Origin of the sequence: Achromobacter sp. LC458 (genome assembly GCF_001005835.2) — a bacterium.
Classification (GTDB): Bacteria; Pseudomonadota; Gammaproteobacteria; order Burkholderiales; family Burkholderiaceae_B; genus Achromobacter; species Achromobacter spanius_B.
Genome location: NZ_LBHW02000043.1, coordinates 1 through 51,226, shown reverse-complemented (window position 1 = coordinate 51,226; position 51,226 = coordinate 1). Strand labels below are relative to the sequence as shown.

General features: G+C 64.0%; 41 protein-coding genes and 2 tRNA genes. 14 read left to right on the top strand and 29 right to left on the bottom strand.

The features are described 5' to 3' along the window. Positions 1–873 (bottom strand): tripartite tricarboxylate transporter substrate binding protein (locus YH64_RS25525; RefSeq protein WP_143215537.1); only part of this gene is annotated, 873 nt, incomplete at its 3' end. Positions 874–1,083: 210 nt separating this feature from the next. Further along, complete coding sequence (locus YH64_RS25520; protein WP_082134630.1) at positions 1,084–2,670, bottom strand: sulfatase; 1,587 nt, start codon at positions 2,668–2,670, stop codon at positions 1,084–1,086. A gap of 332 nt (positions 2,671–3,002) precedes the next feature. On the opposite strand from YH64_RS25520, the gene YH64_RS25515 reads away from it, so the two are divergent. Then, the gene (locus tag YH64_RS25515) at positions 3,003–5,462 is read left to right on the top strand and encodes a penicillin acylase family protein (RefSeq protein ID WP_046807043.1); all 2,460 of its coding nucleotides are present in this window, start codon (positions 3,003–3,005) and stop codon (positions 5,460–5,462) included. Positions 5,463–5,543: 81 nt separating this feature from the next. Here the strand turns inward: YH64_RS25515 and YH64_RS25510 are convergent, their stop codons facing one another. From YH64_RS25510 to YH64_RS25500, 3 genes are all read right to left on the bottom strand, one after another. Then, complete coding sequence (locus tag YH64_RS25510; protein WP_255444747.1) at positions 5,544–6,266, bottom strand: META and DUF4377 domain-containing protein; 723 nt, start codon at positions 6,264–6,266, stop codon at positions 5,544–5,546. 355 nt (positions 6,267–6,621) lie between these two features. Further along, a complete protein-coding gene (locus tag YH64_RS25505) occupies positions 6,622–12,636 on the bottom strand; it encodes a DUF3320 domain-containing protein (protein WP_046807041.1) in 6,015 nt (2,004 codons plus the stop codon). A 193-nt stretch (positions 12,637–12,829) separates the two neighbouring features. Then, a complete protein-coding gene (locus tag YH64_RS25500) occupies positions 12,830–13,669 on the bottom strand; it encodes a lysozyme inhibitor LprI family protein (RefSeq protein ID WP_046807040.1) in 840 nt (279 codons plus the stop codon). 171 nt (positions 13,670–13,840) lie between these two features. Here YH64_RS25500 and YH64_RS25495 point away from each other — a divergent pair, with 171 nt between their 5' ends. Beyond that, positions 13,841–14,779 (top strand): hypothetical protein, encoded by a 939-nt coding sequence (locus tag YH64_RS25495; protein WP_046807039.1) that lies wholly within the window; start codon positions 13,841–13,843, stop codon positions 14,777–14,779. Positions 14,780–14,782: 3 nt separating this feature from the next. Here YH64_RS25495 and YH64_RS25490 read toward each other — a convergent pair whose 3' ends face one another. The 3 genes from YH64_RS25490 to gcvA all read right to left on the bottom strand — a co-directional run bounded on the left by YH64_RS25490 (position 14,783) and on the right by gcvA (position 17,731). After that, positions 14,783–15,838 (bottom strand): sensor domain-containing diguanylate cyclase, encoded by a 1,056-nt coding sequence (locus YH64_RS25490; RefSeq protein WP_046807038.1) that lies wholly within the window; start codon positions 15,836–15,838, stop codon positions 14,783–14,785. A gap of 215 nt (positions 15,839–16,053) precedes the next feature. Next, a complete protein-coding gene (locus YH64_RS25485) occupies positions 16,054–16,653 on the bottom strand; it encodes a nitroreductase family protein (protein WP_046807037.1) in 600 nt (199 codons plus the stop codon). Positions 16,654–16,774: 121 nt separating this feature from the next. Continuing rightward, positions 16,775–17,731, bottom strand: a complete 957-nt coding sequence (gcvA, locus tag YH64_RS25480; protein WP_046807046.1) for a transcriptional regulator GcvA — start codon at positions 17,729–17,731, stop codon at positions 16,775–16,777. Between the two features lie 104 nt (positions 17,732–17,835). Here gcvA and YH64_RS25475 point away from each other — a divergent pair, with 104 nt between their 5' ends. Further along, a complete protein-coding gene (locus YH64_RS25475) occupies positions 17,836–18,654 on the top strand; it encodes an aminotransferase class IV family protein (RefSeq protein WP_143215536.1) in 819 nt (272 codons plus the stop codon). Positions 18,655–18,734: 80 nt separating this feature from the next. Here the strand turns inward: YH64_RS25475 and YH64_RS25470 are convergent, their stop codons facing one another. From YH64_RS25470 to YH64_RS25460, 3 genes are read right to left on the bottom strand one after another with little or no spacing between them, the layout of a single operon-like run. Next, positions 18,735–19,700 carry a tripartite tricarboxylate transporter substrate binding protein gene (locus YH64_RS25470; RefSeq protein WP_143215535.1) on the bottom strand — a complete coding sequence of 322 codons (966 nt, stop codon included), beginning with the start codon at positions 19,698–19,700 and terminating at the stop codon, positions 18,735–18,737. 50 nt (positions 19,701–19,750) lie between these two features. Then, a complete protein-coding gene (locus YH64_RS25465) occupies positions 19,751–20,236 on the bottom strand; it encodes a DUF3237 domain-containing protein (protein ID WP_046807034.1) in 486 nt (161 codons plus the stop codon). Further along, positions 20,233–21,498, bottom strand: coding sequence for a flavin-dependent oxidoreductase (locus YH64_RS25460; RefSeq protein WP_046807033.1), 1,266 nt, complete (start codon positions 21,496–21,498; stop codon positions 20,233–20,235). Before YH64_RS25460 ends, YH64_RS25465 begins: the two co-directional genes overlap by 4 nt. Positions 21,499–21,645: 147 nt before the next feature. On the opposite strand from YH64_RS25460, the gene YH64_RS25455 reads away from it, so the two are divergent. After that, the gene (locus YH64_RS25455; RefSeq protein ID WP_046807032.1) at positions 21,646–22,140 is read left to right on the top strand and encodes a MarR family winged helix-turn-helix transcriptional regulator; all 495 of its coding nucleotides are present in this window, start codon (positions 21,646–21,648) and stop codon (positions 22,138–22,140) included. A 118-nt stretch (positions 22,141–22,258) separates the two neighbouring features. Then, complete coding sequence (locus tag YH64_RS25450; protein ID WP_082134629.1) at positions 22,259–23,050, top strand: tyrosine-protein phosphatase; 792 nt, start codon at positions 22,259–22,261, stop codon at positions 23,048–23,050. Positions 23,051–23,116: 66 nt separating this feature from the next. Here the strand turns inward: YH64_RS25450 and YH64_RS25445 are convergent, their stop codons facing one another. Beyond that, the gene (locus tag YH64_RS25445) at positions 23,117–23,281 is read right to left on the bottom strand and encodes a hypothetical protein (protein WP_370512778.1); all 165 of its coding nucleotides are present in this window, start codon (positions 23,279–23,281) and stop codon (positions 23,117–23,119) included. 183 nt (positions 23,282–23,464) lie between these two features. On the opposite strand from YH64_RS25445, the gene YH64_RS25440 reads away from it, so the two are divergent. Beyond that, positions 23,465–23,770 carry a hypothetical protein gene (locus tag YH64_RS25440; RefSeq protein ID WP_052946103.1) on the top strand — a complete coding sequence of 102 codons (306 nt, stop codon included), beginning with the start codon at positions 23,465–23,467 and terminating at the stop codon, positions 23,768–23,770. A 114-nt stretch (positions 23,771–23,884) separates the two neighbouring features. On the opposite strand, the gene YH64_RS25435 is transcribed toward YH64_RS25440, so the two are convergent. The 4 genes from YH64_RS25435 to YH64_RS25420 all read right to left on the bottom strand — a co-directional run bounded on the left by YH64_RS25435 (position 23,885) and on the right by YH64_RS25420 (position 26,478). Beyond that, positions 23,885–23,969 (bottom strand) — tRNA-Leu (locus YH64_RS25435). A 165-nt stretch (positions 23,970–24,134) separates the two neighbouring features. Then, entirely contained in the window at positions 24,135–24,602 is a 468-nt protein-coding gene (secG, locus tag YH64_RS25430) for a preprotein translocase subunit SecG (RefSeq protein WP_046807029.1), read from the bottom strand. A gap of 21 nt (positions 24,603–24,623) precedes the next feature. Then, on the bottom strand, positions 24,624–25,370 hold the full coding sequence (gene tpiA, locus YH64_RS25425) for a triose-phosphate isomerase (protein ID WP_046807028.1): 747 nt from the start codon (positions 25,368–25,370) through the stop codon (positions 24,624–24,626). A gap of 130 nt (positions 25,371–25,500) precedes the next feature. Next, positions 25,501–26,478, bottom strand: coding sequence for an NAD(P)H-quinone oxidoreductase (locus YH64_RS25420; protein WP_046807027.1), 978 nt, complete (start codon positions 26,476–26,478; stop codon positions 25,501–25,503). Between the two features lie 140 nt (positions 26,479–26,618). Here YH64_RS25420 and YH64_RS25415 point away from each other — a divergent pair. After that, positions 26,619–26,706 (top strand) — tRNA-Ser (locus tag YH64_RS25415). A gap of 145 nt (positions 26,707–26,851) precedes the next feature. On the opposite strand, the gene YH64_RS25410 is transcribed toward YH64_RS25415, so the two are convergent. After that, positions 26,852–27,766 (bottom strand): LysR family transcriptional regulator, encoded by a 915-nt coding sequence (locus tag YH64_RS25410; RefSeq protein ID WP_046807026.1) that lies wholly within the window; start codon positions 27,764–27,766, stop codon positions 26,852–26,854. A 122-nt stretch (positions 27,767–27,888) separates the two neighbouring features. Here YH64_RS25410 and YH64_RS25405 point away from each other — a divergent pair, with 122 nt between their 5' ends. From YH64_RS25405 to YH64_RS25385, 5 genes are all read left to right on the top strand, one after another. Then, entirely contained in the window at positions 27,889–28,905 is a 1,017-nt protein-coding gene (locus YH64_RS25405; protein ID WP_255444746.1) for a tripartite tricarboxylate transporter substrate binding protein, read from the top strand. A gap of 41 nt (positions 28,906–28,946) precedes the next feature. Next, positions 28,947–30,131 (top strand): serine hydrolase, encoded by a 1,185-nt coding sequence (locus YH64_RS25400; protein WP_046807025.1) that lies wholly within the window; start codon positions 28,947–28,949, stop codon positions 30,129–30,131. A gap of 204 nt (positions 30,132–30,335) precedes the next feature. After that, entirely contained in the window at positions 30,336–31,475 is a 1,140-nt protein-coding gene (locus YH64_RS25395) for an RDD family protein (protein ID WP_046807024.1), read from the top strand. A 57-nt stretch (positions 31,476–31,532) separates the two neighbouring features. Then, positions 31,533–33,068 carry a tetratricopeptide repeat protein gene (locus tag YH64_RS25390; protein ID WP_046807023.1) on the top strand — a complete coding sequence of 512 codons (1,536 nt, stop codon included), beginning with the start codon at positions 31,533–31,535 and terminating at the stop codon, positions 33,066–33,068. Positions 33,069–33,535: 467 nt separating this feature from the next. Then, entirely contained in the window at positions 33,536–34,138 is a 603-nt protein-coding gene (locus YH64_RS25385) for a PIN domain-containing protein (RefSeq protein WP_046807022.1), read from the top strand. Between the two features lie 156 nt (positions 34,139–34,294). Here the strand turns inward: YH64_RS25385 and YH64_RS25380 are convergent, their stop codons facing one another. The 6 genes from YH64_RS25380 to rpsO all read right to left on the bottom strand — a co-directional run bounded on the left by YH64_RS25380 (position 34,295) and on the right by rpsO (position 41,404). Next, a complete protein-coding gene (locus YH64_RS25380; RefSeq protein WP_046807021.1) occupies positions 34,295–35,800 on the bottom strand; it encodes a tripartite tricarboxylate transporter permease in 1,506 nt (501 codons plus the stop codon). A 9-nt stretch (positions 35,801–35,809) separates the two neighbouring features. Next, on the bottom strand, positions 35,810–36,232 hold the full coding sequence (locus YH64_RS25375) for a tripartite tricarboxylate transporter TctB family protein (protein WP_046807020.1): 423 nt from the start codon (positions 36,230–36,232) through the stop codon (positions 35,810–35,812). 500 nt (positions 36,233–36,732) lie between these two features. Then, complete coding sequence (locus tag YH64_RS25370; RefSeq protein WP_046807019.1) at positions 36,733–37,950, bottom strand: threonine ammonia-lyase; 1,218 nt, start codon at positions 37,948–37,950, stop codon at positions 36,733–36,735. Positions 37,951–37,965: 15 nt separating this feature from the next. Then, positions 37,966–38,643, bottom strand: coding sequence for a hypothetical protein (locus tag YH64_RS25365; protein WP_370512779.1), 678 nt, complete (start codon positions 38,641–38,643; stop codon positions 37,966–37,968). A gap of 237 nt (positions 38,644–38,880) precedes the next feature. Continuing rightward, positions 38,881–41,043 (bottom strand): polyribonucleotide nucleotidyltransferase, encoded by a 2,163-nt coding sequence (pnp, locus tag YH64_RS25360; protein ID WP_046807017.1) that lies wholly within the window; start codon positions 41,041–41,043, stop codon positions 38,881–38,883. Positions 41,044–41,134: 91 nt separating this feature from the next. Continuing rightward, the gene (gene rpsO, locus YH64_RS25355) at positions 41,135–41,404 is read right to left on the bottom strand and encodes a 30S ribosomal protein S15 (RefSeq protein ID WP_006223612.1); all 270 of its coding nucleotides are present in this window, start codon (positions 41,402–41,404) and stop codon (positions 41,135–41,137) included. 294 nt (positions 41,405–41,698) lie between these two features. Here rpsO and YH64_RS25350 point away from each other — a divergent pair, with 294 nt between their 5' ends. Next, positions 41,699–42,217, top strand: a complete 519-nt coding sequence (locus tag YH64_RS25350) for a lipoprotein (protein WP_046807016.1) — start codon at positions 41,699–41,701, stop codon at positions 42,215–42,217. 101 nt (positions 42,218–42,318) lie between these two features. Here the strand turns inward: YH64_RS25350 and pssA are convergent, their stop codons facing one another. The 4 genes from pssA to YH64_RS25330 all read right to left on the bottom strand — a co-directional run bounded on the left by pssA (position 42,319) and on the right by YH64_RS25330 (position 46,861). Further along, the gene (pssA, locus tag YH64_RS25345) at positions 42,319–43,095 is read right to left on the bottom strand and encodes a CDP-diacylglycerol--serine O-phosphatidyltransferase (protein WP_046807015.1); all 777 of its coding nucleotides are present in this window, start codon (positions 43,093–43,095) and stop codon (positions 42,319–42,321) included. A 167-nt stretch (positions 43,096–43,262) separates the two neighbouring features. Further along, the gene (gene ilvC, locus YH64_RS25340) at positions 43,263–44,279 is read right to left on the bottom strand and encodes a ketol-acid reductoisomerase (protein WP_046807014.1); all 1,017 of its coding nucleotides are present in this window, start codon (positions 44,277–44,279) and stop codon (positions 43,263–43,265) included. Between the two features lie 76 nt (positions 44,280–44,355). Beyond that, entirely contained in the window at positions 44,356–44,847 is a 492-nt protein-coding gene (gene ilvN / locus YH64_RS25335; RefSeq protein ID WP_006223608.1) for an acetolactate synthase small subunit, read from the bottom strand. Between the two features lie 10 nt (positions 44,848–44,857). After that, entirely contained in the window at positions 44,858–46,861 is a 2,004-nt protein-coding gene (locus tag YH64_RS25330) for an acetolactate synthase 3 catalytic subunit (protein ID WP_255444745.1), read from the bottom strand. Positions 46,862–47,127: 266 nt separating this feature from the next. On the opposite strand from YH64_RS25330, the gene YH64_RS25325 reads away from it, so the two are divergent. Further along, complete coding sequence (locus tag YH64_RS25325; RefSeq protein WP_046807012.1) at positions 47,128–49,416, top strand: FUSC family membrane protein; 2,289 nt, start codon at positions 47,128–47,130, stop codon at positions 49,414–49,416. A gap of 140 nt (positions 49,417–49,556) precedes the next feature. On the opposite strand, the gene yaaA is transcribed toward YH64_RS25325, so the two are convergent. Beyond that, entirely contained in the window at positions 49,557–50,333 is a 777-nt protein-coding gene (gene yaaA, locus YH64_RS25320) for a peroxide stress protein YaaA (RefSeq protein WP_046807011.1), read from the bottom strand. A gap of 14 nt (positions 50,334–50,347) precedes the next feature. After that, the gene (locus YH64_RS25315) at positions 50,348–51,130 is read right to left on the bottom strand and encodes a 3-hydroxybutyrate dehydrogenase (RefSeq protein WP_046807010.1); all 783 of its coding nucleotides are present in this window, start codon (positions 51,128–51,130) and stop codon (positions 50,348–50,350) included. Positions 51,131–51,226 lie beyond the last annotated feature (96 nt).

The window sequence follows — 51,226 nt, the reverse complement described above, 5'->3', positions numbered from 1 at the left end:
TCCTGCGCTTCCCGCGAACGGCGCGCCCAGACCCAGGCTTGCAATGCTGCGTGAAAACTCCGGCATGGCGTAGACGGCCGCCAGGCTTTCATCCCATTTGCGAGCGATGTCGGGCGGCATGCCTTGCGGCGCCATGATGAGGAAGGCGAAGGCGGCGTCAAAGTCTTTCAGCGATTCCACGCCCACGCTGCGCAGGGCCGGCACGCCCGGCAGGTCGGGGTCCGGTTCGCGAGCCGAGATGGCCAGCGCGCGCATCTTGCCTGCCTGCACATGGGCCTGCACCGCCGAGGCGGCCAGGAAGCCGGCCTGGATCTGGTTGCCCAGCAACGCGTTGACCGCGCCCGCGCTGCCCCGGAACGGGATGTGGGTGGTATTGATGCCAGTGGCCAGCTTCAGTTTTTCAAACGCCAGGTTGCCGGGGCTGCCGTAGCCGGCTGACGAATAGGTCACCGCGTTGGCCTTGGCATAACGCAGGAACTCATCCACGGTGGCAACGCCCAGGTCGGGCCGCACCGTCAGCGCCAGGCCGAAGCTGCCGGCGATGCTCAGCGGCTCAAGCAGCCGCAAGTAAGTCGCGCCGGCGTCCTTGAAAACGTGCGGATTGACGGTCATCAAGGTGTCCAGCGTCATCAGCAGCGTGTAGCCATCGGGCGCGGCATTGGCCACCGCCTTTGCGCCGACGTTGCCGGACGCGCCGGGGCGGTTTTCGACAATGATCGTCTGGCCCATCAGTTTGCTGGCGTGCATCGCGATGGCGCGGGCGCCGATGTCCAACGGCCCGGCGGGCGAGGAATTGACGATGAGCCGGATGGGCCGGGACGGGTAGTCGGCCGGGGCGGCCCAGGCCGTTGACCCAGGGGCTGCAACAAGCATTGCCGCGACAAGCAAGGCGCCCAACCCCGGGACTGAAAAAAAAGAAACAGCGAGGAACGAGGCAGCGAAGGTCGAGGAAGGGAAAGGCAAGCCCGCGACGAAACGGGCTGCAAGAGACGAGACTGCGACAAACCACAAGCGCTTGAACGGGTGACTCATGTTGCTCTCCGGTGTGGCGGCGGCCGGCTGGCCACCGCCTTTGGCCATGCTTCAGGCAATGGCCGTGGGGTGGGGGCTGGTTTCCGCATGGCGGATCATTGTTTGCGACAGCGCAATCAGCAGTTCGCCGCGCCGCGCCTCGGCGGCGGGGTCGTGCCACAGATTGCGAAGCTCGTGCGGGTCTTCGTGCAGGTCGTACAGTTCGCCCCAGTCCGCGTCGGCATACACGCTGAGGCGATAGCGGGCCGTTTGCAGCGTGCGCATCCGCGTGCGCCCCGGAAAACCGAACATCGTGCGCTGACCTTCTTCTTCGATCAGCACGGCGTCGCGCAGCGTGTCGACCGCAGCGGACATCAGCGGCAGCAGGGACTGGCCTTGCAGGCCGTTGTAGGGCGGCAGGCCCGCGCGGGCCAGCACGGTGGCGGCGATATCGGGGGTGGCGCATAGCGCCTGGCTGCGCGGGGCGGCGGGCGCGGCCTGCGGGTCGCGCCAGATGAAGGGGGTGCGAATCAGCCCTTGGTAATGGATAGGGCCCTTGAACAGGAGTTGGTGATCGCCGAAGAAGTCTCCGTGGTCGCTGGTGAAGATGACCACGGTGTTGTCGTCCAGCCCCGTCTCGCGCAGCGCCTGCATGACCCGGCCGATCGTGGCATCGATATGGCTGATGGACCCGTAGTTCAGCGCGATGGCTTCACGCGCCTCGCGCTCGGTGCAGGCGAACACCGCCGGCGTGTGCTTGACCGCCATGTTCAGATCGCGCTGCCGATACAGCCACGCCACATGCGGCGGCGGGTGGTGGTGGACGGCCCGGCTGGCGTGAAACGATACCGGCAGCGTTACGTCTTCTGGCCGATATTGGTCCCAGTACGTGCCCGGCGGCGTGTACGGGTGATGCGGATCGGGAAATGAGCATTGGATGAAGAAAGGTGCACGGCCGCCCGCCAGCCGCCGCAGCTGCGCAATGGTTTGATCACCGATGTAGGCGGTGGCCGAGCATTCTTCGGGGACGCGCGTGCGCCACGCCTGCCGGTGTTGCGTCAGCACGAAGTCCGGTGTGGGCAGCGCATGCTCGGGTCCCCACTGCCGCCGCGACTCGGGATGCTGCTGGGCAAGCCAGCGTGCGTAATGGCCGCCGATCTGATCGCCGTGGTCCAGCGCCAGGCGCACATGGTCAAAACCGTAGAAGGGCGTCTGCACTTCGTGGCCGGGATCGGCTCGCCATTTGGGCGCCCACTCTTGATCGTAGTCACCGCGGTCAAGCCGCCAGGCCTCGCCTTGCGACGCGGCGGCGCCTGCCGGTGGCCATGCGGGACCGATGCCCGTCATGTTCTGCAAATGCGATTTACCGATCAGCGCCGTGGAATAGCCCGCGTCGCGCAGCCGATCCACAAAAGTCGTTGCGCGCTGCGATAGCGCGATGCCGTTGTGGCGCACGCCGTGCACCGACGGCATGCGGCCCGTCATCAGGGTCGCGCGGTTGGGCATGCAGATCGGCGAGGCGACATAGAAGCGGTCGGCGGACCACCCCTGCCTAGCCAGGGCGTCCAGCGCCGGGGTGCGCAGCACGGCGTTGCCGTAACTGCCCACGTGGTCCGCACGTTGCTGGTCGGTGATGAATAGCAGAAAGTTGGGCTGCATCAGGTCTCCTTGCCACCGGCTCATACCGGCTTGGCTGTGTTGATGCGGCCATTGTGCGTAGCGGTTTTGGCGTCGAACAGAGATATGCCCCGGTTGTCGGACCCATTCACCGGTCCGCTCACCCTGTGTTTTGCAGCCCACACATGTATCCATCAGATTCGATCGGCGTGCCAACCGACCACGGCGTTACAAGCCATCCCAAATCTCAACAAATAAAACAGCTTTGCCGCGCTAACTGCTTTAGTTCTAGCAGTTGCTTGCGCGGTTGACCCGGCGGCAGGAGGCCCCGGGGCCCACAGGCATAAAAAAGCAATAAACCTGGAGGAGGAGCCATGCGTTTGTTTAATCGCAGGATCGCCGCACTGCTGGCGAGCGGGCTGATTGCCTTGACGGCGGGGTGCGCGTCAACCGGCAAGAAGGACACCATCAACATGGCCGGGCTGAGCCAGCCCGTGGAAATCGTGCGGGACCGCCATGGCGTGTCCCACATCTATGCACAGAACCAGAATGACCTGTTCTTCGCGCAAGGTTTTTCCGCCGCACGCGACCGGCTCTGGCAGCTGGACCTGTGGCGCCGGCAAGGCGAAGGCAAGATGGCCGAGCAATTCGGGCCGCGCTTCGTCGAACAGGACCGCGCCGCGCGCCTGTTCCTGTTCCGAGGCGACATGCAGGCCGAATTCGCCAGCTATCACCCCGAGGGCCAGGCGATCCTTACTGCGTTTGCCGCCGGCATCAACGCCTACGTGGACTGGGTGAAAGCCAACCCCGACCAGTTGCCGCCCGAGTTCAAGCTGACCGGCACGCTGCCTGGCTATTGGCGCCCCGAGACCTCGCTGATCCGCATTTACGGGCTGACGCGCAACCTGAACGAAGAAGTGAAGATGGCGCAGCAAGTCGCCGGGCTGGGCCTGAACGCCGTGCAAGGCCTGAGCACCTTCGAGCCGCCTTTGGCGTTGCAAGTGCCGGCTGGCCTGGACGTGCGCCAGATCGACAAGTCCGTCCTGGCGAACTACACGCTGGCGCGCAATGGCCAGAAGTTTGTCGCGGCGGACTTCCCGCAAAGCCCCCTGGCGCTGGACAAGCGCGAAGCGCTTGCCAGCGCGCTGTCCGAAGGCAAGCTGGCGTCGCTGGATCCGAACTTTGATCCGATGGCCACGCGATACGAAAGCAACAACTGGACCATCGGCGGGCAGCATACCGACACCGGCAAACCCATATTGGCCGGCGACCCCCACCGGTCGATCACGATGCCGTCGTTGCGTTACATGGTGCACTTGAACGCGCCGGGCTGGAACGTGATCGGCGCCGGCGAACCGTCGTTGCCGGGCGTGTCGATGGGCCATAACGACCGCATCGCGTTCGGCTTGACGATCTTCGCCTTCGGCGACGAAGAAGACTTGTACGTCTATGACACCAACCCCGCCAACCCCAACGAATACCGCTATCGGGGCGGTTGGGAAAAAATGCGGCAGATGGACGAATCCATTCCCGTGCGCGGCCAGGCGGCGGCGGTGCGCCAGCTGAAATTCACCCGTCACGGTCCGGTGATTCACGAAGACCCCGTACGCCACAAGGCGTACGCACTGCGCGCCGCCTATCTTGAATTTCCGGGCACAGCGGCCTACCTGGCCAGCCTGCGCCTGAACCAGGCGCAGAACTGGAATGAATTCGTGGCCGGCATGGAAAAGCACTACACGCCCAGCGAAAACATGGTGTACGCGGACGTGGACGGCAACATCGGCTGGTTCGGCGGCAGCATCGCGCCGATACGCCCGCGCAACGACTGGTCGGGCATGTTGCCCGTGCCCGGCAATGGCGATTTCGAATGGCGCGGCGTCTTGCCCGGCAGCGCCCTGCCCCGCGCGTACAACCCGCCGGAAGGCTATGTTGCGACCGCCAACGAATACAACCTGCCGGCGGACTACGTCTACAAGGACATGTCGGCGCGCACCTGGGCTGAACCTTATCGCGTCCAGCGTATTCGCGAAGTGCTGGCCGATGGCAGCCGGCTGACGGTGCAGCAATCGCAGGACTTGCAGTACGACAACTTGTCGATACCCGCGCGCACGCTGGGCGGCTATGCCAAGGCGCTGAATTCCGCCGACCCGGCGCTGAACGACGCGCTGGGCCTGTTGAAGGATTGGGATTACCGGATGGACACCGATTCGCGCGCCGCCACGGTCTACGCGTTCTGGCTGCCCGAGGTCGTCAAGCGGGTGTCCGACCTTTACGTGCCCGCGAATGGCCGCGCGGCGTTCGGAGACTTGTCCACCCGCAAGACGCTGGAAAAGCTGGCCACGCCGGATGCCGCCTTTGGCACGCCGCCGGATCGGGGCCGCGACGCGCTGTTGCTGCAAGCGCTGAACGATGGCGTACAGAAACTGCGCGCCAAGCTTGGGCCGGATTCCACGCAGTGGCAGTGGGGCAAACTGCATCACATCCAGTTCGAACACAGCCTGGCCAGCCTGCTGCCGCCGGACACCGCCAAGGCCTGGGGCACGCCGCGCTATCCGGTGGGCGGCGACAACGACACGGTGCATCGGGCGACGTTCCGCAAGAGCGATTTCCGGCAGATCAGCGGGTCGTCGTATCGGCAGGTGATCGACGTGGCCAACTGGGATAACTCACGCGTGCAGAACGTGCCGGGCCAGTCCGCTGACCCACGCAGCCCGCATTACCAGGACTTGCTCAAGGGCTGGGCAACCGGCGAGTACTTCCCCATGGCGTTCAGCCGCGCCAAGGTGGATAGCGAACGCGCCGATACGCTGACGCTCAAGCCGTCGGGGAACTGACGGGCGGGCCACAAAAAAAAAATGCCGGATCGCTTGGGCGGCCCGGCATTTTTGTTGGGGTTTCTGCTGAGGTATTCGCGACTACTTCTTCGACGCGTCCTGCTCCACCACCATATCCAGCACATACACCTTGGACGGCGCGTCCGCCGGCGGGTTCTTCCAGTCGTAGCGCTTGACGCGCAACACGGTACGCACGCCTTCCTGGTGCTTGAACCCTTCGATGGATTGATAAAGCGGATGCCATTTATCCTGCGTCGGCTGCTGCACGCCCGCTTCGTTGTAGCGGCGCTCGCGCACCATCAGGCACTGGTAATCGGGAATCATGGGGTGGCTGCATTCGGCCTTTTTCGCGGCCACTTCCAGGAACATGATCTGGCCGGCGCTGCCGTACAGCGTTTCGGGCGTGGGTTCGCCAACAAACTTCAGCACGGTGCCGTCCTTACCCACCAGTTCCAGCGCGGGCTCGTGAATGTCGCCCGACAGCGTGGCCCGCAGATCGCCTTTCAGGCGCGCATTGATCTCGGCATCCAGCTGCATCAAGCTCTGCTCGCACGCCTTCATCGTGGACGCCAGGTTATCCACCGTCAACACGCCGTTCTGGTAGCGGTAACCGCCAAATTGCGTATTGCAACCGCCCCGGATATTCAACGCATCGTTCGTGAAGGCCAGGCGCAGCTGATGCTCAACGCCCGGCTGCAACGTCGGAATCGACTTGCCGGATGCATCGGTGGCAGAAACCAGGCGCCAGTAATACGCGGGCAAGGTCAGCTGGCTGGCGGGCGAGGCGGCAGTGGTGTCTGGCATGGAAGAGGATCCTACGCTGGGAGAGGAAACCGGAGCGCAAGCGGAAAGCAGCGCGGCGCATGCGGACGCAAGAAGAATTATTTTTTTCATGGTTCGTTCCTGGAAGCCGAATGGCACTTAAAGCAAAGCGGCATTCTACGTCCGTGATGTGGACGGGTCAGGCGAAGCGCCGGGCAGAGGGTTTCAAAATCTTGCTGGAGGATGGGATTGGCGGACCCGCTATTTGCCCGCCTGACGAGCAGTGCTTTCATACGGAGGTCGGAGGACCAACACATCCATGTCATTGACCGTGCCATCTCGCCCCGGTGATTACAGACTGACACCTTACGTCCTGGCGATAGGGTTTCATGCCCTCCTACCCCACCTGCAACATCCCCATTTCCTCCCGCACCGCGCCCCGTTGCGCCAGCCCCGCCATCGCGTGTCCGATGCGTGCTTCCGCATCGGCCAAGGTACGCGACATGCCCAGCAGCCGGCACACGGACTTGATCACATCCGCTTTCGGCGCGTTGCCGGTCATCGCCAGTACGTGCAGGACGCCGTTCGCCAGTTCTTGAATGCAGACATCGTCCACGCGGCGGCGCGTGGCGTCGTCGTCGCTTGCGCCGCGAAAGCCGCTCCAGGTTTCGGGGGTGACGCCGGCGGGCCAATAGAAGGTGGCCTCGCCTTCGTCTGTCTGACCCACGTCCATCGGCGTCAACGTGCGCAACCGTTCAATGATCCGAACGCCCGTGCGCTCCAGGCCCCACGCACGAGCCACTTTACGGTGCAGCACCGTCTCGGCGATGGGGCCTTCCGTGTCGATCACCAGGCGTAGTTGTTCCGCCAGCAGCGCGTTGTTGGCGCGGTTGTAGAACGCGTCAGCGCCCTCCGGGGCCGTGCTCAAATCCGCTACGCGATAGGGTGCAACCCCATGCGCGGTCACGCCGTCTGCCGACGGCCAGGCGGTATCGCCTTCTTCTGTGGTGATCACAAATTCGACGGGCGATTCGTCCTGCACCGTGCGTTCCAGTTCCGCGTTCAAGCGGGCCAGGATCTTCTCGACTTCGCGTTCGGGGTTGATCCACCAATCGGTGGACCACACCCGATGCAGCGTCCAGCCCAGCCCTTCAAGCACCACCTGCCGCAAGCGATCGCGATCGCGCGCGGTGGCGCCCGAGTGGTACGCGCGGCCGTCGCACTCGATACCCATCAGATAGCGGCCCGGCGCGCGCGGGTCCACCACGCCCATGTCAATGCGGTAGCCCGAGCAGCCCACCTGCGGATGCACCACCCAGCCATGATCGCGCAGCACCTTGATGACTTGCGTTTCAAACGGGCTGTCCGGTTCGCGGCCGGTCGGCAGCGACTGCTCGACCAAGGCGCGCGGCCCTTTCAGCGCAAATTCCAGGTAATGCTTCAAGTCGCGCACGCCCGTGGCGCGCACCCGCGACAGGTCGATCTGTTCCGGCATCAGCGTGCTGTAGATCACCACGCCTTCGCGCGCGCGCGAAATGGCCACGTTCAGGCGGCGGTGTCCGCCTTCGCCGTTCAGTGGTCCGAAGTTCATCGTCATCTTGCCGGCGGCATCCGGGCCGAAGGTGATCGAGAAATAAATGACGTCACGCTCGTCGCCCTGCACGTTCTCCAGATTCTTGATGAAAAGCGGCTCGCGGGATTGCGCCGAAATCGCCTTGTCCAGTTCGGCATTGGTGCGGCGGCGGGCGTCCAACAGGGTTTCGATCAGGGCTTGCTGCGGCTGGTTGAAGGTCACAACACCCAATGTCTGGCGGCGGCGCGACTCGTCCAGATAGTGCTGCTCGATGCCCTGCACGATGGCTTCGGCTTCGAGGCGATTGGTGCGGCTGCCGCCCCGGTCGTAGATGCCCGCAACCTTTTCCAGACGCACGGCCACGTCATCCGTCACGGGCGACGGGAAGGTGATCAGCTGCGAGTCGTAATAGGTCACGTTGCTGAACGTGATCAGACTTTCATGCTTGCTGCGGTAATGCCACTGCAAACGCAGGCGGTTCATGTCGGCGCCCAGGCATTCGTCCAGAATGCTTTCCAGGTCTTCGACCCGCCCGTCATCCCCCGCGCCGTCGTCTTCGGGCGTGGACTTGCTGAAGAAGCTGGTGGGCGGCAACTGCTTGGTGTCGCCCACCACCACCACTTGCTGACCACGCGCGATGGCGCCCACCGAATCCCACACCGGAATCTGCGAGGCCTCGTCAAACACCACGACATCAAACTGCGAATGCCCGGCGTCCAGATACTGCGCCACCGATAACGGCGACATTAGCAGGCAGGGCTTGAGCTTGGGCAGCAGCGACGGCAAGCGCTGCATCAGCTGGCGCACGGGCACGTGGCGCGTCTTTTTTTGCAGTTCGCGGCGCAGCAGGCCAAGCTCGCTATCCGGGCTGACCAGCACGCCGTTGCCATCGGGCACTTTGGCAGCCAGCACGGCGGCGATGTAGGCAGACGTCAGCTTCTGGAAGCGGTCGTCGGCGTCGCGGAATTCTCGGATCTTGCGCTCGTGGTCGGCACTGGAAAACGCGCGCAGCACGGGCGTATGGTCAATGACCTTCTTTACCCACCAGTTGCGATAACTGAATTCAAAATGCGCTTCGACCTGCTCCAGCGGCACGCGGCCCTGCTCAAGGGATGCGACCAAGCCTTGCAGCTGCATCGCAATGGCCTGCTCGCGCGCCTGACGCCACACGCACCACGGCATCAGCAATTGTTTGTTGTGACGCCAGCCCGCCAGCACACCCAGGATGCGTTCAAGCGCGCCATTAGCCTCGGGCGCGCCCGCCAGTGGCTCGGGCGGTTTGGCCAGCGCGTCCACTTGCGCCAAGCAGTCTTGCAGACCGCGCCACGCATCCCGATAGCCCAGCAAAGCCTTGCCCAACGGTGCCCCAGGTTGCAGCAAGGCGCGGTTTTCGCCCACCAGTGCTTGCAGCCGGGTGCGCAGGTCGGCTGCGGAAACCGGGTCGCCCGCCGCCTGCGTGACCGCATCGGCAAAGCGTTCGGCCCATTGCTCATGCCGCTGCACCTGCTCCCAATCCGTGGCCAGTCCCGTGTAGCGGTCTTGCAGCAAGCGCTGCGCGTCCGCCTTCAACGCAGCCAGCTCGCGGTCTTCGATGTTCACCAGCGCCAAGGGCGCCAGCATGGCGGTAATCGACCCCTCGTCCGGCCGCTGGCTGTCCGTGCGATAGCCCGCCAGCCGCTTGCGGATACCGCCCTTGGCGAAGACAGACTTCGGCCACCATGCCGAGCAGGCAGACAGCCACTCGGCCTTGAGCGTATTGGCGTCCAGCTCGGCCAACTGCGCGGTCCATTGCGCCCCCACCTGTTCCCAATGCGCGTTGCGCGCCTGCCCGTGACGCACCAGCGCCTGCACCTGGAAGCGCGCGCCGGGGTCGTGCGCCTGCGTGGCCAAGCCGGCGGGCACCTGCGGTGCGGCGAGCAGCACGTCAGCCAGCGTATCCAGACGCGCGTAGGCATTCAGGCTCAAACCCTGCGCCGGCACACCCAACCCATCGCCCACGGTGGCCGCCTGCGTCTGCAAGCTTGCCACCGCCTGCTCCAGCGCATGCGCCGCAGCCAGCAACGCGTCTTGCCAGCTGGGGCTCCATTCGGCCATGCCGATATGCGCCAGCGGATGGCCATGCAGCACGCCAAGCTCCTTGGACAAGGTCGACATGCGGCGCGCGGTCTCGCGCAGCTGCGCAAGGTCTTGGTATTGATGCGCCTGCGCGTCGGCCCAGAACATCGGCGACGGCTCCTTGCCCGCATTCTGAATGCAGGTGCCGATGGCGTCATAAACCGTCAGGCCGTTGGCATGCGCGTGATGCAGCGCGTCGACCAGCCCGTTCAAGTCCTGGCGCAGCACGCTCACGCGTTCGGCCTCGCGCGCCCAATCGTCGCTGGTGCGCTGCCCGCTGTGATCCAACGCACGCCCCAGCTGTTGCAACACCTCGGATTTACGCGCCTTGGATGAATGCAGTTCCAGGCAGAACGGGCCCAGCCCGATATTGGCCAAACGGCGATGCACCACTTCCAGCGCGGCCATCTTTTCCGAGACGAACAGCACCGTCTTGCCGCGCGCCAGCAGATGCGCGATCAGGTTCGTGATGGTCTGGCTCTTGCCCGTGCCGGGCGGCCCTTCCAACACCAGGTCGCGGCCCGCGTCCACCGCGCAAATCGCTTTCAGTTGCGACGAATCGGATAGCAGCGGGGTCAGCAGGTCTTGGGGCCGATAGCTGTCGTCCAGGCGGTCAAAGCGCTGATCCAAAGGCTCTTTGGCAAACGCCTGACCGGGGTGGTCAATCAGATGCTTGACGACGCGGTTGGCTTTCAACTGCTCGGTGCGGTCCTGCAAGTCCTTCCACATCAGGTACTTGGTGAACGAAAAAATGCCCAGATGCACCTGTTCCAGTACCTCCCAGCCCGCGATTTCCCGCACGGCCAAGCGGAACGCCTGCAACACCCGGGCCACGTCCACGCCCTTGTCGTCCGCGGGCAAAACGTCCAGCCCCGGAATGCGCAGCTCGTAGTTGTTGCGCAGCATTTGCAGCAACGTGGAGTTGATGATGGTCTCGTCGTCGTGGCGAACCAGGCGAAAGCCGCTGCGCACCGACTGCCGTTGCAGCGAGACCGGCACCAGGATCAGCGGCGCCAGATGCGCGCTTTCCGCGCCGGGGCTTTCCGTCCAGCGCAGCATGCCCATCGCCAGGTACAGCGTGTTGGCGCCGCCCTCTTCCAGGCCGATGCGCGCCGCGCCGAAGATGGTCAGCAGGTTGGCGTCCAGCGCTTCCTGCGTAACGCGTGCGATCAGTTCCTTGTTGCCCAGCGCGTCCAGCGCCATGTCGTCCAGCGGCGCGCGGCCGCCCCGGCCCACATGCACCTCGGCCACGCGCGGGTCGCTGCCGTCCATCAACGCGGCGGGCAGCGGACGAATACGGAATTCGCTGCCGTCGGCAATGGCGTCTTCCAGTTTTGCCAGGTCCGGCACAACAAGCGGCAAGGTGGATTTGGTCAGCTTGAAGTTCAGCAGCCGATTGCGCAGCGTCAGGTCCAGCAGGCGCGACTTCCACTTGGCCAGCCGGCCTTCCGGCGTGTCATCGGCGGGCTCCAGGCTGATCACGAATTCCGGGTCCAGCGGCGGCAGTTCGGGCGTGGGCTCGATGGCGGCAGGGAGTTCGGTGTCGTCGGCGTCCGTGGGCGCCACCGACACCCCGCGCGAAGGCAGCGGTTTGATTTGCAATTCGCGCGCGCGATGCACGTCGATGGCGTAGCGAAAGGTATTTTCTTCGCGCAGATGCGCCGCGCCCTGCTCCAACGCGCGCCGCAACGACGGCCGGAAGTTGGGATGCTGCGCGATGCCGGTGGTTTCGAAGACCAGGAATTCGCCGCTGTCCACGCGCTTTCTTACCGCCTGCACGTCGTCGGTCAGCGGGTCTGCAAAGCACGCTTGATGCAGCCACACGCCCACCCAGGCGTGCCCGTCTTTCATCAGAATCACCGGACGCAATCCCGCCTGCTCCAGGCAGGACGAGAACAGCATCGCCAGGTCCAGGCACGTTGCCACCCGCGCGTCCATGATGCGATCCGGTGTGCGAATTTTCTGCCCGTCCACGCCGAACGAGGCGGGCGGTTCGGCATAGTGCAGCGATTCCGCAGCCAGTGTGCTGTAGATGGCGGACACCTGCTTCCAGACGACGTCGCGGCTTTTGGACTGGTAGCCGTTCATTTGCAGGTCGGCGTACTGCGCGCGCAGAAGCTTGGACGCCTTGCCGATCAGCCCATCCACGGCCGGATTGTTCGGCATGGAAAACGCCGCCAGCAATTCCGGCAAGGCGCGCGTGCCGGCCCATTGGTCATACGCCAACACGGATATCGGTTGCGAGGCCCGACCCAGTTCCTGCGAGCCTGACTGCACCACCACGTCAATACTGGCGCGCACGGCCTCTTGCAGATCGGCCACGTAGCTGTGGTCGGGCGTCAGGTCCAGCGGGGAAATACGGCGAATTTCTCCCGGCACCAGCACGTCAAAGCGCAGCGTTACGGGTTGGGCAAAGGCGGGGTTGCAGCGCAGCCGCACCTCGATGTTCTCGAATGTGTGCTCGGAACGGTTCGTCAGGCGCAACGTACGCACGATGGGCACCGCGTTCTGAATCGAGGCGTAGCCCAGCGTGGGGTCAGCTTCGATGTCGATGGCGATGGCGTCGATGGCATCCCGCGCGCCAGACGCCGTGGCATGCACCAGGTCAGCATGCACCACGTCGATCAGCAACGCGCCGGTTTGCGCCGCGCCGGTTTGCAACGCGCCGGTCTGGGCCGCGCCCTCCTGGATCGCCGGGGGTTCCAGGTCTTGTCGCTTATCCATCGATATCTCTCGGTTCGTTCCGCGCGGGCCGATGCCGGCAGCGAAAATCTGCAATGCCGGATTTTAAGACGCGACGGCGCCTCTGCCCTCGGGAAACAGCAAGTTTTGCGTATCGGTTTGAATATCGATGGCATGAGGCCCGAGCACCCCATGCCTGCCCCATGCCAGCCCCATGCGCGCCCCCGCCGCCTGGCTATTGCGCCGGCGGATACGCCGGGTCGGTCAGGCAGGCCTGCACCCATTCTGCATCGTCCGACGCATCGATCTCGCCGTCCAGCTTGGGCAGCGGCGTGTCGGCATACACGTACTGGGGCGCCTCGGGATGCCGGTTCCAGTTCGCCTTGGTGTCCGCGACGGTCGCGCAGGCTTCGTCGGCGCTATTGAACGAGCACGACGCGATGACGCGCGGTTTGCCGTCAACCACGTTGGCGACGTAGCGCTTGGTGTAGACGGCGCCCGACGCCCAGGATTCGTCCACCGTGCACACGCGGTCGTTGTTCTGGTAATGACGAATCGCAAAGCACTCGTAGTCGACATAATCGTGCGGCAGCACGTCGCAAGTCGTCCAATAGCCGGCGAACGCGCCGCCCGTGAATTGCGATTGAAACTTCTGCTGCTGAACCGCCCTGCTGATGATCGTGGGCGTGGTGGCGCCCTTGCCGGTTTCCTTGAACTGCGCGCTGCGGTTCTCGATCAGCTCGCGCGCAATCTCGCCGGCGGTCTTGTCATCGGGCACGGTGTCCGGGTCGCCCAGCAAGCGGTCCAGCGCACGATCGCGCGCGGCCAGCCACCGCTTCTGGCTTGCGACCAGCATCGCGCGGATGCTGTCGTCGGGCGCCTGCTTCAAGATCGCCTGGTAAGCGCGATTCAAGTTCGCATCGGCCGCGACGGTGGCCTTGTCGGCGCAGATCAGCTTTTCGACGGCGGTAGCCGCCTTGGCGCAATTGATGGCCATCGCCGGTGCGGACAGCGCGAACACGCCGGCCAGAAAAACGCCCTTCACCGCGTTCAGTGTGAAACGTGCCAATGTCATTGCGTCTTCTCTCTTTGCGTAAGCCGGCGGGGCCAGCGTGGCGCCGGACACCCGGCGTGCCATTCTGCATGAAATCAACTTACAGAATAGAAACAGAGTTCAACGTTCTGAAACGTGCACCCGCGCTATCCTGCGCCGGCTTCCTCAACCCCTAACACGCTTCCCTTACCCATGCGCATCCGATTCGCCTCGCTACTGTTGACCCCCCTGTTGGCCTGCGCGTCATATGTGCCGCAAGCATGGGCAGACACGACGGTGCCGTCGCTGGACAAGGCGCGCGGCGCCATCCAGACGGAAGATGCCCGCCGGATGTACGACAGCCAGATGAGCGGCGCGCCCCAACCGGACGGGTTGGGCGTTGCGCTGCCCGACGGCTTCACGCGTGAATTCCTGGTGCAGCAACTGGCCCCGGGCCAGGATCCCAAGCGGCTGCTGGTCGCCGGCGCAAAGCCGTGGGGGCAGCGCCCGGGCACGTTTGTCGCAATGGTCTGCCTGGCGTCCACGCCCGAACGCGCGGCGCAGCTGATCAAATACGGTGGCGGCGAATGCGCCGACCTGTCCAGCGACGACGACAAGAACGGCGTCTGGTTTGGCGTGTTCGGCACGACGCCGGGCGCCACCCCCACGCTGCTGGCGCGCACCAACGGCCCGGTCAAGACGCCCACCGACTGGCGCGATACCGATATCGACCTGCCCCAGGACGTGGCATCGGAAGACGCCAACGCGCCGTTGCTATCGGTGCCCACCGAATGGAAACGCTTCGATCTGGCCGCCTACAAGATCGCCCCCGGCGCCGTGGCCTTCGGCGTGCGCGCCGGATGGAGCGAAGGCTATTCAGGCGGCGGCGCCAACTTCGAGGCCCTGTACCTGTTTCACATCGACGGCCCCACGCTGCGCGTGGTGTTCGCGCAGCCCATGTCCTTCTTCAAGTCCATCGCGGGCGACTGGCATCCCGACGGCACGCGCGATCACGACATGTCCGACGCCAGCAACCTCCTGATTGTGCTGCCCGAGAAAACCGACGGCTACTTTGACCTGCAACTGCGCCAACAAGGCGGCAAGTGGCGCAAGACGTTGAAGTGGTCGGCGGCCGAGCGGGCGTATCGGTGATGCTTAATGGATCGTGCGCGCCCCTTTGCGCGCGCGCTTGATCTCGTACATGCGCGCATCGGCCAGGCGAACCGCCGCTTCGGCATCCAGGCCGCGCGGGTCCACGGCCACCACGCCCACGCTGGCTCCTTCGTAGGACACCACGGCATCGCCTAGCTGGTAGCGCCCTGCCGTGGCCGCCGTGGCGCGTTCTTCCAGCGACCGCGCGGCTTCCATGGCGTCACCCCGTTGCGCGGCGGCGCCCGCCGTGGCGTCCATGCGATCCAGCTCGGGGCCTGGCCCCACCAGCACGAATTCGTCGCCACCGATGCGGCCCAGCATGTCGGACGTGCGCAAGGCGGCGGCGACGCGGCGTGCGATCTCCTGCAAGAACACATCCCCTTGCTGATGGCCGTACGTATCGTTGATGCCCTTGAAACCATCCAGGTCGATCACGCCCACCAACACGCTGCCGCCTTCGCGCAGCGCACGCTGCTCCAGGCGTTCCAGCTCTTCGTACAGGGCACGGCGATTCGGCAGGCCCGTCAGCGGGTCCGTCATCGCGTAGGACATCAGCTGGACGTTGGCCGAGTGCAGTTGTTCCATCAACATTTCGCGTTGCAGGAAGTTGGCGATCACGTTCGAGAACAGCTTCAACACGGACTCGGCCGGCGGTGCCAACTGCAATTGGCGCGCGCTGGCGGCGCACAACGTGCCCAACAACTGGCCTTCGTCGGTACGCACAGGCGCGCTGACGTAGGTCTGGATGCCCAGCTGGCGCGCGGCTTCGGAATCCGGCCAGCAATTGGCGACGTCGCTGGTGCACATGCGCCCGTCTTCCAGGGCGCGCTTGCACAGCGTGTCCGACCATGGCACGGACAAGCCTTCGGGAATCTGCAAATCGCCCACGTTGCGGGCGTAGCGCACATGCTGCAAATCGGCCTTCAGATCGATCTCGGTCAGGTACGTGGATTCCAATCCCGTCACGCTGCCCAACATGTCCAGCAAGGGGCGGGTCAGTTGCTCGACCGTTTTGGCTTGGGGCAAGGATCTGGACAGCCCGGCAAGTATCGGATCCATACGGCATCTCTCCTTCAAGCGCGCTTGCTGCCGCGCGGCAGCGCTGCCGGCCCAAAGAAGTCGGGCCGGACAAACGACCATTATGCACTTGTCGACAATTTGCGCCGCCCCATGAAAAAGCCCGCGCTTCCTGTGTCGGAAGTGCGGGCTTGCATGGCGTTTTTGATCAGGCGACCGGCGCCTGCATCACGTCACGTCACGTCACGTCAGGGCATTCAGCCAACCACGCGGAAACGCTCGGCATCGTCCATGAAAGGCTTGTCGCCAAAACCGTTTTCGTTGGAGCCGAACGGCATTTGCGCGCGCAGCTTCCACGAGGCCGGCACGTTCCATTCACGCGCGACCACGCCGTCGATCAGCGGGTTGTAATGCTGCAAGCTGGCGCCGACGTTGGCGTTGGCCAGGGCTGCCCAGGTGGACAATTGAGCCATGCCGCCCGACTGCTCGGACCACACCGGGAAGTTGTCGGCATACAGCGCGAATTTTTCCTGCAAGCTGCGCACCACGTCCTGGTCTTCGAAGAACAGCACGGTGCCCACGCCGGCAGCGAAGCTCTTGAGCTTGGCTTCGGTCTTGTCGAAACCTTCGGCCGGCGCAACCTTGCGCACTTCTTCGATGGCCAGGTCCCACAGCTTCACGCTTTCATCACCAAACAGGATGACGGCGCGCGAGCTTTGCGAGTTGAACGACGAAGGGCTGTGCTTGATGGCTTCCTGGATCAGGCTGGCCAGTTCTTCTTTGGAGGCCGACACATTACGGCCCAGCGAATACTGCGTACGGCGCTTCTTGAGTGCCTCGAGATAAGCGTTGCTCATGGGACTTGACCTTTCGACTGGTAGATAGGGGGTGGTATGGGAACGAATTCTAACGGTCGAACCGTGACACGCGCACTAGCAGCACGGCCAAAACGGCTGGTTTTGGACGGAACAAACTGTTCTATTCGTGGAACGAGCCGGGTTGATAGTGCTGTTTGACGGCATCCGCGGCGCTGACGGTCCGCAGCATCCAATCCCGCAATGCGCATACCCGGCGGTCGGACGCGCTGGCCGCCGGATACACCAAGTGATAGGCGAATTCCGGCGCCACCCGAACCCCAACATCGAATAGCCGGACCAGGCGGCCGGCTTGCACATCGCGTTCGACCAGCTCCCATTCCACCAAGCCCACCGCCGCGCCATCCATCACGGCTTGCACCACGTGGCTGGATTCCGCGAAGGCGACGCTACGGCTATCGTCGAAGCCATCAACGCCCGCCGCCGCCATCCACATCGGCCAGTTCGGCCAGACAATGCCGCCGGGCCGGCAGTCTACGTGGCACAGCGTGTGGTTGAACAAGTCCTGCGGGCGACCCAATGGGCGGCCAGATTGCAACAGCGCCGGACTGCACACGGGAACGACGACGGTATGAAACAGCCGATGGGACACCGCACCGGGGTAATCGCCCGCGCCGAATCGGATGGCCGCGTCCACATCGTCAGCGGCAAAGTCGCGCACGGCATCGCTGATGTCGAACGTCAATGCCAAGCCGGGGTGTTCGGCCTGAAACTGGGGCAGGCGCGGCAACAGCCAGTGCGTGGCAAAGCGCGCGCCCACTGACAGCCGCAGTTGGGCATCGCCCCGCGTCAGCCGTCGCGCCTTGGACACCGCCTGCTGCAACGTGTGCAACGCGTCGGCAGCGGCGTCGAACAGCACCGTGCCGGCAGGCGTCAATTGAATGCTGCGGCTGGTGCGCGTGAATAGCACCACGCCCAGTTGTTCTTCGATCTCTTTGATTTGATAGCTGACGGCTGCTGGCGTCAGCCCAAGTTCGTCGGCAGCGCGCGTGAAGTTCAGGTGACGCGCTGCCGCTTCCAGGGTACGCAGAGCACGGGTGCCGGGCAGCAGGCGATTCATGATTTTCAAGCCAAATTTGATAATGGCGTGAAAATAACTCGTTTCCCCCGGTAATGGCAATGCAGGATAGTGGCGAAACTTGATGATCAGCCCGGATATCCCTCATGCCCGCTTTGGAAAGTTTTCCCTATGTCACGCAGCGCAACGGCCTGCCCGCCACCGCCGCCGACCTGGCCCCGCTGGCGTTTGCCGGCTACGCCCACTTCACCGCGATGCAGGTACGCGGCGGTCGGGTCCGGGGCCTGGACCTGCACCTGGCACGTTTGCGCGCGGCCTCGCTGACGATGTTCGGGCCGGCGTTGCCCGATACCGCCATCGTGGATGCGCTGCGTTCGGCCATCCGCGCCAGCCCCGAGGATTTATCCCTGGTCGCCACCGTCTATTCCCCAGCCGGCGAATTCACCGTTGCCCAGGGCGATACCCCGCTGGACATCCTGGTACGGACCGGGCCGCCTTCAAATGGCCCGGCCGGGCCCCTGTCGTTGGCGGCGATGCAGCACGAGCGGATGCTGCCGGCCGTGAAGCATGTGGGCGAAGTCGCCAAGACGTATCTGTTGCGGCAGGCGGCCCGGCAAGGCGCCGACGACGCAGCCTTCGTCGACCGGCAGGGTCGTTTGAGCGAGGCGTCCATCTGGAACCTTGCGTTCTGGGATGGGCAGGCCGTAGTGTGGCCCGATGCCCAGATGCTGACCGGCACGACGATGGGTATCGTGCAGCGGCAGCTGCGCGACAGGCAGATACCGCAGCGGGTGCAGCCCGTGAGGTTGGCCGACCTGCCGGCCATGGCGGGGGCCGCCGTGATGAACTCCTGGACGCCGGGGGTCGCGGTGAGGCGTATCGGCGACACCGCGATGCCGGACGCGCCCGCGTTCATGGCATTGCTGCACGACGCCTATCAGGCCGAAGCGTTGATGGCGCCGTGATGGCTTGCGGCCACGCAACGGGATGCCCGCAACGGGATGCCGGCAACGTGGACGCCGGCAAACGGGAGGGCCGGCAACGATCAGTCGGCGCGGAAACCCGTGGCCTTCACCACATCGCTCCAGCGCTTGGATTCGCTGGTCAACAACGCTTGCAGCGTCTGGCGGTCGGATCCCACCACCACGAAGCCGGCCTCGGCCAGGCTGCGTACGGCAGCGGGCTGGCGCAGCGCAGCGGCGCTGTCTTTTTGAAGGCGGTCCAGTACCGCATCCGGCGTGCCGGCGGGCGCGAACAGCGCGAACCACGCGCCGAAGTTCACGGCGGGCAGGCTGCGTTCGGCAAAGGTCGGCACCGCCGACAGCGCGGGCGAGCGCTGCGCGCCGGTGATGGCCAAGGCACGCAGCTTGCCGCCCTGCACTTGCGGCACGGCCAGCGCCGTTGTCACGAACGCGGCCTGCACCGCGCCGGACACCAGGCCGGACACCGCGTCGCCCGTTGAGCGGTAGTGGATGGCCTCGATCTTCATGCCCGCTTCGCGCGCAAACAATTCGGCGCCAAAGTGGCCCGGCGTACCCGCTCCGAAGGTGGCGAAGTTGATACGATCGGACGCCTTCTTCGCGCCGTCGATAAACGCCGTCAGGTCCTGATACGGGGAATCGGCCGGCACGACCAGCACGAAGTCGGCGCGCACCACTTCAGAGATCGGCGCAAAATCGCGCGGCGGATCGTAATTCAAGTTGCGGTAGGTGGCGGGCGAGATGCTGATGGAGCCGACTTCGCCCAGCAGAATCGTCTGGCCATCGGCCGGACTGCGCGCCACGGTCTGCGCGGCGATCTGCCCGCCCGCGCCCACCTTGTTTTCCACGACCACGCTTTGGCCTAGCAACGGCCCCATGTGTTGCGACAGCGTGCGCGCCACGATGTCGGGCCCGGTGCCGGGCGGAAACCCCACGTTCAGCCGCACCGGCCCATTGGGAAATTGCGCCATCGCGGCAAGCGGCACGCACAGCAGGAAGCCGCCCAACAGGCGGCGCAGCATTGAAGTCATGGTTGTCTCCGAGTCGTTTTTATCGTCATGCCACGGCGGATGCCGCGGGTTCAGCAAATGCGGTAGAAGCGCAGTTCGACCCGGTCGGGATAGCGTGCGCCCGTGCCGATGAACAGGCTTTCGTTCATCCAGCCCAGTGCGGGCGCCGCCGTTTCAAAGCGCGGATAGCTGCGGAAATAAATCCTGGCGGGGTCCACGGGTTCGCCGCGCACCAAACGGGCGATGTCGTCCGCGTGCCCGGTGCGTATGCCGGTGTTCTCGACGTAGACGCGATCGCCCTCGGGCGTTTCGATGACGTAGCGCGCGTGAATGTCGGTGTACGTGGCCGAGCGGATCACCTGAAAATCGGCGCCGCCCGGCAGCACCTTGCCTGTCAGGCGTGGGCCTCGCGCGGTGCCGCCCGTAATCGGGATGACGCGGCGGCGGCCTTGCGGCGTGTCGCCCACTTCCTGCGGTGCGCCAACCTGGACGATAACGGTGGTGACGTGTTCGAGCCGGGGGGCTTCCGGGTCGCTCAATGCATCGATGGCGCTCATGGCGTGGCTTCCCGGCTTTTCTTCAAGGCGGCGGGATCGAATCCCGCCAGTTGTTTGTAGCGCAGCGATACGGCCGCCAATTCCTCGTGCGCCATCACATCGTGGATGTCGGTGAAACCTTGCGGCGCGCGTTCTTCGGCCATCTGCATGACCTGTTCGGGGCCGTTCAAGCGGTTGCGCAGCACGATGCCGGCTGTGCGCGGCAGGCGCTCGGCCTCATATTCCAACAATGCGATTTCCGGCGTGCGCACGCGACCGCCGGCCGCCTGCGCCAGCCAATCCGACAGACAGCGCGCGTCCAGAATGGCTTGCGCCGATCCGTTCGAACCAATGGGGTACATGGGATGCGCGGCGTCGCCCAACAGCGTCACGCGCCCCCGCGTCCAGCGCGGCAGCGGGTCGCGGTCCACCAAGGGAAATTCGTAGATGGCTTCTGCGCCGTCGATGATCGCGGGAATGTCGATCCAGTCCCAGCGCCAGTTGGCGAACCTGTCCGCGAACACCGACTTGTCCACCTGTCGGTTCCAGTCGGTGGCCGGCAGTTCGGCGCCCGGCACGGAAAGTTCGGCAATCCAGTTGATCAGCGAGCGCCCTTCGCGGCGCAGCGGTTCAGAGATCGGGTAGCAGACGAACTTCTGGTCCTGATGACCGGCCATGAACATGCTGCGCCCGTCCAGGTAGGGCGGGGCCTCGGTGACCGCGCGCCACAGCATGCGGCCAGAGAAGCGGGGTTCGTCGCCCACCGGATGCAGTTGGCGGCGCAACGCGGAATGGATGCCGTCGGCGCCCACCAGGATATCGCCGCGCACGCGGTGCAACGATCCGTCCGCGCGCCGCCGGAACACTGCCGTGGCGCCGTCCGCGTCCTGCTCGGCGGATTCCAGCACCATGCCCGTCACAATGGCATCGTTGCCCAAACGGTCTCGCACCGCCTGCGCCAGCAGCATCTGGAATTCGCCCCGGTGCACCGAGAATTGCGGCAGCGGATAACCCGCTTGAACGCCACGCGGCTCGCGCCAGATGGGCTGGCCGAACTTGTTGTAGTAGTGCAGCTGCGACGTTTCGATGGCGCGCTCGGCCAGCGCGGGCATCAGGCCCAGCTGTTCCAGCTCGCTGACCGCGTGCGGCAGCAGGTTGATGCCCACGCCCAGCGGTCTCAGTTCCTGGGCGCTTTCATATACGCGGCATTCGATGCCGCGCCGATGCAGCATCAGCGCGAGCGTCAGCCCGCCGATGCCGGCGCCGGCGATGACGATTTGCATGTTTACTCCTGGTCTTATTTGTTATGCAACATAACAAAATTGCCGCCGATTCCGCACCGGGGATTTCCCGTAATCCGGTAGCGCGGCGCGCATGACTGCATTAGTGTTGAGCCCCCTGACACCAGGACCCTGCCCCGCGCCACCGCCATGTCACGAGCCGCATCCCAACGCCCCCGCCGCCCCGGCGCGCGAGGCGAGCAGTTTCAGCCCCACGTCCCCGGCGTCCAGTACGGCGCACTGGACGGTCTGGTCGGCTACGCCATCCGACGCGCGCAGATCGTTATCTATGAGGACTTCCTGGCCGCGTTGGCGCCGTGGGACATCACGCCCCAGCGGTTTTCGGCGCTGACATTGATTGCGGCGAATACTCACCTGAAACTAACGGACCTGGCTCGCATCCAGGGCATTGCGCGGTCGGGCGCCGTGCAGATCGTGAACCAGTTGCAGGCGCTGGGCTATGTGGAACGGCAGGACGCCGAGCACGATAAGCGGGCCTATTCCCTGGCAGCCACCGACGCCGGCCGCGCCGTGCTGGCCGACATTACAGAGGCCGTGCAGGCGCATGACGCGCGGATCAGCCAGGAACTGGGTGCGGCGGAAAAGCGGCAGCTGATTGAATTGCTGGGCAAGCTGGGGGCTTAGGCCCGGGCGGCTATTGCCCAAACGAGCGCCGGCGCAGCCCCCCACAAGGGCGGCATGGCCGCTGCGAGCGCGCCCGTGGTGCTACGATCCACCGACCCGTTTACACGTGAAGGAACCCATGCCGACCCCCATGCGCCAGCAAGACCCATTCATGCCAACGCCGGAAGCCATGCAGCGCCGCCTGGAGCTTGAGAACGTGCACAATGCGCGCGACCTCGGCGGGCTGGCCGGGATCGACGGCCGGCGCGTGCGGCGGGGCAAACTGTTTCGCAGCGGCAACCCGGGCCGCGCCAGCGCCGCCGACCTGGAACGGCTGGGCGCGCTGGGTTTGGAAGCCGTCATCGACTTTCGCGCTGAACCGGAAAAGGCCCACGACGAGGCGCACTTCGGCCAGCGCTTTCACTGGATTGCATCGCCCGTGCTGGACGGCAATATGGCCATGGCGTCCCTGCTGCCGCGCCTGCGCGACGCCAGCCCGGCATTCGCGACGACCATGATGGTCGAGATCTACCGAGAATTTCCGTCGCGCTACCAGGCCGCGTTTGGCGGTTTCATGAACACGGCGATGACGGGCAAGACCCTGCTCTTTCATTGCACGGCGGGCAAGGACCGCACCGGCTTCGCATCGCTGTTGCTGCTATCGGCGCTGGGCGTGGCGCAGGACGATATCCTGTCGAATTATCTGGAATCGAATCACTGCAACGCCCGGTTCTTTGAGGACATCCTGGCAAAGTCCGGCGCCAGCGGCATCAAGGACGACGTGATGATGCCGCTGCTGGAAGTGGCGCCCGCGTACCTGGACGCGTCGGTGCAAGCCATCAAGCAGGAATACGGCAGCATGGACCGGTATCTGAAAGACGCGCTGAAGATAGACGCCGACGTCTTGCGCAATCATTACCTGGAAGCCTGAATCTTGCCGCGCGGGCGGGGTTCAGTGGCTTCGGCGGGTTCAGCTACTTCAGCTACTTCAGTTGCTTCAGTTGCCCGAGCTGCGGCGCAGCCGATCGGAAGACTGCTTGTTCAAGCGCTTTGCCTCTTCTTCGGCGTAGTCTTCTTCGCCGGGGTCGTATGAGCCTTCGTGCATGCAGCTGCTGCGATACCACTGGCACTCGCTGCTGCGGGAGTCTCCCAAGCCAACCATGGAACATCCTGTACCCATCGCGATTAGCGAAGCTGCCGCACCGCAACGGATCAACTGTTGAATCGACATAAGCTTGCCCTACCGTTGAATCTACAACGCCCTTTATAACAGTGCCGCATCACTGTTTTGGCGTGCATGGGCGTGCGCATTACATCCCCTAACTGAAACCCTAGGATCGAAACCATGCTGAAGGACCGCGCATTTCTGGCCTGGCTTGCCGTCTTTGCCGTGGTGGCCGGCACACTGATTGCGTTGCTGTGGCCACGGACGTCGGCGCCTGTATCGATTGGGGGTGGCGGCTATGACCTGTCGGATTGGGTGTACACGCTGTCGCTGCTGGCGTTCACGGGATTGTGGTCGACGGTGGCGACGCTGATCGGGCTAAGCCGAAACAACGCGCATGCCGCGAAGCGGGCGTATCGATTGGCGGCGGTCGGGCTCGCGACGTTCGTGGTGGCGGTGGTGGCGTTTGGCGGGAACTTGCATTGAGGGATCAATGGTCATGTGTCCAAGGCCAAAGGCAAACGCAAACGCAAACGCACACTCAAAGCAAAAAGCCCGCTGAAACGTAGCGTTTCAGCGGGCTTTTTTGCGAGGAATTCTTGGTGCCGACGGCGAGACTCGAACTCGCACAGCTTTCGCCACTACCCCCTCAAGATAGCGTGTCTACCAATTTCACCACGTCGGCATTCACCAGATTTCTGTAACCCTACCGATAGGCAAGGCCAGAAAGTCGAGCATTCTAGCATGGATTTAGTAGAACCCGGAATGGAGCAGATTTCGGCCTCCGGTCCCAACGGCGCAAAATAAAAAAGCCGGCGCGCACGCCGGCTTTTTTCAACCTTGCCCGATCTTACTTGGCGGGCGTTTCAGCCGGCTTGGTGGCCGGAGCGGCCGGGGCAGCGGGCACCGAAGCGTCGGGCTTGGCCGGCGCGGCAGGCGCCGCCGGAACCGAAGCGGCACCCGGAACCGAAGAACCACCGGCTGCGGGAGCAGCGGGGGCTGCGCCCGGCACTTGCGGCACGGAGCGGTCGGCCGGGAAGCTTTGCATCACGCCGGAGTCAACGGCCGGGCCGCTGGTGCCCTTGTGGCTGACGTAGGCCAGGCCGGCGGTGGACGCAAAGAAGACCACGGCGGCCCACTTCGTGGCGCGCGACAGGAAGTTGGCAGCGCCAGTGGCACCGAACAGGCTGCCGGACGAGCCGCTACCGAAAGCGGACCCCATGTCGGCACCCTTGCCCTGCTGCAGCAGGACCAGGACGATGATAGCCAGCGCCGAAAGTACTTGGACGGCCAGCAAAAGTTTAAGCATCAAGGGCATTACAGACTCCGGAACGGAAACTTAGATGGCGGCAATACGCAAAAATTCTTCAGCCACTAGCGACGCGCCGCCGACCAGGGCCCCGTCGATATCAGTCATGGCGAACAAACTGGCGGCGTTGGCAGCTTTGACGCTACCGCCGTATAAAACTTGTACTTGCGCCGCGCCCAGCGTGCGCAGGGCGGCGCGGATGGCGCCGTGAACTTCCTGCGCTTGCTCCGGGCTGGCGGTGCGGCCGGTGCCGATGGCCCAGACGGGCTCATAGGCCAGGACCATGCGCGCCACCGATTCGGCGCCCAGGGCCAGCACGGGCTTCAACTGGCGCTCGATGACGGCCAGCGTGTTGCCCGCTTCGCGATCCGCCAGCGATTCACCGACGCAGACCACCGGGGTCAGGCCTGCGGCCAGCGCGGCTTGCGCCTTGGCGGCAACGATTTCGTCGGTTTCACCGTGCAGCACGCGGCGCTCGGAGTGGCCGGCCAATGCCCAGCGGCAACCGAATTCTTTCAGCATTGCACCGGACACTTCACCGGTGTAGGCGCCCTTCTCGTGCGCGCTGACGTCTTGCGCGCCCCACGACACGCTGCTTCCGGTCAGGGCCGAGCCGGCTTGCGCCAGATAGGGAAACGGAACACAGATGCCGATCTCGCAGTGGCTCGCGGCATCCGCGGCGCGCAGCTCGGTCAGCAACGCGGCGTTCTCGGCCAGGTTGCCGTGCATCTTCCAGTTGCCCAGCACAAGGCGGGCGCGATTGTCGACTGAAGTCATGGCAGGTGTCAGAGTGGGGGTGAGCCCCGGGCAATGATGCAACCGCCCACGGGCCTGCCTGGAAAAAATTCCAGGCGAAACCCAAGATTGTATCCTGTTGCGCGGCGATACGCCGATCGCCGCGCGATTCTTACATTGTCAGGATGATTTTGCCGATGTTTTCACCGCCTTCCATCATGGCGTGCGCCTTGGAGGCCTCGGCCAGCGGGAAGGTGGCGTGAACGATGGGCTTGATGGCCCCTTTTTCCAGCAAGGGCCAAGCCTGTTCGCGCAGGGCGCGGGCGATGGCGCCCTTGAAGGCGACGGGACGGGGACGCAGGGTGGAGCCAGTGATGGTCAGGCGGCGGCGCATGACTTGCGAGGTGTCCACGTCGGCGCGCGAACCGCCCAGTTGCGCAATGATGACGATGCGGCCGTCATCGGCCAGGCACTGCATGTCGCGGGCGATGTAGTCGCCGGCCACCATGTCCAGGATGACGTCCACGCCGCGCCCATCGGTCGCGTCCATGACTTCCTTCACGAAATCCTGGGTTTTGTAGTTGATGCCTTTTTCAGCACCCAGTGCCTCGACGGCACGGGCGCGGTCGTCGCTGCCGACCGTGGCGAACACGCGGTTGCCCATGGCGCGCGCCAACTGGATCGCCGTGGTGCCGATGCCGCTGGCGCCGCCGTGCACCAGCAGGATCTCGCCTTCGGACAGGCGACCGCGATCGAACACGTTGCTCCAGACCGTGAAATAGGTCTCGGGCAAACCGGCCGCTTCGACGTCTGACAAGCCCTTGGGAATGGGCAGGCATTGCGCCACGGGCGCCACGCAATATTCGGCGTAACCACCGCCGGCCACCAGGGCGCAGACCTTGTCGCCGATGGCAAAACCGCTGTCGGCAACGTCACCGCTTACGATCTCACCGGCCACTTCCAGGCCCGGCAGGTCGGACACGCCACGCGGCGGGGCATAGTTGCCCTTGCGCTGGAAAACGTCGGGGCGATTGATGCCCGCGGCGCTGACTTTGATCAGGACTTCACCCGCGCCGGGTTCGGGCGTGGGGCGTTCTACGGGGACCAGGACCTCGGGGCCGCCGGGGCGGGAGATTTCTACAGCGTGCATCGCGTGCCTCCTTTGCAGCAAATAGATTATTATTGCGCCCTTTACGGCATCTCGCGGGATCGTTCGGACAGAATGTTTGCCTGACGGCCGAATCCCCAAACCGTAACGCCGCGACCCGACGCGCGGCGCGGCATCACCCCGGAAGCGTGGCAGAGTGGTCGATTGCACCGGTCTTGAAAACCGGCAACGGGCAACCGTTCGTGAGTTCGAATCTCACCGCTTCCGCCAGACCCTCGACAGCAGCCCACGCGCCTTTGCGGCGCGGCTGCGTTCCCCTACCTGCGTTGCAGACCGACCCGAAATACGGCCTTCGCCCCGGCGCCCGCGAGCTATATCGGCAGGTGCCACGCAAAGACACCGGCTTCCCGTCGCGTCACGGGGCATCCTCTCCCGACATGTAGCGCGTGCACAGTTCCCTGAGCCGCAATAGCGCGGGTGGCAGTGTTTTGCCTTCCAGAGTCACAAACACAAACTGGGACGACAACTCCAATGCCGGTCGGATATCCAAGTGCACCAACTCGCCATGGGCGATTCCAGGCTGCGCCACGCGCAGCACGCCAAAGAACACCGTATCGCTGGTTCGGACCAAATCGACCAGCGGGTGGATGTCGTTCGATTGGTACTGGATCGCTTCGATGAAATGCGCTGTTGGGCCGAAATAGGCATTCAGTCGGTGCATCACCTCGTCGCTCATGGCTCGGCCGCTGGCGGCTACGCCGAAACGACGCAAGGCCTGAAAATCGAGATCGGTCCGGCCGGCCAGTGGATGCCCGGTCCGAACCACGAAGCCCAGCGGCGTGCGGGGAAAGAACATCAGATGCAGATCCGCGTCGGCCGGGATGTGATTGCGGTGAACCACCAGCGCGTCGACCGCCCCCTCGCGCAGCTCTTGCACCTGCATCTCGGGTGCACCGCCGCTTAGCAGCAGCTTGATTGCCGGATAGCGCTCCTTCATCTCGCGCAGCAGCGGCACCGAAAGAATCGCGGTGGGCGTGGGGCCGAGGCCCAGCCGCAGCGTGCCGCCCGCGTAGTCGGCCAACAGGCTGGCGCTGCGACGCAGCTCGGACAGTTCGACCCGGATGCGCCGCGCACGCACGATGGCCAACTCGCCCAGCGCTGTCAGCGTTTTCTCTTTGTCGCGTTCAAGCAAGCGGCCGCCCAGCGTTTCTTCAAGCGCCTGGATACTGCGGCTGAGGGCGGGCTGTGTCAGGTGCAGTTTGACGGCTGCACGGCTGAAAGATCGAGTCTCCACCAACACAAGAAAGTGTTCCAGCTGCTGCAAGTTCATGCGGACCCCGTGGTTTTATTACTTCTTAATTATGCTTTGATGATTAATTATGCATTGGACGTAATGAATCGGGACTTCCAGAATGCGGGTTCACCATCCGAATTCAACTGGAGCAACAGGCCATGGCCCTCGGTTCGCGCTTTCCGCAGTCGGCTTCTCCCCGTTTTCAACGCCTGATAGGCCTGGCCGCAGCCGGCACGCTGGCCATGGCTTGCGCCGCGCCAGCTAGCGCCGCCGACTGGCCGGCCCGCCCGGTCTCGGTATTTGTTCCCGTGGCTGCCGGCGGCGCGGCCGACGCGCTGGCGCGTGCCTGGGCCGCCTACGCCGGCAAAGAGATCGGCGGCACCGTGGTGGTGGAAAACAAGCCCGGCGCCAATGGCAGCATCGCGGCCGCCTATGTGGCCAAGCAGCCGGCCGACGGCTATGCGCTGCTGTTCGGCAGCACGTCCAACATGTCGGTAAACCCATTCACCTACTCGCAGTTGGCCTACAACCCCACGCGCGACTTCGATCCGGTCACGAAGATCGCCGGCACCTCACAAGTGCTGGTGGCCAATCCCGCCACCGGCATCCGGTCGGTGGATGACCTGGTGAAGAAGGCCAAGGCCAGCCCCGGTCATCTGAACTACGGCTCGGCCGGTATCGGCAATTCCACACACCTGAACGTGGCATTTCTGGCCGAGCACTTCAAGATCGAGATGTCGCACGTACCGTACAAGGGCGCAGCGCCGGCAATGATGGATTTGATCGGCGGACAAATCGACCTGACCGCGGACGCGCTTACCGGCGCGGTGCCGCAGGTCAAGACCGGCAAGGCGGTACCGCTGGTGATCTTCGGCGCAGACCGCGTCGCGCAGCTTCCCGATGTGCCCACGATTGCGGAGGTCGGCGTGCAGGGCTTTCCCGGCGACGCCTGGTACGGCTTGATGGCGCCCAAGGGCACGCCCCCCGAGATCGTGACTCGGCTTACCGAGGCCACGCGCAAGTTCTGGGCTGATCCGGCGGTGCGCAAGCAAATGGCCGACATCTACATGACGCCGCCCAAGGAGCTTGGACCCGCCTCGGTGGCGGAGTCGATGAAAACCGAGGCCGATGTGTGGGGCCCGATCGTGAAACGCCTGGGCGTGCGCAACGACTGATTTGTGCCGGGCCGCGCGCCCGGCTTTTTATTGAGGTATCCATGAACGCTATCCCCTCCCCGCGGTTGGCCGAGGCCGTTGAACACCTGCCGCGCGGTGAAGACTTCCTGCTGTGGCCGCCCTGCCTGCAGTCGTATGGCTATCGCATCGTCGATCGCCTGTTCGCCACCCGCGCCATCCGCCGTGGTTCGCAGCCACGCCCCTTGCCGCGCGCTCCCGAAATCGACGTGCGCTTCACGCAGGGCGATGAACAGCTGGGTGTGGCCGATCTGATGGACCGCAACAACGTTGCCGGCCTGATCGCGATCCATCGCGGCCACATTGTTCTGGAACGCTATGGCCTGGGTTTCCAGGCGCATGAGCGCTGGTCGACCATGTCCACGGTCAAGTCCATGACGGCCATGCTGACGGGCGCGGCCTTGCACGACGGCTCGATTGCGAGCCTGGACGACCCGGTGACGGCCTATGTACCGGCACTGGCCGGCTGCGCCTACGATGCCGTGACGGTGCGCCACCTGCTGACAATGTCATCAGGTATCGCCTGGGAAGAAAACTACACCGACAAGTCCTCGGATGTGAATCGCTATAGCAAATCGCTGGCCGACAAGGTGCCGGGTGGCGTGCTGGGCTTGCTGCGCGCCTGCCATCGCGCCCACGACGCCGGCCGGGTATGGCACTACAACACCGGGGATACGTATCTGCTGGGCGCGGTACTCAGCGCCGCCACCGGCGGGACGCTGGCCGACTATATGTCACGGCGAATCTGGCAGCCGTGCGGCATGGAATTCGACGGGTTCTACACGCTGGAATCTGACGATGGGCAGGAGATCGGAGGCAGCCGCGCGGGCATGACGCTACGCGACATCGGCCGCTTCGCACAGTTCGTGCTGGACGATGGCGTGGCGGGCGGCGAGCGCATCCTGCCCGAAGGCTGGGTCGCACGGTCCGGCACCCCGACATTCCAGATCCCGGCCGACCAGCACACCGCGCATCGAGAGGCGCTGGGCCTCGCGGCGTACGGCTACAGCTGGTGGCTGCGCGAGGACGGCGCGATGATGGCCATGGGCCATTCCGGTCAGCGCATCTTCATCGATACGCGCGCACAGCTGGCGGTGGTGCAGCTTGCCGCCTATCCCGAGCCGCGCTACGCGAGCCCCAACGAGCCAGACCGCGATGCAGCACTGAACGCTTTCATTGTTGCCCTGCGCGAGGCCACGGGCGCATAACCATGGGCCGGCGCCGGGCGATGATCCGCGCCCGGCATCGCAACGGAACCTTGCGACACCGCGGAGCGCTGCGCCCCACCTCTGTTTCAGTGGCGGCTGTTCGCACACGCGGTGATCCGGGTTTTCCCTAGCGCAAGACTTGAGTATCATCCGCGCTCCGGTCGTTGTTGTACGGCCCCAGGCGCCTCCAGGATCTCAGTTTCCATGCAATGCCCTCGCTGCAATTGGCAGAACCCCGCCTCGAATACGCAATGCTTCAGTTGCCAGGCGCCGCTGCCTGTCCCGGCTTCGTCGGCCGCCCAACCCGCCGGCGCATTCGCCACGGGCAAGAAAAAAACAAAACCCGCCAAGGCCTCCGCGCCTAAAGCCGCCGCCCGTTCTGCCCCCGCCGGACAAGGCAACGCGCTGGTGTTCCCCAGCATCTGGCCACGGCTGGGTGCAAGCGCAATAGACGCCGTGGTGATGGCGGTGGGAATGACCGTCTTGATCCTGGCGTCCCAGCTGACCTACGAGGGCTTGACCGGTGACAAGGCGCCCTTCTGGATTGCCTTGATCGCCGGATTGATCGGCTGGTTCCTGCCCGCCATCATGGACGCGTGGGGCAACGGGTCGCCGGGCAAGCGCGCGGTAAAACTGCGCGTGGTCAATCGCAAAGGCAAGGCGCCGGGCCTGGTGCGGTCGATGTGGCGGCACACGTTGAAGTACACGGTGAACATGCTGCTGCCGGGCCTGTTTCACCACTTGCAGCAAATGATCTTTGGCGAACGCGCCATGCACAACGCCTTGGCCGGCACGCACGTGATCACACGCGATGCGAACCCGCACGCGATGCAGGCGGCCGTGGCGCGCGCCCCGTCCGTCACCGGCGCGGGCAAGTTCCTGTTTTTTGTTTTCGGCACCCTGGTCCTGGTGGTGGTGGGCATCGTCATTGGCGTGAACGCCACCGGCGATCGCAACAGCGACAACCCGCTGCATGCGGATATCAACCGCTACGACCTGGTGTCCGACCCGGTGCGCCGCCTGGCGGAAAACCACTATCGGCGCACGCAGAAGTTTCCGGCCAGCCTGGACGACCTGGGCATCAGCCAGCAGTCCATGCAAGACAGCGGCTTTTCCAAGGTGGAGATGAACCCGGTCAACGGCGTATTGCGCTTCACCATTGCCGGCACGCCCAGCACCGACGGCACGCCCAGCCTGGCGGGCAAGCATCTGGTCTACGTGCCGGAACTGCGCGCCGAACGCAAAGGTGGAGGCGTGCGCCGGTGGCAATGCGGCAGCGACGACATCCCCGCCAGCGACCGTACCTACAGTTGCCGCCACGACGCCAGCGCCTTCTCGCGCTAGGCCACCCGGCCATTCTCAGCACCCGCCAAGCAACCGACGTAACGACGGAACCCACGCATGTCCGCCTTGATCGAAGCCATCCACCGCGCCGAAGACGGCAGCGACCTGCCAAAAATGCTGTCGCTGTGCGACCAGGCCGTGCGCGAACAGCCGGCATCGGCCACCGCGTGGGCCTTGCGTGCCCGCTGCCACGCGCAACGCAAAGCCTATGTCCAGCGTGACGCCGACCTGGCGCGCGCGCTGGCGCTGGACCCGCAATGCAGCGACGCCATCGCCGTGCAGGCGGTGGTGCAATACGACGACGGCGACAAGCAGCAGGCGTGGCACGGATTACGCGATGCCCGCCAACGGGCGCCTTCGCACTTTGGCCTGCTGATGGCCGAAGGCTACCTGCTGATCAACGACCGTCGCCTGGAAGACGCCATCGCCAGCTGGACCCGCGCCTCTCAAGTGCGTTCGGCCGCCGCCGCGCCGCACTGCTATATCGGATCAAACCTGCACAACGCCGGTCGCTATACCGAGGCCCTGCCCTACCACCAGCGTGCCGTCGCGCTGGCGCCCAACAACGGCGGCTTTTTGTACGACGCCGGCAACAACTACCGGCGCCTGGGCGACCTGCAAAACGCCATCGCCATGTTCGACCGCGCCCGCGCCATCCTGGGCGAACAAAACGCCATCCAGCACAACCGCGCGTCCTGCCTGCAAGCCATGGAACGCCACGCCGACGCCATCGAGGAATGGACCAGCCTGCTGCGACGCGAGCCCGACTGGGACTGGCCGCTGGAAGGCAAGGCGCGGTCGCTGCACCGGCTGGGTCGCGCGGACGAAGCCGTGCCCTTGTGGCGCCATCTGGATGCTCTGTCCGACACCGGCTGGGAGGGCCGCAAGGAGCAAGCGCGCGAATACGTGCGCAGCCGCGAACCGAAACTTGCCGAAGAAGCGCTGATCGGCCTGGACCCGCTTGACAGCGGCGACGCGCAGCTGCTGTTCGTGGCGGGCAACGCCCAGCGCGACCAGCGCAATTGGGAAGCCGCGCTGGCGTACTACCTGAAAGGCTATGAGCTCGCCCCCAGCGACGACTTCCTGCCCGGCAACGCGGCCGACATGCTGAACTACCTGGAACGCTACGACGAAGCGCTGCCGCTGGCCGAGGTGGCCATTTCGCTGGACCCGGACTGGCTGAAATGGCGTCGCGTCCGCATCGAAGCGCTGACGCATTTGAACCGCGCCGACGAGGCCGTGGCCTACGCCGACACCGCCCTGGAACGTTGGCCCGACAGCGGCCCGCTGCACGCCGAACGCATCAACGCGCTGATCGCCGCCAAGCGCAATGACGAAGGGCTGGCCGCTTGCGACCGCCTGCTGGCGCTGGACCCCGACTACCGCAGCTGGGCGCTGTTCGCGCGCGGCCGGATCTACGGCCAGATGAAGCGCCACGCGGAATCGGCCGTGGCCTACCGCCAGGCCTCCTCGTCCTACCAGCAAAACGGCAAGCCGTATTTTCAGGAGCTGTCGATGAAGAACGCGCTGGAAGCGGAAGCGGCCGCCGCCAAACCCGCCGGCTTTCTGGGACGGCTGTTCGGCCGCAAGTAGCCGGAACGCGCGCGGCGGGATGTTATAGTCACGCCCGCTGCCGACCCTTGCAAAGGGCCGCGCATCGCCCGAGTGGTGAAATTGGTAGACACAAGGGACTTGAAAAAATTTGAGCCCTTTGGAGGAAACTTCAAAGGTGTAGCCCGTCAAACTCGGCGAATGCCCTGGACTTGTTCCGAGCCAACGCCGAGCCAAGCCCCGATTGAAAAATCGGGGAAGGTGTAGAGAGCAGACGGCGGGCACCTAAGGCCGCAAGGCTATGGTGAAGGCGTGCTCCAGACCACGAACAGCGCACCCGCGCTGGCGGCGAAAGCCGAAGTGGTAAGAAAATCCCTCGACCGCAAGGTCGTACCGGTTCGATTCCGGTCTCGGGCACCACTTTTGCGATCGAAAGGCATCGGCCTTTCGGGTCGCCTGTCTTGCGCCTGCCCTGCGCTTTCCCCTGCTTTCCCTTTCTTCCTGTCGTCTTGAACGCCCCCGCCGCCCGCCCCCCTTTCATCGTCCTGGACGCCTGCGTCCTGATGTCCGGCATCTTGCGGCGACTGCTGTTGCGCCTGGCCGAGGCTGGCGTATTCACGCCCGTCTGGACCGAACGCATCGGCGAGGAATGGCGCCGCAACGCGTCGCGCATCTGGGATATTCCGCCCGAGGTGCTGGCCGAGTTCTGGGCCGAGATGAACGCGCGCTTTCCCGACGCCAACGAAGCCGACACCCAGGTGTATGAGGCCTCGTTGCGCTACAGCGACCCCAAGGACTTCCACGTGATTGCCGCCGGCCTGGCGCGCCGCGCGCGTTGTGGCTGGCAGCAGCCGCCCGTGGTGCAGGTGCTGACCTGGAACCTGAAGGATTTCAACCGGTCGGAATTGCGGCGCCAGGGGCTGGATGTGTACAACCCTGATCGCATGCTGGTGCAATGGTGGCAGGCGGACGCGAGCGCCATGCGCGCGGCCATTGCGCAGATTCCCGACGACTACGTTGCGCTGGGCCGCGAGCCCGAACCGCTGGCCACGACGCTGCATCGCGAACGCTTGTATGGCTTGAAGAGCCTGGTGGCGCGCGACGCGGGGTGAAAAGGCGGGGCGGCTTCTGAAACGACTGCTGAGGCGCCTGCTAAGACGCCTGCTAAGACGCCTGCAGGGGCCGCCTTGCAGGGCGACAAGAGGGCAAAAAAAGGGCCTGGCCAGCTTGCGCCGCACCAGGCCCGGAGCCAAGCTTGTTCCCCGTGGTCAGTCGACCTCGACGAACGTTTCCTCGCGCTTCTTTCGCAGCGCCGGCAGCATCACCAGCACCAGCAAAATGGCGGCCAGCGCCAGCAATGTGGCGGACAGCGGACGCGTGACGAAGGTGCTGAATTCACCTCGCGACAGCAGCAGCGCCCGGCGGAAGTTCTCTTCCATCATCGGACCCAGCACCAGCCCCAACAATAGCGGCGCGCCTTCGCAGCCCAGCTTGCTCCAGACATACCCGATGACGCCGAAGATGGCGAACATGAAGATGTCGAACACGTTGTAGTTCAGCGAATACACGCCGATCGTGCAGAACACCAGGATTGCCGGGAACAGCATGCGGTAGGGAACGCGCAACAGCTTCACCCAGATGCCGATCAACGGCAGGTTCAGGATGACAAGCATCAGGTTGCCGATCCACATGGACGCAATCAGGCCCCAGAACAGCTCGGGGTGGCTCGTCATCACTTGCGGGCCGGGCTGGATGTTGTGGATGGTCATCGCGCCCACCATCAAGGCCATGACCGCGTTGCCCGGAATACCCAACGTCAGCAGCGGGATGAACGAGGTTTGCGCGCCCGCGTTGTTAGCGGATTCCGGACCTGCCAAGCCGGCCGGATGCCCCTTGCCGAAACGCTCGGGCTGTTTCGACAGCTTCTTCTCAAGCGTGTACGAGGCAAACGCCGACAAGACAGAACCGCCGCCCGGCAAGATGCCCAGTGCGGAACCCAGGGCAGTGCCCCGGACGATGGCGGGCGCGGCTTCGCGGAACTCTTGCCGGCTGGGATACAGCGAACCCACCTTGTCGGTGATCTCGACCCGATTCTCTTTCTGCTCCAGGTTGGCCATGATCTCGGACAGCCCGAACACGCCCATCGCGACGATCGCGAAGTCGATACCGTCCTGCAATTCCGGGATGCTGAAATCGTAGCGGGCGACGCCCGAATTGACATCGGTGCCGACCATGCCCAGCAGCAAGCCCAACAGGATCATGCAAATCGCCTTGGGCAGCGACCCTGACGCCAGCACCACCGCGCCGATAAGACCCAGGGCCATCAAGGAAAAGTACTCGGCGGGTCCGAACGCAAACGCCACTTCCGCCAGCGGCGGCGCGAAGGCCGCGATCAACACCGTGGCGACGCTACCCGCGAAGAAGGACCCGATGGCAGCAAGCGACAAGGCCGCGCCGGCCCGTCCGTTGCGCGCCATCTGGTGACCATCCAGCACCGTCACCACGGCGGATGTTTCGCCCGGCAGGTTCACCAGAATGGCCGTCGTCGAGCCGCCATACTGGGTGCCGTAGTAAATGCCCGCCAGCATGATGAGGCCGGCCGTGGGCGGCAACACATACGTGATGGGAAGCAGCATCGCGATGGTGGGCACCGGACCCAGGCCCGGCAATACGCCCACCAACGTGCCCAACAGGCAGCCCAGGAATGCGTAGCTGAGGTTTTCCGGCGTGAACGCCACGGAGAAACCCAGCATCAGGTTTTGCAGTAGTTCCATTGCCGTCTCCTAGTTGGCGAATGCGCTGGGCCACAGGGGAAATATCAAGCCCAGGCCGCGGATGAACGCAAGGTAGGAGAACGCCACGAGGAACAGGCCGTTGGCAACGGCGACTTTCCAATTGAATTCGTGGCTGGCAAGGCTGCTGATGAGCACCAGCAGAAAAACTGAAAGGTAAAGCCCCAGGTGCGAAAGCGCGAAACCGTACAACACCACCGACCCGACCACCAGGAAAAGAATGCGGAAGTCGTAGCGGCTGATGGTGGTCGTCTGGGCGTTCTTGGCCAGCGCGCTGATCAGCACGACCGCGCCCATCAGCGCCAGGACGATGCCCAGCCAGAAAGGGAAATATCCCGGTCCCATACGTGCCGCGCTTCCCATGGAATATTCGGTGGCCTGCGCGGAAAAGGCCCCTCCCAAAGCAATGAACATGGCTCCGGACCAAAAGTCCTGTCTGTTTCTAATCAAGCTGCGGTCTCCCTTGTCTGACGCGCCGAACCATCACTGAAAACAACGGCGCGTGCTTATCTCAACGCCTTGCGGCACCGTCGCGAACGACAGGCAGAAAAGCGAAGTGGGAGATCCTAAATCGCCTGCCGACATATCGAACATCCGTAAGAACCATGACTTTTTTGGGGATATCCCTGAGTCAAATAGTGGACAATTTTCACCTGTCTGGCCGTGATGGCGGCTTACAAACACCCTTCACTTTGCTTTCAACGCAGGCACTGCGGGGATGTTGGCCAAGGACGAAAAAGTTCCAGGGGTGACGTGAAAAAATTTTCGCAGTGGCTGCGCCGCGCAACTTTTTTTGCAACAACGTCCGACTTCAAGCGTGCGCGCGAAAACAAGAACGCCCGCAAGTTGCGGGCGTCCGTGGGGTTGATTCGGTGTCGGGTGAAGGCGGCCTCAAGCCGGTGCCGCCGCCCTGGTCAGTGGTCGTGGTTGCTGGCCGCGAAGCCCGCGGCGTTCAGTACGTCGATGACTTCCAGGATGTGGTCCGGGCCACGGGTCTGCAAGACAAAATCCACTTCGACATTGCGCACCGGCAATGACGTGAAAGCGCGTTGGTGATGCACTTCGGTGATATTCGCCTGCGCGTCGGCAATGAGTTTGGTGGCATGCGCCAGCGCACCCGGCAGGTCGCGCAAGTCCACGCGGATACGGGCAAGGCGGCCGGCGCGCACCATGCCGCGTTCGATCAGCTCGCCCAGCATCAGCGGGTCAATGTTGCCGCCCGTCAGCACCAGGCCGATGCGCTTGCCCTTGTAGCGGTCGCTGCCCGCTTCCTGCGCGCGCAGCAGGGCCGCCAGGCCCGCCGCGCCGGCGCCTTCGACCACGGTCTTTTCAATTTCCAGCAGCACGACGATGGCGTGCTCGATGTCGCTTTCGCTGACCAGTTCAATGTGATCGACCAGCTTGGCGACGATGGGCTGCGTCAGCGCGCCGGGCGACTTCACGGCGATGCCTTCCGCAATGGTGTATTGCCCCTGCGGCATGTCCACGCCCTTGACCGCCGCGTACATCGACGGAAAGCGCTCGGTCTGCACGCCCACGATCTCGATGTCCGGCTTCAAGGCCTTGGCTGCCGTGGCCACGCCTGAAATCAGCCCGCCGCCGCCGATGGCGATGACCATCATGTCCAGCCGCGGCTGGTCTTCCAGCATTTCCAGCGCCACGGTGCCCTGCCCCGAAATGACGGCTTCGTCGTCGTAGGGGTGGATCATGATCAGCCCGCGCGCCTGCGCCAGCTCGTAGCCGTGCGCCTTCGCATCGTCGAACGTATCGCCCGCCAACACCACCTCGGCGCCAAAGCGGCGCGTGTTGGCCACCTTGACGGTGGGCGTGAAGCGCGGCATCACGATCACGGCCGGTACGCCCATGCGCTGCGCATGGTAGGCCACGCCTTGCGCATGGTTGCCGGCGGACACCGCGATAACCCCCTTGGCGCGCTCCTCGTCCGACAAGCTGAGCATGCGGTTCAACGCGCCGCGTTCCTTGAACGATGCCGTGAATTGCAGGTTCTCGAACTTCAGCCAGATCTCGGCGCCGAAGATGTCGGACAGCGTGCGGGACAAGGTAAACGGGGTCTTCAAGACCTGGCCGCGCAAGTGTTCGCGGGCGGTCTGGATGGAAGCGATATCGATCACGATGGGTGGGTCCTGTTAACGCACAGGCAGAAAATTGAACAGCAAGAGGCCTTGCGCATAGTTGATCCCGATGCGGCGGGAATTCTCGCCAAGCAGGTTGGCGATCAGGTCCAGCCTGCCGATGATGGCGCCGAACTCGCGTTCGAAGCTCAGGTTCGTGGCATTGGGAGACATTTCATTGGCCAGCAAAAGCAGCTCGCCCTGATTGTTGCGGCGCGAGGCCAGCAGCCAGGCGGCAGCCTCGACGTTCCGTGCGGCATTGTAGACCCGCTGGCCGTCCAGCGCGTCGGTGGCATACAGGCGGGTCTTGCCGTTGTGTGCGGCGATGATGGTGTCGGCCATGCCGTAGATGAACGCACCGACGCGGTCGCCGGAGTAGTTCGGGTCCAGCGACACGGCCAGGATCTGGATGTCTCGCAGGCCGGCCAGGTCGCTGGGCGGGATGCGCACTTCGATGGCGTGTTTGACCCGGTTCACGGCGGCTTTTTGATCGGCCACGCCGGTCTTGCGCCATTCGCGCGGATTGCGCCGGTAGAGCTTGTCCAGCAGCGAATACAGGCTGGTGAGGTTGTCGCGCACTTCCAGCGTGACGGTGCGGTTGAAATCCGTCTGGCCGAATTGGTCGGCCGACATGGCTTCGCTGTTGGGGCCGCGCTGCCCCGGCCCCGGACTGCTCATGCAGCCGGTCAGCATTGCGGCGAACAGCGCGCCACACAGCACCGCGCCCGCGGCGGCAGGCCATCTGGTCATGCTTGGATCATCCGATTCCCCCTTTTCTCGCGCACGACTTTACAGCAAGGTCGGCGAAGTTGGGGGACGACAGCGGGGTGAAGTCGCAAGAAGATGAATCAGCGCGTCAGTGGCGGTTTGTGGCGCCGCAATAAAAAACGGCGCCTTGCGGCGCCGTTCTTGTTCAATCAGCCTGCCAGCTTATTCAGCTTGCGGTTCCGATTGGGCGGCTGCATCGGGAGCGGCAGCGGGTTGCTGCGCTTCGATACCGCCGATTGCCTTGATGGACAGGCGCAGACGGCCCTTGTCATCGGCCTCGATGACCTTGACGCGGACTTGCTGGCCGACCTTCAGCACATCGTTGATGTTGGCGATGCGGTAGTTGGCGATTTCCGAGATGTGCAGCAGGCCGTCACGGCCCGGCAGCACTTGCACGATGGCGCCGAAGTCCAGCAGACGCAGGACCGAACCTTCGTACATCTGGCCCACTTCGACATCGGCCGTCAGTTCGACGATGCGGCGCTGGGCTTCTTTGGCCTGCGCTTCGTCGACGCTGGCGATCACGATCGTGCCGTCGTCGGAGATGTCGATCTGCGTGCCGGTTTCTTCGGTCAGCGCGCGGATGGTGGCGCCGCCCTTGCCGATCACGTCGCGGATCTTCTCGGGGTTGATCTTGATGGTCAGCATGCGCGGGGCAAAAGCCGAGAGCTCGCCGCGCGAACCGTCCAGCGCTTCCTTCATCTTGGTCAGGATGTGCAGGCGGCCTTCGCGGGCTTGCGCCAGCGCCACTTGCATGATTTCCTTCGTGATGCCCTGGATCTTGATGTCCATCTGCAGTGCGGTGACGCCGTTTTCGGTGCCCGCAACCTTGAAGTCCATGTCGCCCAGGTGATCTTCGTCACCCAGAATGTCGGTCAGCACGGCAAACTTGCCGCCGTCCAGGATCAGGCCCATGGCCACACCGGCCACGTGATCCTTGACCGGCACGCCGGCGTCCATCATGGCCAGCGAGCCGCCGCAGACCGAAGCCATCGACGACGAGCCGTTGGACTCGGTGATTTCCGACACGATGCGAATCGTGTATTGGAAGTCTTCCGGAGCCGGCAGCAGCGGGATCAGCGAACGCTTGGCGAGACGGCCGTGACCGATTTCGCGGCGCTTGGGCACACCGATGCGGCCCGTTTCGCCGGTGGCGAACGGAGGCATGTTGTAGTGCATCATGAAGCGGTCGCGGTATTCACCCATGAGCGCGTCGATGATCTGTTCGTCTTGCTTGGTGCCCAGCGTGGCCACGACCAGCGCTTGCGTTTCACCACGGGTGAACAGCGCGCTGCCGTGTGCGCGGGGCAGCACGCCCAGACGCACGCTGATGGGGCGAACGGTGCGGGTGTCGCGACCGTCGATACGCGGTTCGCCGTTCAGGATCTGACCGCGAACGATGGCCGATTCCAGCGAGAACATGATGTTGTCGACGGTGACGGCGTCAGGCGCGGGCTCGCCCTTTTCAGCAGCGGCGGCAGCCAGCTTGGCCGACACGTCGGCCGACACTTCGCGCAGCTTGGCCGTACGGGCCTGCTTTTCGCGGATCTGGTAGGCGGCGTTCAAGCCTTCCTGGGCAGCCGCGGTCACGGCGGCGATCAGGGCTTCGTCCTTGGCGGGCGCTTGCCAGTCCCACTCGGGCTTGCCGGCGTCCTTCACCAATTCGTGAATGGCGTTGATGACGGCCTGCATTTGCTCGTGGCCGAACACCACACCGCCCAGCATGATTTCTTCGGACAGCTGTTGGGCTTCCGATTCCACCATCAGCACGGCGTTTTCCGTACCGGCAACCACCAGGTCCAGCTTCGAGGACTTCAGCTGCGTGGCGGTCGGGTTCAGTGCGTATTGGCCGTCGATGTAGCCCACGCGAGCGGCGCCGATCGGGCCGTTGAACGGGATGCCCGAAATGGCCAGAGCGGCCGAGGCGCCGATCATGGCGGCGATGTCGGGATCAATCTCGGGATTGACCGACAGCGTGTGGATGACCACCTGGACTTCGTTGTAGAAGTCTTCGGGGAACAGCGGACGCAGCGGACGATCGATCAGGCGCGAGGTCAGCGTTTCCTTTTCGGACGGCTTGCCTTCGCGCTTGAAGAACCCACCCGGAATACGGCCGGCGGCGTAGGTCTTTTCGATGTAGTCGACGGTCAGCGGGAAAAACGTTTGACCCGGCTTGGCCTTCTTGGAAGCTACGACAGTAGCCAGGACAACGGTGTCCTCGATCGACACCACAACGGCGCCGGAGGCCTGGCGAGCGATCTCGCCAGTTTCCAGGACGACCGTGTGCTGGCCGTACTGGAACGATTTTGTCACTTTGTTGAACATGACGATTATTCCTTACAAATGAAAAACCGTGGCCGCTGCGACAATACGTCGCACCGACCACGGTTGCGTCATGGGGAGCCAGCCCCGTCGATCACTTGCGCAGACCGAGTTTTTCGATCAGAGCGCGGTACGAATCGGGATTGCGGCCCTTGAGATAGTCGAGCAGCTTGCGGCGACGGCTGACCATACGCAGCAGACCGCGGCGCGAGTGATGGTCCTTCATGTGTTCTTTGAAGTGACCGGTCAGTTCGTTGATACGGGCGGTGAGCAGAGCCACCTGAACTTCGGGGGAGCCGGTATCGCCTTGAGCGCGTTGGAACTGCGCAACGATATCGGATTTCTTGATGTCAGCTACAGACATTGATGACCTCTTCGGACATGCGACAGGGCCGAGGTGCCCTGACGTGGTTGGGAAAAATTTGCGTAAGACCCGGCGATAAGCGTTTTTGCTTTCTCACTGCTGCTTCAATAGCTGCAAAGTGGCCGCTTTCGGCTACCGTGCAGCCGGACTGCCGGCGCAAAGCATCTTGCAAAATCAATCAATACGTTTGATAAAGCTCGGTGATTATAGCTGAAACGCTAGAATTACCCCAGAGACGGTTTCGCCTGTTCGGCAGAGGCCGGCAAGCGCCCACGGCGCCTAGAGGAGCAATAGATGTCTAAATATTACAGAACAGCCCGCATCACCCTCGCCTCCCTGGCCCTGACCGGCCTGGCCGCCTGCGCGAACCTGGCCCAGGTGCCGCCCGGCACGCCTTACGCCGATGTGTTGACCCAGTTTGGCAAGCCCAACTACACCTGCCCGCAAGCGGGCGGCGGGCAACGCGTCATCTGGACCCAGCAGCCGATGGGGCAATTTGCCTGGGGCACCAACGTGGGCACCGATGGGCGCGTGGGTCCTGTCGTGCCTTTGCTGACGGACGCGCACTTCAAGGTGCTGGAAGTCGGCGATTGGGGGCCGGACCGGGTGCGCTGTGAATTTGGCCCGCCCGCCCGCATCGAAGAGGCGGGGCTGGGCGAAAAGCGCGAAGTCGTGTGGTCGTATCGCTACAAGGAAAACGGCGTCTGGAATTCGCTGATGTACGTCTACATGAGCCGCGACGGCAGCAAGCTGACGCACTTCCATCCTGGCCCGGACCCGATGTATGACGATGAAAGGTTCATGTGGCGCTAAGGTGTCCGGGCAATAATCGCCCGACGCCAAACGTCAAAGATGAAATACAAAACCCGCCGACTGGCGGGTTTTGTGTGAGCGGTAAGTAATACCGACAGCGGTCAGGACGATGACTGCCCGCGACGCTCTTGCGTCAGGCGGCGCGCCTTGTTCCAGCGCCACGCCCACATGACCCAGCCCGAAAGACCATACAGCACGAACAGGCCGAACAGCACCACCGGGGGATCGCTGGACACGAACACGAACACGGCCACCACCAGCAAGATGCCCCAGAACGGCACGCTGCGGCCCAGCGCAAAGCTCTTGCCGCTGAAGAACGGCGCGTTCGAAACCATGGTGATGCCGGCGTACATGGTTAGCGTAAAGGCCACCCAGGCCATCAGGCTGTCATGGATCGGCAGCTTGTTATCGACAGCCAGCCAGACGAAGCCGGCAACCAAGGCGGCGGCCGCCGGGCTGGGCAAGCCTTGGAAATAGCGTTTGTCGACGACGGCGATATTGGTATTGAAGCGTGCCAGGCGCAGCGCGGCGCCGGCGACATAGACGAAGGCGGCAAGCCAACCCCAGCGGCCCAGGTCGTTCAAGATCCATTCGTACATGACCAGCGCGGGCGCAACGCCGAATGACGTCATATCCGACAGCGAATCATATTGCTCGCCGAAGGCAGACTGCGTATTGGTCAACCGGGCGACGCGGCCATCCATGCCATCAAGCACCATCGCCACGAAAATGGCGATGGCGGCGACTTCGAAGCGATCATTCATGGCCTGCACGACGGCATAGAACCCCGCGAACAGCGCCGCGGTGGTGAATGCGTTGGGCAGCAAGTAGATGCTTCGGTGGCGGTTCTCGGAATCGCGCATGGAAAAATTGGGCATAGTCTCAATAACTTACAACGGACTGTGAAAGGTTAACTCATATGGCCCCGCTTGCGGGACAGAGCAAGAGCCGTGCCTGACGAAAAGGCCATAAAAAAACGGCACGCCCTTGCGAGCATGCCGTCTTTGAGGACGGGGCGCGGGGCCAGCCCCGCACCGGACGTCGATCAGTTCTTGGACTTGTCCACCAGCTTGTTCGCGGCGATCCAGGGCATCATGGCGCGCAGCTTGCCGCCCACTTGCTCGATCTGCGATTCCGCGTTGATGCGGCGGCGCGAGGTCAGCGTCGGGGCGCCGGCGGTGTTTTCCAGGATGAACTTCTTGGCGTATTCGCCGGTCTGGATGTCCGTCAGGCACTGGCGCATGGCCTTGCGGGTTTCGTCGGTGACGATCTTCGGACCCGTTTCGTATTCGCCGAATTCAGCGTTATTCGAAATCGAGTAGTTCATGTTGGCGATACCGCCTTCATAGATCAGGTCGACGATCAGCTTCAGTTCGTGCAGGCATTCGAAGTACGCCATTTCGGGCGCGTAGCCGGCTTCCACCAGCGTGTCGAAACCGGCCTTGATCAGTTCGACGGTACCGCCGCACAGCACGGCTTGTTCGCCGAACAGGTCGGTTTCGGTTTCTTCGCGGAAGTTGGTTTCGATGATGCCGGCACGGCCGCCGCCGTTGGCGCTGGCGTACGACAGGGCCACGTCACGCGCGGCGCCCGACTTGTCCTGGTACACGGCCACCAGGTGGGGCACGCCGCCACCTTGCTTGTACGTGTTGCGCACCGTGTGGCCCGGGGCCTTCGGGGCGATCATGATGACGTCGATGTCTTCGCGCGGCACGACCTGGCCGTAGTGGACGTTGAAGCCGTGGGCGAAAGCCAGGGCGGCGCCGGCCTTGATGTTGCCGTGCACTTCCTTGTTGTAGACCGAGGCGATGTTCTCGTCGGGCAGCAACATCATGACGATGTCGGCGGCCTTCACGGCATCAGCCACTTCCTTGACTTCCAGGCCGGCGTTGGCGGCCTTGTTCCACGAAGCGCCGTCCTTGCGCAGGCCGACGATGACCTTCACGCCCGATTCATGCAGGTTCTGCGCGTGCGCATGGCCTTGCGAACCGTAGCCGATGATGGCAACGGTCTTGCCTTTGATGAGGGACAGATCGCAGTCTTTGTCGTAGAAAACTTTCATGGTTGTGCTCCAGATTCCAGTATTTTGGATATTCGATTAATTCAGATGTAGGGTGTGGCGTGGCCTGGAAGGCCGGTCAAATCTTCAAAATCCGTTCACCGCGTCCGATGCCGGACACGCCGGTGCGTACGGTTTCAAGGATGGCACTGCGGTCCAGGGCTTCCAGGAAGGCCTGTACTTTTTCCTGCACCCCGGTCAATTCGATGGTGTAGGACTTGTCGGTCACGTCGATGATGCGGCCGCGGAAAATGTCCGCCATGCGCTTCATCTCTTCGCGTTCCTTGCCAACGGCGCGCACCTTCACCAGCATCAGCTCGCGCTCGATGTGGGCGCCTTCGGTCAGGTCCACCACTTTAACGACATCCACCAGGCGGTTCAGGTGCTTGGTGATCTGTTCGATGACTTCATCGGAACCGGTCGTCACGATCGTCATGCGCGACAGCGTGGAATCCTCGGTGGGCGCCACGGTCAGGGTTTCGATGTTGTAGCCCCGCGCGGAAAACAGCCCCACCACGCGCGACAGCGCGCCGGGTTCGTTTTCGAGGAGGACGGAAATCACGTGCTTCATGGTGGCCTCCTTACAGGTCTTCAGAGCCAAGCAGCATTTCGGTCAGCCCACGGCCGGCCTTGACCATCGGCCACACGTTTTCGGTGCGGTCGGTGATGAAGTCCAGAAAGACCAGGCGTTCCTTGTGCTTGCCAAAGGCTTCGCGCAGCGCGGGTTCGACATCCGCCGGACGCTCGATGCGCAGACCCACGTGGCCATAGGCCTCGGCCACCTTGACGAAGTCGGGCAGCGAATCCATGTAGGACTCGGAATAGCGCGAGCCGTAATCGATCTGCTGCCATTGCCGGACCATGCCCAGGAAACGGTTGTTCAGGCAGACGATCTTGGGCGTCAGGCGGTATTGATGGCAGGTCGACAGTTCCTGGATGTTCATCTGGATCGACGCTTCGCCGGTAATGACGGCAACGTCGTGCCCAGGGTTGGCCATCTGCACGCCCATCGCGTACGGCAGCCCCACACCCATGGTGCCCAGGCCGCCGGAGTTGATCCAGCGGCGCGGCTTGTCGAACTTGTAGTACTGGGCCGCCCACATCTGGTGCTGGCCCACGTCGGACGTGACGAAGGCGTCGCCGCCCGTCACTTCCCACAGCTTTTCCACCACGTACTGCGGCTTGATGACTTCGTCCGAGTTGGCGAACTTCAGGCATTCCTTGCCGCGCCACGTTTCCACCTGCTCCCACCACTTGGTGATGGACGCGGGCTTGTGCTCGGCGGCCGCCACTTCGAATTGGGCGGACAGGTCGGCCAGCACATCCTTGACGTTGCCGACGATCGGGACGTCCACGCGCACGCGCTTGGAGATCGACGACGGATCGATATCGATATGGATGATCTTGCGGGCGTTTTGCGCAAAGTGCTTGGGGTTGCCGATCACGCGGTCATCGAAACGCGCGCCGATGGCCAGCAGCACGTCGCAGTGCTGCATCGCCATATTGGCTTCGTACGTGCCGTGCATGCCGGGCATGCCCACGAACTGGCCGCTGCTGGCCGGGTAGCCGCCCAGGCCCATCAGGGTGCTGGTGCAAGGCGCACCCAGTTGCGACACAAGCTTGTTCAACTCGGGCGCGGCGTTCGACAGGATGACGCCGCCACCCGTGTAGATCATCGGCCGTTCGGCGGCCAGCAGCATCTGCACGGCTTTCTTGATTTGCCCCTGGTGGCCCTTGTTGACGGGCGCGTAGGAACGCATCGAGATCTCGCCCTTGGGCGGCGTGTATTTGCACTGCGCGACGGTGATGTCCTTGGGGATATCGACCAGCACCGGGCCAGGGCGGCCCGTGCGCGCGATATAGAACGCGCGGCGCATGGTTTCGGCCAGGTCCTTGACGTCACGCACCAGGAAGTTGTGCTTGACGCAGGGACGCGTGATGCCGACGGTGTCGCATTCCTGGAACGCATCTTCGCCGATGGCCGCAGTGGGCACTTGCCCGCTGATGATGACCATGGGGATGGAATCCATATAGGCGGTGGCGATGCCGGTGACGGCATTGGTCACGCCCGGGCCGCTGGTCACGAGGCAGACGCCAACCTTTTGCGACGAGCGCGAATAGGCATCGGCGGCGTGCACGGCGGCTTGCTCGTGACGAACCAGGATATGCTGAAATTTGTCTTGCTTGAAGATCGCGTCGTAGATGTAAAGCACTGCGCCGCCGGGATAGCCGAAAACGTGTTCCACGCCCTCATCGGCCAGGCAGCGCACGACGATATCGGCGCCATTCATTTCCATGTTGTATTTCCTTTCAGTACCGGCCCTGCAACCCTGACTGCTGCTCGCCCGGATACGGCGGCAACGGAACCCATACCGGCTACGACAACATGATCCGGCGCTTAGCGGCTCACGGAGCCACGCCACCCGGACACCCTGCCGACCCGGCACACGCTCGACAGAACGCAGTGCAAACGCCCCTGGGGGACGCTGGAGGTCGAAATGGAAGCTTTGGCAACACACGCTTGTGGCGCGGCCAACAGCAAGTATCACTGCGGCGGGATGACTGGGGAGGTGACCCGTTACCATCCGCCTCAACGCACCGGTATCGGATAGGCAGACCGGCGCAAGAGATGGAATTTACCGCGTTGCGTCAAAGGTAGCAAATCGGCGTGAAGCGACCGTTGCACGCGCGATGCAAGGCGAATTGCGGGACAGTCCGGCAACCATCCGACCCCAAAATATATGCCCCCCAGCGGGGCAGCTTTCCCCTTGGGGCGGCCCAGCGGGGAAAGGCCCTAACTCGCGGGCGCATCTATATACTTGCCGCATCGCGAGAATTAGGCCCCGCCCCCATGGATTTGCGCATCGCCAGCATCCGCCGCTTCCTTTACAGCCACTACTTCTTCGGGGGGGTGCGCCAGGGGGTTGGCATGCTGTTGCCCGTGCTGGTGCTGGGTGGGCTGTTCGGCAACTACACCACCGGGCTGGTCGCCACGTTTGGCGCGCAGTGCCTGGCCATCATCGACCAGCCGGGCGGGCCGCAGCGCCATCGCACCAACGAAATGCTGGGCGGCGCGGCGCTGGGTACGCTTACCGTCATCATTACCGGCCTGGCCTCCAGCAACCCCGTCCTGATCTGGTTGGTGGTGATTGCGCAGTGCTTTGTCTATTCGATGTTCACGGTGTTCGGCAAGCGCGGCGGGCTGATCGGCTTTGCCGGCCTGTTGCTGATGACGTTGACCATGCATTCGCCGCTGGAGCCGCACCAAGTGCTGGCGCATGCCGCCGCGACGCTGGGCGGCGCGTTGTTCTACGTGGTCTTCAGCCTGGGCTTTTCGCGCCTGTTCTGGCTGCGCGAAGAACAGCAGGCCATGTCGGTGGCGCTGTTCGCCACCGCTGACTACGTGGCGGCTCGCGCCGCTTTCTACGACGAAACGGCCGACCTGGACGAGGCCTACCGCGCACTGATCCAGCGCCAATCTATCATGACGGAAAAGCACCAGGCCGCGCGCGACATGGTGCTGCGCGCGCTGCCACGCGGCAAGGGGGTGGGCGACCGCCAGCGCGTGATGATCTGGAACATGTTCGTGGACATGCTGCAATTGCTGGACACGCTGGTTGCCACGCATACCGACTACGCGTCGCTGCGCCGCACGCTGGCCGGCAACGACTGCCTGATGTTCATGCGTGACGCGCTGGTCAAGATGTCGCTGGAATTGAATCGCATCGCGCTGGACGTGTCGCGCGGCCGCCCGGTGCAATACCGCAGCAGCGCCAAGGCCGAGCTGCGCGCCATCGAATACGAAATCGAACAGCTCAAACAGCAAGGCTTGGGCGAACGCGAACCCGAGATGCTGGCGCTGATCATCCAGGTGCTGCGCCGCCTGCGCAATTCGGCCCGCATCGTGGACCGCCTGGCCGACCACACGGCGGCATCGCCCGACGCCAAGCCCACCGACGTCTTGCGCATCAACAAGTCGTTGACGCGATTCATCTCGCGGCAGGAATTCCGCATTGGGCTCCTGACCAGCAACTTGCGGCCGGATTCCCCCCATTTTCGCTACGCGCTGCGCGTGACGGCCGCCGCCGCCATTGCCATGACGCTGGCCAGCCGCTGGTTGTCGCCGGAGTTTTCCGCGCACAACTACTGGATCATGCTGACCATTGTCATCATCATGAAGCCCGGCTTCGCGCTGACGCGGCAGCGCAATGGCTGGCGCCTGGGCGGCACCTTGATCGGCTGCATCTGCGCCCTGCTGCTGTTCAACCTGACCGACAGCCCCGAGATCCTGTTCGCCGTGCTGCTGGGCGCCTGCATCATGGGCAACAGCCTGGTGCAGCTGAACTACATGGCCAGCGCCATATTCAACACCCTGTTCGTGGTGCTGGTGTTCCACTTCGTGTCGCCGGGCACGGTGTCGATGTCGGTGATTGGCGAACGCGCCATCGACACGCTGCTGGGTTGCGCGCTGGCGCTGATATGCAGCTACATCCTGCCGTGGTGGGAAGCGCGCTACCTGAAGCCGCTGGCGGCCGCCGCCACGCGCGCCAACCGCGAGTACCTGGTTGCGGGCCTGCGCTACGTGGAAGCCATGCAGGCGCATGGCGCGCCGTCAAACGTGGCCACAGCTACCGCCACGAATGCCGGCACAACCCCTGCATCCCCCGCCGCCAGCCCCACTGCCACATCCGCCGCCGACACGCCCGCCGTCATCGACGCCGACCTGGCCTGGCGGCTGGCGCGCAAGAACGTGCACATTGCGTTCAGCAACTTCGCCGAAGCGTTCTATCGAATGATGAGCGAGCCTAAGTCGCACCAGCAAAGCGTGCCGGAATTGAACAACCTGCTGATCCAGAACCACGTGCTGGCATCACAGATCACGGCGGCGATTCCCATCCTGGCCGCGCTGCCCAAAACGCCCGAGGCGGTGCAGCTTGCCATGAACGGCATGGTCGACCTGCTGGACGAAAAGCGCCCGCAGATCGCCACCACCCTGCCCACGCAGTTCGACACATCCGGAGAGCAGGCGGCGTTGGCCTATCCGCTGAAACAGATGCTGAAGGCCTCGCACATGATTCGCCAGGAGTTGCAGGCGCTGGCTGACCCGACGCACGCACCGCCGCTGGCGGCGGCGGCCTGAAGGCGAAGGTATCGGTAACCCGCAAGACGGGCAAAGCGCGCGAAGACGTGGAACAGTACTCACGTCAACCGCGCGCTTACCGCGTCGACTGATGACGGCGTCGACGGACCCCGCCGTCCACGCATCACCGCATCACCGCATCAATCCGCCAGCTTGCGGCGAAACACCAGCTTGTCGTCCGTCGATGCCGAGGCGTCGTAGGCGTAGCCTTCCAGGTCAAAGCCTTGCAAGCCTTCGGGCTTGGTCACCTTGTGCTGAATCGCGTAGCGCGCCATCAACCCACGCGCCCGCTTGGCGTGAAAGCTGATGATCTTCCAGGCGCCGTTCTTCCAGTCCTGGAACACGCACTGCACCACGCGCGCCTTCAGCGTCTTCAAGTCAACTGACTTGAAATATTCCTCGGACGCCAGGTTCACGATGACCGGCGCCTTCTTGCCTTCCAGGCGCTCGTTCAAATAGTCCGCAATGGTCGAACCCCAGTACTCGTACAGGTTCTTGCCCTTGGGCGTTTCCAGCCGCGTGCCCATTTCCAGGCGATACGGTTGCATCAGATCCAGCGGCCGCAACACGCCGTACAGGCCGCTGAGGATGGCCACGTGCTCTTGCGCCCAGTCCAGCTGCTTGGCCGACAGGCTGGAGGCGTCCAGCCCTTCGTACACATCGCCGTTAAAGGCCAGCACGGCCTGGCGCGAGTTGGTCTGGGTGAAGCTGCGCTTCCAGTGCGCATAGCGCTGCGCGTTCAGTTCCGACAGCGCCGGGCTCAGGCTCATCAGGCCGGCGATGTCTTCGGCGGACTTGGTCTTAAGCACTTTGATCAGGCCGGCGGCCTGATCCACGAACAGCGGCTGGGTGTGCGTCTCGATATGCAAAGGCGAGTCGTAGTCCAGCTTCTTGGCGGGGGAAAGCAAAAACAACATTCGTAGTTCCTTTATCAGCGCGCCGTCCAGCCACCATCGACCGAAACGGACGTGCCCGTAATTTGCGCCGCGGCGTCCGAGGCCAGGAACACGGCGGTGCCGCCCAATTGCTCGGGCGTCACGAATTGCAGCGACGGCTGCTTTTCGCCCAACAGTTCGCGCGCGGCGGCTTCCTGGTCGACGCCATTCTTTTGCGCCAGCGCGGTGATCTGCTTTTCCACCAGGGCGGTGCGCACCCAGCCCGGGCAGATGGAATTGGCGGTGATGCCCTGCCCGGCCGTTTCCAGCGCCGTGACTTTGGTGAAGCCCACCACGCCATGCTTGGCCGCCACATAGGCCGACTTGTTGGCCGACCCGACCAGGCCGTGCGCCGACGCGATATTGATGATGCGGCCAAAGCCCTGCTTCTTCATGTGGGGCAGCGCGGCGGCGGTGCCGTGGAACACGGCGGACAGGTTCAGCGCCAGGATGGCATCCCACTTTTCAGCGGGAAAATCCTCGATCAGCGCGGTGTGCTGGATGCCGGCGTTGTTGACCAGGATGTCGATGCGGCCCAACTGGCGCACCGTGTTCTCGACCAAGCCGCGCACCGCGTCGCCCTTGGACAGGTCGGCGCCGTCGTAGACAACCTTCACGCCATGCTTGTCGGCCAGGCCGGCGCGCACTTTTTCAATCTCGGCGGCCTCGCCAAACCCATTCAGGACGATATCGGCGCCTTGCTGCGCGAAGGCCGTGGCGATACCCAGGCCGATGCCGCTGGTGGAACCGGTGACTAGGGCGACTTTTCCTTTAAGCATGCGCATTCTCCTGGGGTCTGGCGGGGGTGACGGTGGGGTGACCGTGGGGTCGAAAAGCAGAGCGGAGACAAGTGTAGCCGCCCAACAAGACGGCAA

Bases quoted from the DNA above. Each gene is read 5' to 3' on its own strand.
- YH64_RS25520 (WP_082134630.1), bottom strand. From the start codon at position 2,670: ATGCAGCCCAACTTTCTGCTATTCATCACCGACCAGCAACGTGCGGAC.
- YH64_RS25515 (WP_046807043.1), top strand. From the start codon at position 3,003: ATGCGTTTGTTTAATCGCAGGATCGCCGCACTGCTGGCGAGCGGGCTG.
- YH64_RS25510 (WP_255444747.1), bottom strand. From the start codon at position 6,266: ATGCCAGACACCACTGCCGCCTCGCCCGCCAGCCAGCTGACCTTGCCC.
- YH64_RS25505 (WP_046807041.1), bottom strand. From the start codon at position 12,636: ATGGATAAGCGACAAGACCTGGAACCCCCGGCGATCCAGGAGGGCGCG.
- YH64_RS25500 (WP_046807040.1), bottom strand. From the start codon at position 13,669: ATGACATTGGCACGTTTCACACTGAACGCGGTGAAGGGCGTTTTTCTG.
- YH64_RS25495 (WP_046807039.1), top strand. From the start codon at position 13,841: ATGCGCATCCGATTCGCCTCGCTACTGTTGACCCCCCTGTTGGCCTGC.
- YH64_RS25490 (WP_046807038.1), bottom strand. From the start codon at position 15,838: ATGGATCCGATACTTGCCGGGCTGTCCAGATCCTTGCCCCAAGCCAAA.
- YH64_RS25485 (WP_046807037.1), bottom strand. From the start codon at position 16,653: ATGAGCAACGCTTATCTCGAGGCACTCAAGAAGCGCCGTACGCAGTAT.
- gcvA (WP_046807046.1), bottom strand. From the start codon at position 17,731: ATGAATCGCCTGCTGCCCGGCACCCGTGCTCTGCGTACCCTGGAAGCG.
- YH64_RS25475 (WP_143215536.1), top strand. From the start codon at position 17,836: ATGCCCGCTTTGGAAAGTTTTCCCTATGTCACGCAGCGCAACGGCCTG.
- YH64_RS25470 (WP_143215535.1), bottom strand. From the start codon at position 19,700: ATGACTTCAATGCTGCGCCGCCTGTTGGGCGGCTTCCTGCTGTGCGTG.
- YH64_RS25465 (WP_046807034.1), bottom strand. From the start codon at position 20,236: ATGAGCGCCATCGATGCATTGAGCGACCCGGAAGCCCCCCGGCTCGAA.
- YH64_RS25460 (WP_046807033.1), bottom strand. From the start codon at position 21,498: ATGCAAATCGTCATCGCCGGCGCCGGCATCGGCGGGCTGACGCTCGCG.
- YH64_RS25455 (WP_046807032.1), top strand. From the start codon at position 21,646: ATGTCACGAGCCGCATCCCAACGCCCCCGCCGCCCCGGCGCGCGAGGC.
- YH64_RS25450 (WP_082134629.1), top strand. From the start codon at position 22,259: ATGCCGACCCCCATGCGCCAGCAAGACCCATTCATGCCAACGCCGGAA.
- YH64_RS25445 (WP_370512778.1), bottom strand. From the start codon at position 23,281: ATGGTTGGCTTGGGAGACTCCCGCAGCAGCGAGTGCCAGTGGTATCGC.
- YH64_RS25440 (WP_052946103.1), top strand. From the start codon at position 23,465: ATGCTGAAGGACCGCGCATTTCTGGCCTGGCTTGCCGTCTTTGCCGTG.
- secG (WP_046807029.1), bottom strand. From the start codon at position 24,602: ATGCCCTTGATGCTTAAACTTTTGCTGGCCGTCCAAGTACTTTCGGCG.
- tpiA (WP_046807028.1), bottom strand. From the start codon at position 25,370: ATGACTTCAGTCGACAATCGCGCCCGCCTTGTGCTGGGCAACTGGAAG.
- YH64_RS25420 (WP_046807027.1), bottom strand. From the start codon at position 26,478: ATGCACGCTGTAGAAATCTCCCGCCCCGGCGGCCCCGAGGTCCTGGTC.
- YH64_RS25410 (WP_046807026.1), bottom strand. From the start codon at position 27,766: ATGAACTTGCAGCAGCTGGAACACTTTCTTGTGTTGGTGGAGACTCGA.
- YH64_RS25405 (WP_255444746.1), top strand. From the start codon at position 27,889: ATGGCCCTCGGTTCGCGCTTTCCGCAGTCGGCTTCTCCCCGTTTTCAA.
- YH64_RS25400 (WP_046807025.1), top strand. From the start codon at position 28,947: ATGAACGCTATCCCCTCCCCGCGGTTGGCCGAGGCCGTTGAACACCTG.
- YH64_RS25395 (WP_046807024.1), top strand. From the start codon at position 30,336: ATGCAATGCCCTCGCTGCAATTGGCAGAACCCCGCCTCGAATACGCAA.
- YH64_RS25390 (WP_046807023.1), top strand. From the start codon at position 31,533: ATGTCCGCCTTGATCGAAGCCATCCACCGCGCCGAAGACGGCAGCGAC.
- YH64_RS25380 (WP_046807021.1), bottom strand. From the start codon at position 35,800: ATGGAACTACTGCAAAACCTGATGCTGGGTTTCTCCGTGGCGTTCACG.
- YH64_RS25375 (WP_046807020.1), bottom strand. From the start codon at position 36,232: ATGTTCATTGCTTTGGGAGGGGCCTTTTCCGCGCAGGCCACCGAATAT.
- YH64_RS25365 (WP_370512779.1), bottom strand. From the start codon at position 38,643: ATGCTGACCGGCTGCATGAGCAGTCCGGGGCCGGGGCAGCGCGGCCCC.
- pnp (WP_046807017.1), bottom strand. From the start codon at position 41,043: ATGTTCAACAAAGTGACAAAATCGTTCCAGTACGGCCAGCACACGGTC.
- rpsO (WP_006223612.1), bottom strand. From the start codon at position 41,404: ATGTCTGTAGCTGACATCAAGAAATCCGATATCGTTGCGCAGTTCCAA.
- YH64_RS25350 (WP_046807016.1), top strand. From the start codon at position 41,699: ATGTCTAAATATTACAGAACAGCCCGCATCACCCTCGCCTCCCTGGCC.
- pssA (WP_046807015.1), bottom strand. From the start codon at position 43,095: ATGCCCAATTTTTCCATGCGCGATTCCGAGAACCGCCACCGAAGCATC.
- ilvC (WP_046807014.1), bottom strand. From the start codon at position 44,279: ATGAAAGTTTTCTACGACAAAGACTGCGATCTGTCCCTCATCAAAGGC.
- ilvN (WP_006223608.1), bottom strand. From the start codon at position 44,847: ATGAAGCACGTGATTTCCGTCCTCCTCGAAAACGAACCCGGCGCGCTG.
- YH64_RS25330 (WP_255444745.1), bottom strand. From the start codon at position 46,861: ATGGTAACGGGTCACCTCCCCAGTCATCCCGCCGCAGTGATACTTGCT.
- YH64_RS25325 (WP_046807012.1), top strand. From the start codon at position 47,128: ATGGATTTGCGCATCGCCAGCATCCGCCGCTTCCTTTACAGCCACTAC.
- yaaA (WP_046807011.1), bottom strand. From the start codon at position 50,333: ATGTTGTTTTTGCTTTCCCCCGCCAAGAAGCTGGACTACGACTCGCCT.
- YH64_RS25315 (WP_046807010.1), bottom strand. From the start codon at position 51,130: ATGCTTAAAGGAAAAGTCGCCCTAGTCACCGGTTCCACCAGCGGCATC.